This is a genomic window from Chryseobacterium soli (assembly GCF_000737705.1).
Classification (GTDB): Bacteria; Bacteroidota; Bacteroidia; order Flavobacteriales; family Weeksellaceae; genus Chryseobacterium; species Chryseobacterium soli.
Genome location: NZ_JPRH01000001.1, coordinates 230,685 through 288,355, shown reverse-complemented (window position 1 = coordinate 288,355; position 57,671 = coordinate 230,685). Strand labels below are relative to the sequence as shown.

Annotated in this window: 56 protein-coding genes (1 of these 56 only partly in view); 25 read left to right on the top strand and 31 right to left on the bottom strand. The window is 34.2% G+C overall.

Features of this window, described 5'->3' with window-relative positions; translation table 11 throughout:
• Nucleotides 1-243 precede the first annotated feature (243 nt).
• From IW15_RS01290 to IW15_RS23185, 3 genes are all read left to right on the top strand, one after another.
• Nucleotides 244-1,827 (top strand): Na+/H+ antiporter, encoded by a 1,584-nt coding sequence (locus tag IW15_RS01290; RefSeq protein WP_034708658.1) that lies wholly within the window; start codon nt 244-246, stop codon nt 1,825-1,827.
• A 175-nt stretch (nt 1,828-2,002) separates the two neighbouring features.
• Nucleotides 2,003-2,335 carry a Y-family DNA polymerase gene (locus IW15_RS01285; protein WP_034708656.1) on the top strand — a complete coding sequence of 111 codons (333 nt, stop codon included), beginning with the start codon at nt 2,003-2,005 and terminating at the stop codon, nt 2,333-2,335.
• A gap of 228 nt (nt 2,336-2,563) precedes the next feature.
• A complete protein-coding gene (locus IW15_RS23185; RefSeq protein ID WP_084681347.1) occupies nt 2,564-2,755 on the top strand; it encodes a winged helix-turn-helix transcriptional regulator in 192 nt (63 codons plus the stop codon).
• Between the two features lie 98 nt (nt 2,756-2,853).
• Here the strand turns inward: IW15_RS23185 and IW15_RS01280 are convergent, their stop codons facing one another.
• Nucleotides 2,854-3,198, bottom strand: a complete 345-nt coding sequence (locus tag IW15_RS01280) for a hypothetical protein (protein WP_034708654.1) — start codon at nt 3,196-3,198, stop codon at nt 2,854-2,856.
• On the opposite strand from IW15_RS01280, the gene IW15_RS23180 reads away from it, so the two are divergent.
• Nucleotides 3,182-3,412, top strand: coding sequence for a helix-turn-helix domain-containing protein (locus IW15_RS23180; protein WP_034708652.1), 231 nt, complete (start codon nt 3,182-3,184; stop codon nt 3,410-3,412). The genes IW15_RS01280 and IW15_RS23180 overlap by 17 nt on opposite strands.
• Before the next feature lie 198 nt (nt 3,413-3,610).
• Here the strand turns inward: IW15_RS23180 and IW15_RS01270 are convergent, their stop codons facing one another.
• Nucleotides 3,611-4,996, bottom strand: coding sequence for an RES domain-containing protein (locus IW15_RS01270; RefSeq protein WP_051881694.1), 1,386 nt, complete (start codon nt 4,994-4,996; stop codon nt 3,611-3,613).
• A 303-nt stretch (nt 4,997-5,299) separates the two neighbouring features.
• Between IW15_RS01270 and IW15_RS01265 the strand changes: the two genes are divergently transcribed.
• The 3 genes from IW15_RS01265 (at nt 5,300) to IW15_RS21850 (ending at nt 11,711) form a co-directional block, all read left to right on the top strand.
• A complete protein-coding gene (locus IW15_RS01265; RefSeq protein ID WP_034708650.1) occupies nt 5,300-9,181 on the top strand; it encodes a dsDNA nuclease domain-containing protein in 3,882 nt (1,293 codons plus the stop codon).
• Between the two features lie 276 nt (nt 9,182-9,457).
• The gene (locus tag IW15_RS01260; RefSeq protein WP_034708647.1) at nt 9,458-10,954 is read left to right on the top strand and encodes an AAA family ATPase; all 1,497 of its coding nucleotides are present in this window, start codon (nt 9,458-9,460) and stop codon (nt 10,952-10,954) included.
• Nucleotides 10,941-11,711: an HNH endonuclease family protein gene (locus IW15_RS21850; RefSeq protein WP_051881691.1), complete on the top strand. Its 771-nt coding sequence runs from the start codon at nt 10,941-10,943 to the stop codon at nt 11,709-11,711. The genes IW15_RS01260 and IW15_RS21850 overlap by 14 nt, the downstream gene beginning before the upstream one ends.
• Here the strand turns inward: IW15_RS21850 and IW15_RS01250 are convergent.
• The 6 genes from IW15_RS01250 to IW15_RS21845 form a co-directional block, all read right to left on the bottom strand.
• Nucleotides 11,662-12,513: an aKG-HExxH-type peptide beta-hydroxylase gene (locus tag IW15_RS01250; protein ID WP_165585146.1), complete on the bottom strand. Its 852-nt coding sequence runs from the start codon at nt 12,511-12,513 to the stop codon at nt 11,662-11,664. The genes IW15_RS21850 and IW15_RS01250 overlap by 50 nt on opposite strands.
• Before the next feature lies 1 nt (nt 12,514).
• Nucleotides 12,515-13,099, bottom strand: a complete 585-nt coding sequence (yhhC, locus tag IW15_RS01245) for a cyclophane-containing peptide 2OG-Fe(II) oxygenase YhhC (RefSeq protein ID WP_034708643.1) — start codon at nt 13,097-13,099, stop codon at nt 12,515-12,517.
• Entirely contained in the window at nt 13,092-14,240 is a 1,149-nt protein-coding gene (gene yhhB, locus IW15_RS01240) for a cyclophane-forming radical SAM/SPASM peptide maturase YhhB (protein ID WP_165585145.1), read from the bottom strand. The genes yhhC and yhhB overlap by 8 nt, the downstream gene beginning before the upstream one ends.
• Entirely contained in the window at nt 14,230-14,427 is a 198-nt protein-coding gene (gene yhhA, locus IW15_RS01235; protein WP_034708640.1) for a YhhA family cyclophane-containing RiPP, read from the bottom strand. Before yhhA ends, yhhB begins: the two co-directional genes overlap by 11 nt.
• Nucleotides 14,428-14,964: 537 nt before the next feature.
• Nucleotides 14,965-15,108, bottom strand: a complete 144-nt coding sequence (locus tag IW15_RS22660) for a hypothetical protein (RefSeq protein ID WP_165585144.1) — start codon at nt 15,106-15,108, stop codon at nt 14,965-14,967.
• A gap of 66 nt (nt 15,109-15,174) precedes the next feature.
• On the bottom strand, nt 15,175-16,365 hold the full coding sequence (locus tag IW15_RS21845) for a PIN domain-containing protein (protein WP_051881687.1): 1,191 nt from the start codon (nt 16,363-16,365) through the stop codon (nt 15,175-15,177).
• Between the two features lie 256 nt (nt 16,366-16,621).
• Between IW15_RS21845 and IW15_RS01220 the strand changes: the two genes are divergently transcribed.
• Entirely contained in the window at nt 16,622-17,107 is a 486-nt protein-coding gene (locus IW15_RS01220) for a hypothetical protein (RefSeq protein ID WP_034708636.1), read from the top strand.
• A 194-nt stretch (nt 17,108-17,301) separates the two neighbouring features.
• Here the strand turns inward: IW15_RS01220 and IW15_RS01215 are convergent, their stop codons facing one another.
• The 9 genes from IW15_RS01215 to IW15_RS01175 form a co-directional block, all read right to left on the bottom strand.
• Entirely contained in the window at nt 17,302-17,595 is a 294-nt protein-coding gene (locus IW15_RS01215; protein WP_034708634.1) for a hypothetical protein, read from the bottom strand.
• A gap of 299 nt (nt 17,596-17,894) precedes the next feature.
• Nucleotides 17,895-18,224, bottom strand: coding sequence for a hypothetical protein (locus IW15_RS01210; protein WP_131368449.1), 330 nt, complete (start codon nt 18,222-18,224; stop codon nt 17,895-17,897).
• A gap of 18 nt (nt 18,225-18,242) precedes the next feature.
• Nucleotides 18,243-19,769: a coiled-coil domain-containing protein gene (locus tag IW15_RS01205; RefSeq protein WP_034708629.1), complete on the bottom strand. Its 1,527-nt coding sequence runs from the start codon at nt 19,767-19,769 to the stop codon at nt 18,243-18,245.
• A gap of 182 nt (nt 19,770-19,951) precedes the next feature.
• Nucleotides 19,952-20,464, bottom strand: a complete 513-nt coding sequence (locus tag IW15_RS21840; protein WP_051881685.1) for a hypothetical protein — start codon at nt 20,462-20,464, stop codon at nt 19,952-19,954.
• A 476-nt stretch (nt 20,465-20,940) separates the two neighbouring features.
• Nucleotides 20,941-21,474: a hypothetical protein gene (locus tag IW15_RS01195; protein WP_034708626.1), complete on the bottom strand. Its 534-nt coding sequence runs from the start codon at nt 21,472-21,474 to the stop codon at nt 20,941-20,943.
• A gap of 682 nt (nt 21,475-22,156) precedes the next feature.
• The gene (locus IW15_RS01190; RefSeq protein WP_034708623.1) at nt 22,157-22,336 is read right to left on the bottom strand and encodes a hypothetical protein; all 180 of its coding nucleotides are present in this window, start codon (nt 22,334-22,336) and stop codon (nt 22,157-22,159) included.
• 50 nt (nt 22,337-22,386) lie between these two features.
• Nucleotides 22,387-22,611, bottom strand: coding sequence for a superinfection immunity protein (locus IW15_RS23175; RefSeq protein WP_051881683.1), 225 nt, complete (start codon nt 22,609-22,611; stop codon nt 22,387-22,389).
• Nucleotides 22,612-22,918: 307 nt separating this feature from the next.
• Nucleotides 22,919-23,524 carry an alpha-ketoglutarate-dependent dioxygenase AlkB family protein gene (locus IW15_RS01180; protein WP_034708621.1) on the bottom strand — a complete coding sequence of 202 codons (606 nt, stop codon included), beginning with the start codon at nt 23,522-23,524 and terminating at the stop codon, nt 22,919-22,921.
• Between the two features lie 47 nt (nt 23,525-23,571).
• Nucleotides 23,572-24,348: an XRE family transcriptional regulator gene (locus IW15_RS01175; RefSeq protein WP_034708619.1), complete on the bottom strand. Its 777-nt coding sequence runs from the start codon at nt 24,346-24,348 to the stop codon at nt 23,572-23,574.
• 61 nt (nt 24,349-24,409) lie between these two features.
• Here IW15_RS01175 and dinB point away from each other — a divergent pair, with 61 nt between their 5' ends.
• The 6 genes from dinB to IW15_RS01145 all read left to right on the top strand — a co-directional run bounded on the left by dinB (nt 24,410) and on the right by IW15_RS01145 (nt 33,368).
• Nucleotides 24,410-25,558, top strand: a complete 1,149-nt coding sequence (dinB, locus tag IW15_RS01170; RefSeq protein WP_034708616.1) for a DNA polymerase IV — start codon at nt 24,410-24,412, stop codon at nt 25,556-25,558.
• A gap of 18 nt (nt 25,559-25,576) precedes the next feature.
• Nucleotides 25,577-28,636 (top strand): DNA polymerase III subunit alpha, encoded by a 3,060-nt coding sequence (locus IW15_RS01165; RefSeq protein ID WP_034708613.1) that lies wholly within the window; start codon nt 25,577-25,579, stop codon nt 28,634-28,636.
• A 362-nt stretch (nt 28,637-28,998) separates the two neighbouring features.
• A complete protein-coding gene (locus tag IW15_RS01160; RefSeq protein ID WP_051881681.1) occupies nt 28,999-30,249 on the top strand; it encodes a site-specific integrase in 1,251 nt (416 codons plus the stop codon).
• Nucleotides 30,237-31,247 carry a tyrosine-type recombinase/integrase gene (locus IW15_RS01155; protein ID WP_034708611.1) on the top strand — a complete coding sequence of 337 codons (1,011 nt, stop codon included), beginning with the start codon at nt 30,237-30,239 and terminating at the stop codon, nt 31,245-31,247. The genes IW15_RS01160 and IW15_RS01155 overlap by 13 nt, the downstream gene beginning before the upstream one ends.
• 2 nt (nt 31,248-31,249) lie before the next feature.
• The gene (locus IW15_RS01150; protein WP_034708608.1) at nt 31,250-32,266 is read left to right on the top strand and encodes a site-specific integrase; all 1,017 of its coding nucleotides are present in this window, start codon (nt 31,250-31,252) and stop codon (nt 32,264-32,266) included.
• A gap of 127 nt (nt 32,267-32,393) precedes the next feature.
• Entirely contained in the window at nt 32,394-33,368 is a 975-nt protein-coding gene (locus tag IW15_RS01145; protein ID WP_228384303.1) for a DinB/UmuC family translesion DNA polymerase, read from the top strand.
• Nucleotides 33,369-33,383: 15 nt separating this feature from the next.
• Here the strand turns inward: IW15_RS01145 and IW15_RS01140 are convergent, their stop codons facing one another.
• Complete coding sequence (locus tag IW15_RS01140) at nt 33,384-34,535, bottom strand: serine hydrolase domain-containing protein (RefSeq protein WP_084681344.1); 1,152 nt, start codon at nt 34,533-34,535, stop codon at nt 33,384-33,386.
• Nucleotides 34,536-34,631: 96 nt separating this feature from the next.
• On the opposite strand from IW15_RS01140, the gene IW15_RS01135 reads away from it, so the two are divergent.
• Complete coding sequence (locus IW15_RS01135) at nt 34,632-35,957, top strand: M48 family metalloprotease (protein ID WP_034708605.1); 1,326 nt, start codon at nt 34,632-34,634, stop codon at nt 35,955-35,957.
• A 23-nt stretch (nt 35,958-35,980) separates the two neighbouring features.
• Here IW15_RS01135 and IW15_RS01130 read toward each other — a convergent pair whose 3' ends face one another.
• The 3 genes from IW15_RS01130 to IW15_RS01120 form a co-directional block, all read right to left on the bottom strand.
• Nucleotides 35,981-37,513: a hypothetical protein gene (locus IW15_RS01130; protein WP_034708604.1), complete on the bottom strand. Its 1,533-nt coding sequence runs from the start codon at nt 37,511-37,513 to the stop codon at nt 35,981-35,983.
• Between the two features lie 147 nt (nt 37,514-37,660).
• Nucleotides 37,661-39,202, bottom strand: a complete 1,542-nt coding sequence (locus IW15_RS01125) for a glycine--tRNA ligase (protein ID WP_034708601.1) — start codon at nt 39,200-39,202, stop codon at nt 37,661-37,663.
• Between the two features lie 50 nt (nt 39,203-39,252).
• Nucleotides 39,253-39,453, bottom strand: coding sequence for a hypothetical protein (locus IW15_RS01120; protein ID WP_034708600.1), 201 nt, complete (start codon nt 39,451-39,453; stop codon nt 39,253-39,255).
• A 59-nt stretch (nt 39,454-39,512) separates the two neighbouring features.
• Here IW15_RS01120 and IW15_RS01115 point away from each other — a divergent pair, with 59 nt between their 5' ends.
• The 3 genes from IW15_RS01115 (at nt 39,513) to IW15_RS01105 (ending at nt 41,930) form a co-directional block, all read left to right on the top strand.
• Entirely contained in the window at nt 39,513-39,836 is a 324-nt protein-coding gene (locus IW15_RS01115) for a hypothetical protein (RefSeq protein ID WP_034708598.1), read from the top strand.
• Nucleotides 39,837-40,532: a pseudouridine synthase gene (locus IW15_RS01110; RefSeq protein ID WP_034708595.1), complete on the top strand. Its 696-nt coding sequence runs from the start codon at nt 39,837-39,839 to the stop codon at nt 40,530-40,532.
• A gap of 357 nt (nt 40,533-40,889) precedes the next feature.
• On the top strand, nt 40,890-41,930 hold the full coding sequence (locus IW15_RS01105) for a quinone-dependent dihydroorotate dehydrogenase (protein WP_034708593.1): 1,041 nt from the start codon (nt 40,890-40,892) through the stop codon (nt 41,928-41,930).
• A gap of 37 nt (nt 41,931-41,967) precedes the next feature.
• Here IW15_RS01105 and IW15_RS01100 read toward each other — a convergent pair whose 3' ends face one another.
• The gene (locus tag IW15_RS01100) at nt 41,968-42,852 is read right to left on the bottom strand and encodes a hypothetical protein (protein WP_034708592.1); all 885 of its coding nucleotides are present in this window, start codon (nt 42,850-42,852) and stop codon (nt 41,968-41,970) included.
• Between the two features lie 29 nt (nt 42,853-42,881).
• Entirely contained in the window at nt 42,882-44,126 is a 1,245-nt protein-coding gene (locus IW15_RS01095; protein WP_034708590.1) for a DUF445 domain-containing protein, read from the bottom strand.
• Nucleotides 44,127-44,247: 121 nt separating this feature from the next.
• On the opposite strand from IW15_RS01095, the gene msrB reads away from it, so the two are divergent.
• Together msrB and IW15_RS01085 are read left to right on the top strand one after the other, a co-directional pair.
• Nucleotides 44,248-44,733: a peptide-methionine (R)-S-oxide reductase MsrB gene (gene msrB / locus IW15_RS01090; protein WP_228384291.1), complete on the top strand. Its 486-nt coding sequence runs from the start codon at nt 44,248-44,250 to the stop codon at nt 44,731-44,733.
• 185 nt (nt 44,734-44,918) lie between these two features.
• Nucleotides 44,919-45,677, top strand: coding sequence for a murein L,D-transpeptidase catalytic domain family protein (locus IW15_RS01085; protein ID WP_034708583.1), 759 nt, complete (start codon nt 44,919-44,921; stop codon nt 45,675-45,677).
• Between the two features lie 74 nt (nt 45,678-45,751).
• Here the strand turns inward: IW15_RS01085 and IW15_RS01080 are convergent, their stop codons facing one another.
• Both IW15_RS01080 and IW15_RS01075 read right to left on the bottom strand, forming a co-directional pair.
• Complete coding sequence (locus tag IW15_RS01080) at nt 45,752-47,131, bottom strand: sensor histidine kinase (RefSeq protein WP_034708581.1); 1,380 nt, start codon at nt 47,129-47,131, stop codon at nt 45,752-45,754.
• 74 nt (nt 47,132-47,205) lie between these two features.
• On the bottom strand, nt 47,206-47,895 hold the full coding sequence (locus IW15_RS01075; RefSeq protein WP_034708578.1) for a response regulator transcription factor: 690 nt from the start codon (nt 47,893-47,895) through the stop codon (nt 47,206-47,208).
• 245 nt (nt 47,896-48,140) lie between these two features.
• On the opposite strand from IW15_RS01075, the gene IW15_RS01070 reads away from it, so the two are divergent.
• Genes IW15_RS01070 through IW15_RS01060 form a run of 3 tightly spaced genes read left to right on the top strand, consistent with a single transcriptional unit; the run spans nt 48,141 to nt 50,405 of the window.
• Nucleotides 48,141-49,469, top strand: a complete 1,329-nt coding sequence (locus tag IW15_RS01070) for a hypothetical protein (protein WP_131368447.1) — start codon at nt 48,141-48,143, stop codon at nt 49,467-49,469.
• 11 nt (nt 49,470-49,480) lie between these two features.
• Nucleotides 49,481-49,903: a Dabb family protein gene (locus IW15_RS01065; protein ID WP_034708573.1), complete on the top strand. Its 423-nt coding sequence runs from the start codon at nt 49,481-49,483 to the stop codon at nt 49,901-49,903.
• A gap of 22 nt (nt 49,904-49,925) precedes the next feature.
• Nucleotides 49,926-50,405 carry a cupin domain-containing protein gene (locus tag IW15_RS01060; protein WP_228384290.1) on the top strand — a complete coding sequence of 160 codons (480 nt, stop codon included), beginning with the start codon at nt 49,926-49,928 and terminating at the stop codon, nt 50,403-50,405.
• A gap of 215 nt (nt 50,406-50,620) precedes the next feature.
• On the opposite strand, the gene fabF is transcribed toward IW15_RS01060, so the two are convergent.
• The 6 genes from fabF to IW15_RS01030 all read right to left on the bottom strand — a co-directional run bounded on the left by fabF (nt 50,621) and on the right by IW15_RS01030 (nt 55,692).
• A complete protein-coding gene (gene fabF, locus IW15_RS01055) occupies nt 50,621-51,862 on the bottom strand; it encodes a beta-ketoacyl-ACP synthase II (RefSeq protein ID WP_034708570.1) in 1,242 nt (413 codons plus the stop codon).
• A gap of 2 nt (nt 51,863-51,864) precedes the next feature.
• Nucleotides 51,865-52,290 (bottom strand): PaaI family thioesterase, encoded by a 426-nt coding sequence (locus IW15_RS01050; protein ID WP_034708568.1) that lies wholly within the window; start codon nt 52,288-52,290, stop codon nt 51,865-51,867.
• Nucleotides 52,291-52,301: 11 nt separating this feature from the next.
• Entirely contained in the window at nt 52,302-53,570 is a 1,269-nt protein-coding gene (locus IW15_RS01045) for an acetyl-CoA C-acetyltransferase (protein ID WP_034709782.1), read from the bottom strand.
• Nucleotides 53,571-53,580: 10 nt separating this feature from the next.
• The gene (locus tag IW15_RS01040) at nt 53,581-54,186 is read right to left on the bottom strand and encodes a TetR/AcrR family transcriptional regulator (RefSeq protein ID WP_034709781.1); all 606 of its coding nucleotides are present in this window, start codon (nt 54,184-54,186) and stop codon (nt 53,581-53,583) included.
• A gap of 125 nt (nt 54,187-54,311) precedes the next feature.
• Entirely contained in the window at nt 54,312-54,728 is a 417-nt protein-coding gene (locus tag IW15_RS01035; RefSeq protein WP_034708565.1) for an OsmC family protein, read from the bottom strand.
• Nucleotides 54,729-54,819: 91 nt separating this feature from the next.
• The gene (locus IW15_RS01030; protein ID WP_034708563.1) at nt 54,820-55,692 is read right to left on the bottom strand and encodes a helix-turn-helix domain-containing protein; all 873 of its coding nucleotides are present in this window, start codon (nt 55,690-55,692) and stop codon (nt 54,820-54,822) included.
• A gap of 157 nt (nt 55,693-55,849) precedes the next feature.
• Here IW15_RS01030 and IW15_RS01025 point away from each other — a divergent pair, with 157 nt between their 5' ends.
• Both IW15_RS01025 and IW15_RS01020 read left to right on the top strand, forming a co-directional pair.
• Entirely contained in the window at nt 55,850-56,728 is an 879-nt protein-coding gene (locus tag IW15_RS01025) for an AraC family transcriptional regulator (RefSeq protein WP_034708560.1), read from the top strand.
• Nucleotides 56,729-57,104: 376 nt separating this feature from the next.
• Nucleotides 57,105-57,671 carry the start of a SusC/RagA family TonB-linked outer membrane protein gene (locus IW15_RS01020; RefSeq protein WP_084681343.1) on the top strand. Its footprint extends 2,388 nt past the window's final position, so only the first 567 of its 2,955 coding nucleotides appear in the window; its start codon is at nt 57,105-57,107; its stop codon lies beyond the right edge, outside the window.

Below are 57,671 nucleotides of genomic sequence, written 5' to 3'. Positions count from 1 at the left end.
ATAAAGCAAAAATAGAATATGACTGCGACTAAACTTGACGTATTAAATTAAATTTATAATCCTTCAGATAAAAAAATGTAAAAAAATATTGTCTCATTTAAAAATTCTGGAGATCCATTTAAAATTGAGTTTGGATAAGATCAGCAAATAAGATCATAGAAAAGCGAATTGCCTGTATATTTGTAAAGGAAAGCTGCGTGATAATCAGATTTTCAATCAAAGAAATAAAAACACAATACTATAATGCACACCATCTTACCTTTTTTTCTGGCAATGATAGCGGCTATTGTGCTGTTGAATATATTTGCGGCCAAATTAAAAATTGCCTATCCTATTTTGCTGGTTGTTTTCGGGCTGCTTGTAAGCCTTGTACCCGGATTACCTGTCATAAAAATAAATCCTGATCTTATCTTTTTTATCTTTCTGCCGCCACTGTTATTTGAAGCTTCATGGGCGATTTCCTTTAAGGAGATGAAAAGATGGTGGCGGATTATCGGGAGTTTTGCCTTTCTGGTCGTATTTTTTACAGCACTCTCCGTGGCGGTGGCAGCTAACTATTTTATCCCCGGATTTACGATTGCATTAGGGTTTTTATTAGGGGGAATTGTGTCTCCTCCTGATGCTGTGAGTACTGGGGCTATCATGAAATTTGTAAAAATCCCCAATTCTACTTCTGCGATTCTGGAAGGAGAAAGCTTGTTAAATGACGCCTCTTCATTGATCATTTTTCGGTTTGCACTCGTTGCGGTAGGTACCGGACAGTTTGTTTGGCAGGAAGCTTCTCTGAGCTTTTTATGGATGTTGATAGGTGGTGCCGGAATAGGCCTCTTGCTGGCCTGGATTTTTGTGGAAGTACACAAGCGTCTGCCAACAGAGCCCTCTTCGGATATTGCATTAACCCTTATTGAGCCTTATCTGATGTACTGGATTGCAGAACAGTTTCATAGCTCCGGAGTACTGGCTGTAGTATGTGGTGGCTTATATATGTCAGCCAGACGGTTGATATTTTTAAACAGTGCCAGCCGTATAAAAGGATACAGCGTCTGGGAAAGTTTTGTTTTTATTTTAAATGGAATTGTGTTTTTAATTATTGGGCTGGAACTTCCTGATATTGTAGGGGGACTTCGATTTGAAGGAATTCCTTTAGCAACAGCTATTAAATATGGGCTGCTCGTAACGGGTATCCTCATAGCAGCAAGAATAATAAGTTCATATGTTGCCATGCTTGCTACGTTTATTTTTAGACCAAGTGTGGCTCCGCGGGCATCTTCAAGAAGACGACAGATGATGATGCCGCTCTTGCTGGGATGGACGGGTATGCGGGGAGTTGTATCACTTGCTGCGGCACTTGCGATTCCCATTACCCTTGAAAATGGAACTCCTTTTCCAAACAGGAACCTTATCCTGTTTATTACGTTTGTTGTCATTCTGGTTACCTTGTTGGTTCAGGGGCTTACGCTGCCTTATTTAATCACGCGGGGGCGCTTATTTCAGGATTTTGTGGATGAGGAGAAAGAAGAACAAACCCGACAAAGAATAAAAAGAGAACTCAAAGAACATGGCTATCATTTCCTTAAAAATAAACATGAAAAAGAATTGCATGGCCATGCAGGAATAGAACGGATGCTAGAGCATTGGGAAGAAAAAATAAAGGCAGATGATGTGGGATGGATGAATGAGAAAAACAAAATTATTATCGTTGAAATGCTCGAGAGCCAAAGACAATATCTTTCAGAGCTTAATAAAGATATATCGATTGATGAAGAAGTGATCCGCCAGCAGTTATACCAAATTGATTTGGAAGAAGAACGCCTTAAAATTATCTGATATAGGGCATTGGGGCTTTAAAGCTAGAGGTTTCATACGACAAAACTTGACGTGTTTTAAATGATTGATATTTTGAGAGTTATGTTGTTGATTGTAATGTTAAAATTATAATTAATGATCGTTTTCTATTGAAAATAGCATAATTTTGTGTCTTAGAATATTCAGTTTTTTTATCATGTATGCTTTAGTCGACTGCAATAATTTTTTTGTTTCGTGCGAACGGACTTTGGATCCTACGCTTGAAAACAAGCCCGTTGTGGTACTTTCCAACAACGACGGATGCGTGGTGTCCAGAAGCAGAGAAGCAAAAGAACTTGGAATTCCGATGGCGGCACCTGCTTTTAAGTATAAACAGCTTTTCAAGGAGCATGATGTAAAAAGTTTTTCGGCGAAATTTGAGCTTTATAACTTTAAAAGTCAGGAAGTCATGAAGATTGCACAATCTTATGTTCTGGAATATGAAGTTTACAGCATCGATTATCAAAAGTTAATTTTAATCATTAGTTAGAACTATTTACTTAAATAACAATCTGATAATCAGTGTAGATTTTTATAATAATATTAGGATAATCTTTTTTGAATAGCCTCTAAATTTAAAAGCAGAGATATTAATAATTTAATATCTACTAAAAGTATAATTACTTTTTATCGTCTTTAGGTTATAACTAACTTATAATCTTCAATGAATTTGGGGAAACAACAAAATGTGAATTTTAAATGAACTAAATGAAACGGAATTACCAGCAAAGTATTATCTAGTGAATTAAGGGAATTGGAGCAAAACAAAATTATATTAAGAAAAATCTCGGATTTTAATCCCCACATCATTGAATATACTTCCTCAAAATATTGTGAATCTATGAGAGGAATGATCACAACAATGATTGATTTGGGGAAAAATCATCGTAATCAAATAAAAGAAATTTGAAGCAAAGATCCTTAAATCTATTATTTTTAATTATGTAATAGAATCTAATTTCTTTAGTGTTCATAATGCATTTTTAATCTAATCGTTTTTTGAGATTATTATTTGTCTATTTCATCAAGTCCAATTGCTAATTCTTCTGAAAAATATATCCTAACTCCAACCTCTTTATATACAAAACATTTTACTGGATTTCCATCAAACAGTGAATCTTTAACCTCATTAGGAAAGTCTAAAGTATCAAAAAGAAATTGTTGGTCTAAATTTTTTTTAAGAATAAATTGTTTAAGATCCGCTTTTACGCCCCAATGAAGTTCATTAAAAATATTTTTACCGAAATAATAAACATAGCTAGAGTTATCCTCATTGACCTTGTTTATTAGCTCTTGGATTTTATCAGATGAAAATGATTGGTTATTTAAAGTTAATATGAAGAGAGGTTTCATTGTAAAGGATTTAAAGCCTATATCTACTTTAAAGGAGCTTAGAATTGCTAAGGGATATTCTAGTTATGAGTATTTTGCTTACGACCATAATATCTCTAGAGCACAATACGGCAGATATGAAAAAGGAGAAGATTTACGATTTAGTACGTTGGCAAAAATCATAAATGCATTTGGTATTACTATGAGCGAATTTTTTTCTGAAGGATTCGATTAGGTATTTTTTTGATATCTAATTTCTAAATACTTCAAATTTCTCACACAAATATGAAAAATACTTTAAAGAATATTACATTAGATCCATTTATACAGTATTTTTAGCAATTGGTAAATAATGAAATTAAGTGCACTAGTATCTTTGGAGAAAGCTTGGAAATTTCATTCATAAAAAATATTTTTATGATTATTCTTAAAACTATTCATCTAATAAATCGGGAGAGTTTTTATCACGTGATCTAAAGTATAGCTCTTTTGTGGGCACTTCACTCTTATAAAACGAAAACAATTGTGGTGTATAGGTATACTGTACACCTGCAATTTTATGAATTTCAATAGAATCAACTCTAAGTCTTAACGTAGGTATTCTTGAATCATCCTCTTGATTGACTCTTGTTTCTATGCCGGGTCTGTTGATCAGGTGATAAGTTTCTATTTCCTCATCATCGAAATAGTCTTTACTAGCTGTCAATATTCTGTTTTTACACACGTTAAACTCTTCAACTTTACAAGAATTATTGAATAAAACAACATTATGATTATTTACCGTATTTACCTGAACGGATGGAAATATTATCCCATCAAATTTTTCAGTAAGAAAATCAGATATAGCTTGCGTAGGAAGATATTCTAATTCTTCATCACCAGGCATCACCGGTTGAGTAATCAGTTTACAAAAGTTAGCTAAAAAATATGCCTTTTCTTTTTTTTCTTTATACTCAGGATGAAAAACACTGATATTTTCTACAACTTTTGTCAAAATATTGAAATTTAGAAGTTTTAGCTGTTTAAGTATTTCAAATTCTGAAACAACTACATGGCTTCCTACCGGAGGTCGAACTTCAGCTATAGCTACATCTTTTGTGACTGAGCTGTAAAAAACAGAAATTCCTTTAGCATTCATTCTTCCTGAGGAAGCTACAGGTGCTGGAGGGGGTCCTAAAAGCTTATCTGGTTTAACTAATGCATCAAGAATCTTTTCGGAAGAAAAAAAAGTTCTGGATCTATACAGTGATTTTATTTCATCCTTAGGACCAATAGTTGTAACGACAGATTGGAGATCATGAGTTGTCATAAGCTCAATTTCATTAAATATATTCTCCAGAATATTATTAACTTTTTTACTGAAGAACCTCGATTCAGTCTTAAGAATCTTTTTAAATACTTCCCATTCCGATAACCACCTTTGATCTGTAATCCTTTTTTTTGTATAATGAGTATCAGGCCCAAATTCGCATTCTTCACTCATTTTTGCCAATTCCATATCGAAATAATTGTCCTCTAATATTTTAGCGATTTCTATCGCAGCGTATTCATTAATATCAAAATCATCTTTTAAAATATCTTCAACTATAGAACCATTTCTAATCCACATCTGATCACTAAATTGCTGCCAATAATCGGGGGTTTCCGGAGTTCTTTCATAATGATTTAAAATCACATATTCTACCTTTGATATAATATCATCAAGAGGTATACAGACATTTCTATTTTCACAATAAGAACACTCATGTGATTCCCCGTTAGATAAAACAAATTTATTTAAAAAGTCTTCTCCTAAACATTCATGGCAAATATAATTCATATATAATATGCTTCTAGTTTTTCAAATTTATAATTTTATTAGAAATAAAAACATATAGTTTATTAAACTATAACTGTATAAAGGTGATAAGTTAGTTGAAATGCTGCCTAAATTTGCAGATTTCACAAAACCGTAATGCCTTATCTCCCCACTATGCCTTATTGGCTAATAATTGAATTAAATTTTTGCTTCAGTTATTTTTTAACAAGATAATAGTTTCCCATAATTTATAAAAATATAATTGCCTTATTTTTGCTAAAAGATATAATAACTTTTGATATAACTTAAAATTTTAAGCTTGTTATGAGTACCCACTATAAAACACCAACTTTAAACCAAATCACTACAGAATTAGAGACTTTATTAAGAAAAAGGACAGGGGGATCAATCAATTTTAGGGGTATTCATTACCAAATACTTTATGCAACTTATTGTATATTAAGTCAGCTTCATAAGTCATCAAATACAAAATCTATAACAATGGAAGGTATTGAGGATATTGATATAAATTCTTCTCAAAAAATCTTTAATGAGAATGAATATACTCAAATAAAATCTTCTATAAACAAAATGGATGCGGGAGATTTTTGGAAGTTAGGAGTTTTACAAAATTTTTTAGAGACTTATAAAGCCAGCCCAAATAATCACTTCAAATTAGTGTACAATATGGAAATTGCCAAAGGTAATTTATCTTCTTTAATTAATGAGAAGGTAGTTTCTAAATTTTGGATTGAAAAATTGACCGCTCATGAACCTAACATAGATTATGATGATTTTTTCAATAAAGTTTCATTTGATCGCAGAACTGGAAGTGATTTACATAAAGATATTATAAGCTTACTATTTAAAGAATGGAATGTAAATAAAGGAACTGAACTGCAATTTTTAAGATCCATATTCTACAACGTTCTAATTTGGTCAAAAGATAGGGCGACTATATCATTTTCTGATATTAATGCTCTATTTCAGAACATCAGAGATTCATATTCGAAAGCTCCAATAAATAAAGCCATTGAGAATAATTGGATAACCAAAGTTTCTTATGAAAGAAATGAAAATATTAATTCAGAAGATTTCTATGATGGAAAAGCGGCGAGGCCAGTTCATATTACCTTAGGGCTTCCGGCAAGAAGAAAGGTGTGGGAAAAAGCTATTATAGAAAATATAATTAAATCTGATGTTACCATAGTTAAATCTTCGAGTGGACAAGGTAAATCCACTTTAGCATGGCAGACAGGTTATAATCTAAAAGAGCAAAATAATTATTCTATATATCAGTTGCATAATTGTGGAGATTCCAATCAAGCTAATTCTGTGATAGAATTTCTTGAATCCAGATTATTAATAGGCGAAATACCTCTTGTTATAATTGATGGATTGAGTAGTTTGGTAGAAGCATGGACGGAAGTTGTAGAAAAAACAAATGATCTTACAATAAAATACTTGATTACAACCAGACAAGAGGATTGGTTTAGATTTGGAGCAGATATTTCACGTGTTAATTTAATGACAGTAGATATATCTTTATCCATGTCAGAAGCGAAAGACATTTTTGAACAATTTAAAAGAAACAAAAAGATACACTCCGATATTATTGAATGGCAACCCTTTTGGGAACAGGTTGCAGATAGAAATCTGCTTATTGAATATACATATTTGCTAACAAGAGGTGAAATGATACAAGAAAGACTTTCAGCCCAGTTGAAGTATTTACACAATGATAATACAAAGTCTTCCGGTGCAAAAATAGAGATACTACGTATGGTTTCACTTGCGGATTGCCTGAACATAAAATTAAAATCTAAAAACCTTATTGATTACATAAAAAAAGAAATTGGATTTGATCAAGATAGAGGGGGAATATTAAATGAATTGGAAAAAGAATATTTCCTAAGTTTTGAAGGACGTCATATTGAAGGTCTTCACCCGGTAAGATCTACTCACCTAAAAGATTTATTGCATACAAATTTACCTATTGAGGAATCTCTAATCAATCTTTATAAAATTATAGAAAACGAGTATAAACAAGATTTCTTTATCAATATGCCTCTTATACAAACTACTGAAAGCAAGAGTCCATTTTACAATAGTTTAGCAGAAATATTATCTGAAGGGCCATTATCAGACATGGTTACCGCTCTAGATGGTATAATGCATGGTGAACCTCAAAGATACTGGAACGAAAATAAGTCTCAATTTAATGAAGCGTATAAAATAGGAGGTATTGAATTATTTTCAATAACATCAACTCCTTTTACAGAACTAGATACCTTGGATGAGATGGCTACAATATTAGGAGATAAAGGATCTAATTTTAAATATCTTTCCGATCTAAAAAAGAAATTATCTACTTATAGATTTGATGATTCAGATGTCATTTTATTTGCAAATGCACTATGTAAAGGGCTAAAAGCACGTACATCCAAAATCACTTCTTTGGAAGGGCTTGAATTTCTTACAAAATGGTTTGATTCTTTAAAATTACCACTTAATCTTCCTTCCATTAAAGCAGAAATACAAATAGATGAATTAATGCAGATGGATTTTAATGAAGCTAAAGAATTCGTATTATTTTTCCAAATCACTAATCCATCAGGATATAAAGATTTTACATCTCAGTATAAAGATCTAATTATAAGCTATCTGAAAGTTCATACCGACTCTTTGACCATAAAAGAAATTAACGATCAGATACACATTGAATACCTTTTATTTGATAACGAAGCTAATAAGGTTAATGATCTCAGTGTTGCTAGAATAGAAACTGTATATGCTTTTTTACCATTCTATAAAGAGTATTGTACAGAAGCGCTGATGCTTCCTCTTCCCTCAGAAGAACTGATTGCCGTGACTAAGCAAGATTCAATTAAAAAGCTTAGCCCTCAAATTGTGGGTAATTCATTTCAGATACATCTTAATCAAATCTGGATCTCAGCAATAAGAAAACAATATCAGGAAACTTCTGCTTACCATTGGCAAAATAATATTATAGAAATTCGAAAAACTGCCTTGGAATGGTCGAGAAGTCTTACAAAATTTATAGATTCTTTATTGGAGGCAAACATTAATAAAAAGAAACAGGCACTAAGTTTCATAGAAAAAACGAGAATCCAGCTTAATAATTTACTTACATTAAGTAAAAAATATCCTACTTATGAAAAAAATTATGCAGAGACAAATAACGAAATTCCGGAAGAGAAGGATATAAATAGCTGGATTGCATCTCTTACAAATATAAACTCTCAAATTTTAAATATTTTTATTCCTGAAAAAGAACATGATAGAAATCTTGCTTTAATTAATCTTAAATCTTTCATTTTTGCATTAGAAAAAATGCAAAATTCCTTTATGGAAATTGAAAAGAAAACAGTCGCCTATTTTGATTCGGAGACTCTATGCAAAGAGGAGAATAAAAGTTATGAAAGACTTTATACGACTGTACTATATTATCTGTCTCAAATACCATTAGAGGATAAAAAAGCTGTTTCCGTAGGACGTAAAGCTGTTGAGGATTGGTGGTCAGTAGCAAGAAATTCAAAACTAAACGATTTGAATGATTTTTTAAAAATAATACAAGATACATCAGATTATCAGTTTATTTATCCTGACTCGGTTGAAGAAACTCATACAATAACGTATTGTACATTTGGTATTATAGATTTTGATTTTTCAAATTCAGAAAATGTTGAAAATTTAGTAATGACTATTTTTATGTTGGGTGATCTTCAATGCGATTTTATATCGATTATTAGTGTTAGAAATGGTATTGCGATTAGTGGTTTAAGATTTAAAAGAGATTTTTTTACAAGTATAGGAAGTTTGATGACTGGAGATGAAAATACGGATTTAGAAGGCTTAACCCCTTTACCAATTAAAATTGACGAAAAAGCTATATCAATGTTGCCTGGAGTTAGTATTTCAGAAGATTTATCTCAAAATGTAGAGATAGAAAATAAAATTCAAATTTTAATTGACTTATGGAAACTATGTGAATTTAGAAAAAATTTAGATAAAAATTCTGTTATCGAGATGGACTGGCTAAAAAGGTTAAACTTCGAATCAAATATAGAGAAGAAGCTTAATTTTCTTGAAGACATAACCGAAGATCTCAAAGATTTTGTGAATACTGGCTTACAAAATGATTTTATTTATACAAAAGAAGAAATAGTTTTCCAAATATTTTAAAGCATTACAAAACAATACTGAAAATTAATAACAACAGGAATAATAAAAATAGTTTATAAACAATTCTTAACTATAATTCCCGTATTTCTCTTAGGATTTTTAAATTATATATATTCTCATGGTTATATTAATTTCAATGATTAAAGGTGTTTGTTAAGCAATCAATATTTTTGAAAAAATATTTATATTTGGATTTACCAAAAAAATGAAATTTATAATAAAAGTTTTTTTATTTGAGATTAAATATACTTATTAAATAATGGATGACATATCATTATGGAAAAAATAACGAATGAAAAAAAAATGATTTATTTTTCGTCATTGGAGCTTGCAAATGTAAAGTGTTTTGGAGAAAAGCCTCAAACTTTAAGCCTTAAAAATATTAATGGAACAATATCTCCTTGGACATTAATATTGGGAAATAACGGCATTGGCAAAACTACTCTTCTAAAATGTCTCGCTTGGATGGTGCCGGTAGAATCTCCATCACCACAAATTGAAGAGCGATTGAAGATAGCTAAATTTCTTCAAGAGCAAAATGTTAGTATGGAAATCATTATAAAAGCAACAAGATTGTCGGAAGATGAAATCAAGGGAACACAAGTAAAAAAAATACAAATCAAGCCGAGCATGGATGATCTTGAAGATGAATCAGAATATGAAAAGATCATGAAATCTGGAAATGATACTAAAACTGTTATAAGGGCTAGATTTTCAAAAGGAATAATGTTACAAGAAGAAGCTAATGAAACTAAAGAGTTTTCGATTGGAATAAAATTCGAAAAGAAAGAAAACAAATTAGAAGTTGTTGAATTAGAGAAGTATGATGTTGAAGAATATATAGCTCCAAGAATCTATGCATATAGTGCAAGCAGACACATGGTGTCAAAAAATACGGACGACAGTTTTATGAAAGATCCACTATATAATTTATTTTCTGATTCAGGAGATCTTTATGATGCCGAACAATTATTAAGTGATTTATATGCAAGTTCTCTATTAGAAGACAACAAAGAAAAAGAAGGTACTATCACAAAGTTGCTCAGGAAATTGAAGGAATTACTATTAGATTTACTTCCTGATATAAAAAATACGGAGTCTATTATAATCAATCCACCCCTTAACACAGATGGCACAAAGAGGGATAATCTTGTAGAAATTGAAACACCTAAGGGGAAAGTTCCACTTTTTAATTTAAGCTTGGGATATAAAACTATGTTGGCATGGGCAGTTGATTTAGCTATCAGAATGCTTTGGGATAATCCTGATAGTCCAAATCCATTGAAAGAACCTGCTGTAGTGATAATTGATGAAATAGATCTACATCTTCATCCTGAATGGCAGAGATCACTACGTACTTATCTTACTCAACATTTCACAAGAACACAATTTATTTGTACAGCTCATAGTCCTTTTATGGCACAGGCTTCAGAAAATGAAAATTTATGCGTTTTAAACAAAATTGAAAATGATGATGTAATTATTAATAATGAACCTGAAGTTGTTGCAGGTTGGAAAATAGGACAAATAATAACGAGCGATTTGTTTGGAATAAAAAGTGAAAGAAGTCCGGAAGTAGAAGAAATGGTTAAAGAAAGGCGATTAATTCTTGACACCCAAAGTAAGTCTGATTCTGATCATGAACGTCTCAAAACGTTAGATGAAAAATTAAGTAATCTACCAATTTTAGATGATGAAAATCAAAAAATTTTTGAACAAATAAAAGAGATGGCTAATGTTTTAAAAAATCAGAATAAAGATGATCAGAATTGATAAAGGTGTCAGCCCTCCAAACTTAGCCGCAAATCGCAGGATAAAAAACCAACATATGAATAGTGAGTATGATAAAGATCCGGCGAGTTATATTAATCAAACTTTGAAATTTGATTTCGGTTCATCATATAATACAGACGAGGTACGAAAACAATTAATATTAAAACAACACAATAAATGCTGCTTTTCAGAAGCTAAATTTGTTGGTGACTATTCGGATGTTGAACACTTTCGACCTAAAGGTAGAGTTGATAATTATGAAACGGGGATCAGTCAATATCCTGGATATTATTGGTTAGCCTATGATTGGGATAATCTTTTTTTATGCAAGACCAGATTAAATAGTACCGAGAAACGCAACTATTTTCCACTCTATAATGAGAATGAAAGAAATAAATCACATCATGATAATTTTATAGAACGTAATAAGTTAATCGATCCAGGTAAGGAGGATCCTAGAGATTATATACGTTTTCATTTAGATGAACCAATATCAATTGATCCTGATAAACGTGGAAAGTTTAATATTGATTTTTTTAATCTTACACATCCTGAATTTGAGGAGGCTAGAAGAAAAAAACTCCAGCTTCTCCAAAGACTGAAAGAACTTGTTGACTTATCTCTTTCTAAAGGTGCTGATCTTAATGATCCAGTTATTAAATCATCAATTGATCTATTGAGAGAAAGCATGCAGTCGCAAGAGGAATTCAGCTCGATGGCAATAGATTATTTACAAAATTGGCCCCCGCTTCAGTAAAACCATTGTTAAGAGCTAAATTCTTAATTGTTCTAAATTCTTCTGTAATGTCTTCCATTCTATAATAAATATGATCAGTATTTTTGTAATCTTTTGAATTATTACATAAAAATTTATACATTTCGAAAACCGATTTAAAAACAAATAATCCATGCAATACACCCCTTAAAGGCCTTTGTTCATCGCGCCAAGGAGAATAGAATTTTTCTAAAGTATCTGGCTTTATTAAATCAATATGTTTTTCAATTAAAGTTAGTTTTAAATGCATTGCTTCATGCAATATTGATTCTGCTACTCTTAAACTAGAAGTAGTTGATGAATCGGTACATAAAGAAATAAAAATTGAAAATGGAATTAGTGGATGACTGTAACTAGTGTCTATTTCATCATCAAATTGCTTTAAAACCTGTATTCTTTTTACTAAGCTTGAAATACAAATATTGGCGCCTGGTATTTGCTTAAATACATCTAATGCTTTTTTTAATTTCTGAAATGTACAATCATCAATCTCAGACTTGTTTTCTGGTTCTAGCCCATGTTCTTCGTAAAAAAAATTAAAAAATGGCACCTGAGGATACTCTAAATATATGGAATCACTTGACGAAATACCTGATATTAAAATTGGCTTTTCTTCGATCTTTATATTCTTTTTAAAATAGCTTCTTTGGGTACTATAATTAGTTAAATCCAGTTCGAATTGGGATAGATAAGCTAATTCAGCATTGACTAAATCCTTTGTTAATTCGGTTTCCCAAATTGGGTTTGGATTATTTAAAAATTGTAAAATATTGTCTTTTAACACTTTATTCAACTTCTTTAAAAGTATATACTAGGGTGTACCTAAAAAAATCATAAACCGTTGAAACAGCATGGAAAGATTTTGGAGAAATTTCAAATCCAAATCCCGTATTATTTAAAGGCATGATTATTTTCGAAACATCTTGTGAATTCATCGAATTAAAAAGCATTAGATATCCTCCATTCTTTTCCTCCCAACCTGAATTAATTTGGATTAGGAAGCGATGAGATTCATCTTCTCCAATAAAATCATTATGAACACCCATTTTATATCCGTCAATTAATTTATGTACAGTCAAACCAACAAGCTTTAAAGAATTTGTTCTTGAATTCTTTTTAAACTGTTCTTTAATTGTATTAATTGTTTGGTTACTTAATAATAGCTGAAGTTCTTCTGGAATCTCAACATTTAATAAACTAAATTCATATTGGGTATAAAAATCAGTTTTGGTGTAATTCCAATTGTCTGTAGACTCCAACCAGTCAAATAACTTTTCTTGAAAGTCATCTTTTAGGACAGAATCTACTGAGAAATGATTAAATGGAGTATTTTCAACGATTACATCGCTGAAGTCTAAGATATTAGGCATTGATTAAATAGAATTTTGAAATTAATTGTTTCATATTTTCTACAAGATGCAACTGATCTGCGCAATAAACAGATGTGTTATTAAATTCAGATCCGTCTTTCCATCGATGTAAAATCATACCACCACCACAAATATTAAGAATTGGGCACCTAAGACACTTTTCACTACTTGGTCTTTGCATCTCGCGGTACTCATTAAATTCTTTGCTACCAATAAAATCTAATAGTTTTCCATCTTTTATATTAATTGGCTTTTTAAATTTATCTGCACCATCAAAAGAGCTTTTCAATGTGTCATTTTTCATAATTATACCATTAGTATCAATAATTACTATTCCATAATCAGTAATCCCCATACCTTCTTTAGAAACAGTTCCGCCTAGTAAGACTTTTAGCATATCATCGAGAATTCTAATGGGAAGTGGATTTTTATCATTTAAATATACTTTAAGAAGTTTTGTCATCCATTCTCCATATTCTGTCGAATCTATTGCAGATTTTCCCAATGGAAGTATCGAATGATTTCCGTCCTTGTACAAAAAATCAACACTTGGAGCTTCTAGTTCTTTAAAAAAAGAATATATTTTTTCTGGATCTGAAGAGGGATCAATGACAGCAAGAAGACCTGCATTTAAAAATTCATGATCAGGGTGAGATTTAAGAATATTAATCCCGTTAATTACCTGATCAAATGTTCCTTTATTATTATGACCAATTCTAAATTTGTCATTAATTTCTCGGTAACCATCAATACTTACTGCAATACTGGTCTTGTTTTTTGAACATATATCTAGTATTTGAGAAGAAATCAAAATTCCGTTTGTCTGAATACTTATTGGATAATCTACCCCTAATGAATTTCTTAAAAGAGATAGGAAAAAATCTAATTTTTTAGCGCCTATAAGTAATGGTTCCCCACCATGTAAAACAATACTGAATCTTTGATCTTGAAAATCTGCCAATTCAGTTAATGACTTCGCAATGGCTAACATTGTTGGTTCAGTCATTTGTTTTTCCATAGTCGTCCAATTAGAATCTCCCATATTATAAACATAGCAGTAAGAACAATTAATATTGCACCTACTTGCTAATTTTATTAATACAGTATCTAGTTGAGGATTATGAAAAATTTTATCTACCACGATTATGACGATTGTGTGTACGATTATAAGCAGAAATATTATTTACTGCATCATTCTTCACTTCTTGCATCAATCTTTGTAAAACCAAACTGGAAACTTTTGCCTCCACGGGAGAACTTTGTTTATCGGACTGTTTTGCAATGATGTTTGATGAAATTGTATTAGAAGTAGAATTATTTAGTTTCATATTTCAATTTATTTTTTGATAAAGGTATAAAAAAAAATAGAATCATTTATAAAAAATAATATATATTATTGTAAATCAGTTTATTATATATTTACTCCGTAAATAAAAAAAACACATAAATGAGTGTGAAAAAATAAAAAAGGCTGTAAATCAGTTAGTTAAAATTTATATAAAAATGCCGTAAAATAAAAAATAGAAAACATTCTAATGACTATGATATTTTTAAAAAAAAATATCAATAAGTCAAATATTTAAAATTAAATTTTCTTATTTTTAGTTCATACTCCTAGCTTTTCAGGATAAAAAATGCATGTGAATTGAAATATTTCGGATTCATTAATAAAAAACTAAAACACTGACAATATAATCGTGTTTTTACTTATTATCAGTAGATTATGGAATATTTTCATTACTCTTTCTTATCCCGAAATTAGGTTATTTATATCTTTAAGTAATTCCGTGATTATCTTTGGATTGACATTGGCATAAAAGGATCACTTTTAAAATCTGTTATCAATTTCACCTTTCTTTAAGTTGCTATATACTTCTCAACATCATAGTCACTTCCTTTTTCTTTTCAGGAGTTTTAGTAAACGTTCCGATGATTTCGGCATCTTTAAGAATATTCGTTTTCACACAAGGTTCCAAATTATAATTGATATTTTTAATAAGATGACTCAAAAGAAAGATAATTTGCAGAAAGAAAAATGAGCTCAACTTGTGATTCAAAATTATTAATAGTCGTTATTAGTCGTCACGATTTAAGAATAAATTTTTAGGTATCTTATTATCCCATGCTTTAAAATTATTTAGCATATTGAACGCTGGTGGAACTTCTGGGGCATTAACGATTGTCTGCCACATTGGAGATGTAGAAAAGCTTTGTGAAGGTTTAGGAGTTGAGACTCCAATAATAGCTTGTAAAGATGGAGATAAACTTGGATTTTTTGCATAAATAGACCCTTTTAAAGCAGCTTGCCAAGATGAATATAAACTTTCCATACTAGGAGTAAAACCATTTCGATCCGCAGCCAGCCAACTTGCTTCCCTCTCTCTTAAATTTTGATACTGCCACTCATCATTTGTAGAGATTATCTTTTGCTCCTCCTCAACCATTTCCTTGGTTACATTAATCTTAATAATTTCAAAAGCTTTGGTTATTTTATTTGTTAGAAATATATCGCTTTCTCCATTTGATCTATCTCTAAATTCCTGTGCCAGCCAATCATTGAGATAAGGTTCTTTATTAAATATATATCCATAATCAGAATCTCTAGTAATTATAATGACTGGTTTTTGAGAGGTTTTTGCACATTGTATTATCCATTCCCAATTAATTGAGTCACCTATTGAATTATCACTTTCCTTTCTCGGTGGATATCCTAAATCAAAACGTTTACGGGCTAGTTCTGCAATAACTGTATTCGCAATATTGTCTCTATTTAGATTATATTCTGATTTATGAGCAAATAATTCATCTAGTTTTTTATATACCTGATCATTTTCCAAAGGATTTATTAAAATTGCCGCAAACTTATTTTCAAGTTTTGTCTGATATTCATTTAACTTTTTCTTTGTTTCATTGAAATCCTTTACTTCCTCTTCGACTGTCAAAATGTGCGGAAGATTCAGAGAAAAATTTCTTGTTTTTGTAAGCTCTGTATACGTTTGGCCAAATACAATTTGTCTGTTTTTTTTAAACTCCATTTCTATCTGACTAGTAATAATCACCGAATCTTTATGCTTCAATATCTCATCTAATAATTTTATGGATACATCTGAATTCCTAATTCTATAAAAATCAAGAAAAACGTTTGTATCAATAAAAATTAAGGAGCTACTGAAATCAGGGCTTTTTACTACAGAATCTTCATCTGTTACTTTTTCAACTGAATTAGAATCTTTTTTTTGATCATCACTGTTATTTAATTTTCCCATATAAGTTTTTTTTCAAATATATTAATAATATCTTTTCTTCAATTGGATAAATTGTTTATGCAAACCGTACTTCTTTTTTTTGAAATTTTACATCCTATATTTATCCTTTTTAGATTGCGTTTTTTTATTTTTTACTCATTTGGACTTGGAAATGGTTTAGAACAATGGGAAAATGTTTACTACAGAAACAACTTTCAAAAATAAATCAATTTAAAATTTTAAAATGTAAATTTGAGTAGTTATAAATTTACAAATAATGGATAAAGAAAGACTTGAAAAGTTAGAAAAACTTGCACAGCAAAAAAAAGAATCTGTAGAGCAGAAAAAAGCTGATCAGAAACAACTTTTAGACGACTTAAATAATAAGGAAGAAAAATTCACCAAATCTTTTAAAGAACTACAAAATACCGTCATCATACCATCTGTGAAATTAACAGCAAAGGGTATAGCTCAAGCGGGAAGGTTGGAATATGCTTCGAATGAATCTACAAAAACATTGAAAGACCAAATTAGGCTTTTTGGAAAAATCACATATTTACCTAAAGGATATTCAGATTCTTCAGTAGGAGCTTTTTTGCTTTTCGAAGGTTATAAAAGTCATGGAACTATAGAAATATCACAGAAAACTTTAGGAAAAAATGCCGAAGTAAAGAAACAAGCCGGCTATACAGATATTGATAAGGTTAAAAAAGAAGATATTGAAAGTTTAATCTACCAATTTGTGGAACAATTTCTTAAATGATATTATAACACTTAATTTACATTTAATTTTAGTAAAATAATCGCCCGAAAAGGGTGACTATTTTACTAAAATTAAATCCCACTTGCTATTTTTCATAGAAATAATTAATAATTTTCTTATTAAAATTCTTAATCTAAAATAATATTGTCCTCCAGCTCCAATGTCTATCAATAATTAGCAATTAATATTACCGATTAGATTTCTCGGTAATTTGGCTGAATCCATCTTTTGATGTCCTCATGTTTATGTATATGAGGAGGAACTTGGTTTTTAATAATTCGCTCAAGGTTATGATATGAAGATAGATCTACATTCTCCCATTTCCAATCCTTTGCCAATGTATTGATAAAGTCAAGCATTTCATAACCTTCAGAACGGTTAAGTTCCTTTGCATCCAGTCCATGTCGCACATCTGGGTTATCATGGTCGGCATTTGCGGTCCACTTATACTGTTCTTTATAAAACATTTCATTTTTTTTGTAACTCATAACTTAATTTTTTAAAAAAGTTAATTAAATCTGCTATAACATGATTACGGTTTTCCGTATGGTCAACTACAATTTTTAGTTAATGAAATAAAAAAAGTACAAACTAAAATCACAAACCATGATTTTGTTAAAAATATTGATGCAAAGCGACAATTACCATAAAACAGTTAATGCACAGATTCGATAGTGTGTTCCTAATTCCTTCGCAAAACCATTTGGCATTCGTCGACCGGGATTTTCAATGTTTAGTAAGTCTCTATGCGTGTTATTAATGGATCAATGAATTTAATTTTGTCGACTTATGAATGTTTCCTCGTCACATATCGATACATGTAATCGGTCCAATGCCCCAGCTCAATGTGCTTAGCCGCATCTTGGTCTGCTATTTCTTCTGAAGTCCTCCATGTAGGAGAGCAGAACATGTGGCAGGTTTTACAAACACTTTTGACAAGAGTAATTACTTCCAATGGATTAATTAGCTTTTGGACATTTCCATTTTCTAATCCCTCTTTGTATGGCTGGATTTTAAGTATTACTTCAGGTAGTTCCATTTGTCCAAATTTTGGCTTTGAGCTGTAAGGAGATGGGTTGTTATATTTTCTTGCGGGTGTTTTTTTTTCTTTTGACATTTCATATGGTTTTAGAGGTTATTTTTTTGGAAGGTTTAGCGGTATGGCAAAGTTGATCCCAATCTCGTTCCTATTATAGAATGGTACATTCTTTTGCGGCAAAGCTCGGCCTATATCTTTGAATTTAGCGTAAATCTCTATGTTGATAACAGCATTGTCTTTTTTGTTCTTTAGTGATTTGACGAACCCAAGCCCAAGTGCAAAAGGGTTCTCATGAGTATCTCTAAACTGGAGTTCAGCAAAAGGATGTATGGCCATGGTGTTACCTTTTCCCAGAAAATAATAGTAGTTAGCGTAGATCCGCCAAGCTTTGTATTCAGTGATAGGGTCTGTGTAAACGTTATATTTTTTGCCAAGGCTGTTAGTTGTATCATCAAGTACTGACTTTTTCGTTTGAGTCATCTCAGTGGTAGAATAATCGTCAATATCGCTTGCTCCAATCCTGACTACACCAAAATTGATCAGGTGGATATGGACAGGTTTGGGCTTGGTATTGGGCTTATCTTCTGGCCAATAGGGGCTGGTTGAAATGAACCAATTGAGCTCTGCTCCGTACTGAAAATTATTGTGAACGACTGTTTTTAGCTGATCAGAAAAAAGCAATGTGTTGTCAAAAGTATAGTATTTACTTCTGTTGTAACTTCCAATAAAAGACAACCAAGGTGTACTTTGGGCCAATATTGGTATAGCGAGGTATACGCTATCACTCTTTAGCTTAAAGGCTTTTTCCAACCGGTCTTTCGATCTGTAATAATTTTTGTTTGTCTGACTTGCTTCTAGTATTGTCTTTACAGAATCTATTTTAAAGCGGTAATCTGACCTACTCTTGTCGAGTGCTTTGAGTTCTTTGGTAAGGTTTAGTGATTTTTTTAACTGGGGGTCGAGTTTAGCTTCATCTGTCCTCTTTTTCCTTTCGTTATCAATAATCAGATTCAGTGAATCCAGTGAATTTTTTTTTTGAGTATACTGTACATTAGCTTCATTCCATCTATTATTATAGTTGCTCATTTGATTGTTCAGGTATGCTAAGCTATTATTAATTTTAAGATCTGTCAGTTTTTCATCAAGCATTTTTTTTAAAGTTTTCACCTTATTAATGGCCAACTGTCTATCATAACCCTCAATATTGATATTCATTCCTTTTAAGGGGATGTGGATTTTGCCGGAAATGGTAGTTCCTATATTGAATTTAGAATTGTTAAATAGTACACCAACGTTATCTCCTATAATATCTCCTTTAACTGAAATGTTGAAAAGAAATGGACGTTCGCCAGTTCCAGCGCTTCCGAAAGCATTAAATTTGTAACTACCGTTAGCAGGTTCAAAAGAGGCATAAGTGGCAAAGTTGTTGGCTTCGCCTTGACCTGTGGCTACCGTAGAAAAGGATTTGAATAGCAGATTGGTTATGGCCTTGTTAAAAGCTATATTATCAAAAGTTATTGAATCGGGTTGGCTTGTTTGTTTCCTATTTTGGGACTGTTGAGAAAATAATATGTGAGGTACCAAAATCAGGATACCGGCCAGTATAGGCAGGAGTTTGTTCATGGTAATTAAGTTTTTAGTCACATAAAGATAAATAATTTCCTACAATTTATCTTCATTTTCAGCAGATTAATTTCGTGAGCCTGCGGGTAAGGTTTTCTCGTAGTTATACATATATCCTCTAGATCGCTCTAACTGTCGCTTTCAAAGGTGAATTTTCGCATCTACTTTGCAAGTTTTTGCGTTTACTTTGCTAATTCGTATTTACTTTGCAAAATCACATTTTTTCCCTCTCTATCTCTAATATTTCTGATTGTAGTGCCTTCCCAAACATCTTTGGCAAAATCATGCGGATTTTTTACTAACCACGAAGCTGAAAGTCTTAAATAATTGTCAAGATGTGGCCTAACCAAATGCAGAGCACCAATAAAGTTTGCAGATCTAAGTAAAGTATCAAAACCATAAATGAGAGAAAGGCTTCTATTTAAAATTCCTGCAATAAAGTAATCTAGTGGATATGTACCTTTACCACTTGCCATCATACATTCACTTAGTTTTTGAATTTTTTTTTCAAAATATTGAAGTTTTAGCATATACTCTTGGAGGCAGTCTGAAAGCACCTTTTCGTCATCAGTATCTGGAATAGAAAGTGCCTTTTCATTTATATATGCCCAATATGTTCTAGAAGATAATGTAATTACATCACAATCATTTCCTACAAACCATCCTACTTCCCCCGAATCTTCGTGTATTATCAATGAACCAACTATACAATTATTAATTAAATCTTCAGTAGGTCTTTAGCAAGTAAAACGGGTTCTTCGGCTTCTGGTCGAAGCCCATCATTTATACTGTTCCAATTAATTGACATTATAATTTGATTTTTAATATATAGTAATCAAAAATATATTCTTACTACGCAATCTATTGGCGTATCTAATTATTTTTTGATTGCCATTTTCTATATCTCTTCATGCGTATGATTATCAAGGATTTTGCATAACGATCAAGTGTTCCTTTATTCAAACCAAGTGACTGGTAAATTTTCTTCGTTGCTTTGGTTGGATCGTTTTTTGAGATTATTTTTGAGCATTAAATAAGGGGTCGAGACTATGTGATGGGTAAAGTAATCAAAACATAAAATTTCAATTTTGTAAAGTTGAACCGAAAAAAACTGTTGAACTTTGCAGTGTCAACCCACTATTGCAAAACCTTTGTTGTTTGTAGGCTTTTCTTACGAAACGCTGGCTCTATTACAGATAAATACCGCAAAATTCTCTGCAATAGCATTTAATTGTCTACTAATAGTACTTTCGTCTTCTGTAGTAAGATTTTCTATTACCAATCTTTCGTCCCATTCAAGAAGTGAAATTTGAGAATTTACTTCTTGATTTGAGTCTATAGAATTACTGAAAAATATTCCCGTCACGTTATAGAAGCGTTGCCTACCATTTCGTATCATTTCAGTTATATGTCCAATGTCAAGATGCGAAGAAATTATGCTAATGTCTGCAGGATTAAAATGATTTTGAAAGTATTCGTCAACAGTTCCATAGTCGCCAATTTTCTCTTGGTAACTTCTATTAGCAAATGAAATATTTAGATACTTACGTTTTATTTCATGATGTGTTATGTTAAAACTAAGATTAGTCGGCAAACGGTCGTAAGTCTGTCCACAAATTTTCTCAATAAGTAATTTCTGAAGAGTTGTCTTACCCGTCATATCGTCTCCGATTAAAATAAAAAGCTGCTTGGATTTTATTGTCATTTTAAAAATGGTTTGAGTGTTACTAGTTGTCTGTCAAATTTGTATAATACTGAATTGCGCTAATGTTGTATTATTGCGATAGAATAGTACATTTATTCTTGTTTATTTATTATATAAATGCTAAATGTAATAATAAGAAATATTTTGTGTTTACGGCAATCCGTATTTATACTGAATTCATTTATTTCTCATTCCCATTTTTTTAATTTCTTTTATCCTTAGTCTTCAAATTTTCGCATTTACTTTGCGTTTCCATATTTTTTACGCAAATTCACATAAAAAAGAATTTTTCTTTATTACTGAGGGATATTTATCAAAAAGCTTCAAAGTAAATTTAGAATTTAAGAAGTAATCATAGATAACAATGATTTATAATTTTTAAATGTGAACAAAGATAGATGCAATGTATTACTAGTAAATGATAAATTACATAAACGTATCCAAGTTTTATATAAAGTTAATAAAATTGAAAAGTAATTCTAAAAATTCAAGGTGGTATAAAGTTAGACGAAACCACAATAAAAATTAGCATCTCCACAAATTATAATATTGAAGACTATCGGGCTACAGAAAATATCCAATTAATAATTGGTTCACAAAATAGTATTATTGAGGCAGATTTATGTTATCAAAACATTTAAAAAAAATTGGAAAATCTTTTTTTCTAAGATGAATTAAAACATTATTTATCTTCTGGCTTTATTAACTCATCACTACTACTATCTAACATGTTTTTATACCGAAAAAGATTTAGTTCTTTTTCTTTCTTTGTAATTTTTATATTTTTAATCCCCAGCTTTGCAAGCTTACTTATTAGATAATCAATTTCGCTTTCTTGTATTTTTAAAACCACTTTTAACATATCTTGTAACTTCTTTAATTATTTCTAATTATTAAATTTAAGTACATAATTTATGCTTTATGGCTTGACACAGCTTTTATAAATGATAGCCACCAGCCAATAACAGTCCATCCAAAAAATGCATTGATCAGTAATATGATTAGAAATTTAAACTTTAGAACTGGAAGGCGTAGTAAAGCTATCATTGAAGGAATGAAATAGATGAACAAAATTATTTTTAAAAATAATGCTCCTCCTTCTTCTTGCTGGGTTGTAACGGTCAAAATTTGTATCATGCCTATTTAATAAAAAGCGTGGAACTAATATCAATCCGTACATAGGTGCCGCGAAGTACCCGATAACCAGAAAGACTTAGCCCACGCCGTATAAGCATGGGCGTAAGTCTATCATTTTTGGTTATCATTTTAAAGTTCGCGGCTTTATGTACCAAAACGATAGCTTACGCTTGACGTTATTTTAATTTATAGACAAATATATAAAATCAAAATTAAAAAATTACATAATAAAAATAACCGTCGTCTATTCTCAAAGAATAAAAAGAGTATGTAGATAAAGCATCTTTAGGGCTACTCTTTATTTTGATTATGTAGCTCGCAAACGAAAAGTTAAATTAATACGTTCTTTCATTGGAATAGTAGATTTAGCAATTCTGTGTTCCCAATGCTCTTGTAAATCACCTTTCATGATTAATAATGATCCATTAGGAAGGGGAAGACTGTATTTACTCTGATGATGATCTACTTTTCTAAAGTCAAAATTTCTTGTTTGTCCAAGGCTTATTGAAGCAATAATTGGTCGTTTCCCATATTTGCTTTCTTTATCCCGATGCCAAGCAACGGAATCATTGTGATCTCTGTAAAGATTCAGCAAAACACCATTGAATTGATAACCAAATTCATTCTCAATTCTCTGCTTTAATGCTAAAAGTTCAGGAAGCCAGGAATTTGTTGGTTTTCTGTTTTCTTCAAAATTGTAAGGCTTTGTATCACCGTACCAAGCTGTCAAACGTGGTGTCAATACCATCTTATCATACATTTTCTGAGTACGTTGTTCCCAAGTTGCTGTTTTCAGCAGCTTATTTTTTAGCTGGTCAGCTTCTTCCGGACTTAGGAAATTCTCTTTGTATTCCAAAAGGTCTTTTGGAAATTCATAAAATTCTTCTGCATCAAATAAACTCAGCTGGCTCATTGCCTTTTTCTTTTTAAATATTTTTATGCCGTTGATACTGTTTTTTTCTAACTGTTTTTTGAAATCTTTTCATCGAGACCCTGAATATCTTTTCTGATTTCCAGAAACATTTCTTTTAAATTATAATTTTCAAGTCGGTCTGGTTCAAAATCTTCAGGAAAAATTCCTGATGCATATTGCCAGATTTCAACAACTTCTCCTAAAGGAATATCATAAGGTTTGTAAAATGAATTGTCAGCAACAACAGTTATTGATTTCTTATTTCTTGAGGTAAATCTTTTATAAGAAATACCATCATTCAAAGTCACAAAAACATAACTTTTATTTTGTTTCAGGTCATCAATATTTTCAACATACTTTCCGATAATAAAAGAACCATCTTTAAATGGTGGCATAGAATCTCCCTGGACAGGAAAAGCTCTGTATTTTCCATTTGTAAGGAAAGGTAACGAGATTCTCTGTAAACTTTCAATGTATTCTGGATCACTGTAGCCGGACAAGTATCCCATGGATGCTTTTTGAGGTACAATTTCAATACTGTTGTTTCCTAATTGATCTACGACCACCGGCAGGACAATTCTGTTGTCCGGTAGTTTCAATACATCTTCTAGCGGATATTTCCTAATATCCACAGTAAGAAGCAGATCAATACTTAAATTGAAATATTTCGAAATTCTGATGAGCAGCTCATACGGAGCTTCCGAACGTCCGTCCTCATATTTAGAATAACGCACCCTGCTCATTAAAATTTGATCCGCAAGTTCCTGCTGCGATAAATTTTTTTGAGTCCTTAAAAACCTGATGTTATCTGAAAAAATTGACATTGATACAAATTGTATCTGCAAATATATGAAAAATGATACAAATAGTATCTAATTTTGTGGCATGAACCGTGCGATTGTACATATGGACCTGGATACATTTTTTGTGTCCTGCGAGAGGCGTAATAACGCTCAGCTTGACGGGATCCCCTTGATTATTGGAGGTGGTGACCGTGGAGTGGTTGCGTCGTGTTCATATGAGGCACGTAAGTTTGGGGTGCGCTCAGCCATGCCGATTCGAATGGCACTCAGATTATGTCCGGATGCAAAAGTGATTCGGGGCGACCATGAATTGTATTCCAATTTATCCCATACCGTAACTCAGATTATTCAGGAAAAAGTACCTGTGTTGGAAAAAGCAAGTATCGATGAATTCTATTTGGACCTTACCGGAATGGATAAATTTTTCGGCTGCTATCAATGGACACAGGAAATTGCTGCAGCAGTAAAAAAAGAAGCTGGACTTCCCATAAGTTTTGCCTTATCTACGAATAAAACTGTTTCAAAAATTGGAACAGGAGAATCAAAACCTTTGGGAAGACTAGAAATTAAAGAAATAGAAGTGCAATCATTTTTAAACCCTCTATCTATTAAAAAGATTCCGATGGTTGGTGATAAGACTTTTCAATTGTTATCAAGAATTGGAATTCGAACCATTCATACTTTAGCTGAAATGCCGGTACTGGTACTTCAGCAAATGATCGGAGTCAATGGAAAAGAACTTTGGAAAAAGGCGAATGGGATTGATGAAAATCCTGTTGTTCCTTATTCAGAAAGAAAATCGATTTCAACGGAAAGAACTTTTACGAATGATACAATGGATATCATGGAACTGAAAAGACTGATATCAGGAATGGCTGAACAATTGGCTTATCAATTAAGACAGGAAAAATGGCTGACTTCAACAGTGGTAGTCAAGATCCGTTATGCAAATTTCGATACAGAAACAAAACAGCATAAAGTAGCCTATACTTCAGCGGATCATACACTTTCGAGAGTGGCTCTGGAACTTTTCAATCAGATATATACAAGAAGAATGAGATTAAGATTGGTGGGGTTGCGGTTTACAGGACTTGTTCATGGTAACCATCAGATGAATCTGTTTGAAGATACGGAAGAACAGATGAGCTTATATCAGACAATGGATTATTTGAAGAATCGGTTTGGTGTCGATGCGGTCGGCAGAGCATCCGGTTTTGATTTTGGAAAATAACTTGTAAACTTTTCTATTATGTTTCTAAATTGTCATTCTTTCCACAGTCTTCGTTACGGTACTTTATCGATGGAAGAATTAGTACAGCAAGCACATTCTTTGGGTATCAAAGAATTAGTACTGACGGATATTAATACGATTACTGCTATTTATGATTTCAAGAAAGAATGTGAAAAAGTAGGAATTAAACCTATTGCCGGAATCGAAGTCAGAAAAGAGAATAAGCTGCTTTATATTGCTATTGCAAAAGAACTCTCAGGAATTGGTGAAGTCAATAAAGCGTTGACGGATCACAATTGTTATGGAGCAGAACTTTCTGAAACGGCTCCTGCATTTAAAAATGTTTTTATTGTTTATCCGATAGATAACATTCCTTCAAAGCTAAAAGAAAATGAGTTTATTGGAGTCCGGGAAGAAGAATTGAGTTTATTGATTCGTCCTGAATTTAAAAGGCTAATTCCGAAAATGGTGGTTCTTCAGCCGGTTACATTCAGTACTAAAAAAGAATATAATCTTCATAGAATTTTAAGGGCTATTGATAACAATACTTTATTGTCAAAACTGGTTGAGCAAGATGTTTGCAAAAAATCGGAATATTTTAAATCCGAAGATTTAATTATGGGGGCTTTTCAAAGATATCCAGAGATCATAAAGAATACAAAAAAAATCCTGCATGCCTGTAGTTTTGAATTTGATTTTGAAAAAGTTAAGAACAAACAATATTATACTAAGTCCAAAGAATCCGATGTAAAGCTTTTGAGAAGATTAGCGTATTTGGGACTGAAAAAGCGTTATGGTAAAGATCATGAAATCGCAAAAATAAGAGTAGAGAAAGAGCTGAAAGTAATTGATGAACTCAACTTTTGTTCTTACTTTTTGATTACATGGGATATTGTGCGATACAGCAATAGGATGGGATTTATGCATGTAGGACGTGGAAGCGGAGCCAATTCAATTGTCAGTTACTGTATCGGGATTACGGATATATGTCCTTTAGAACTTGATCTATATTTTGAAAGATTCTTAAACCTTAACAGAAAAAGCCCTCCGGATTTCGATATCGATTGGAGTTGGCAGAATAGAGATACAATTCTGGAATATATTTTCAATCGTTACGGAAAAAATCATGTCGCTTTCTGTGGAACCAATGTTGAATTCAAATACAAATCAAGATTCAGAGAAGTCGGGAAAGCTTTTGGATTGCCAAAAGATGAGTTGGACGACCTGACGAAAAAGCCAATGGAAGCTCATGAAACCAATTCTGTTGTCCAGACAATCCATAAATATGTAAGGCTGATGGAAAGATTTCCTAATCAAAGAAGTATGCATGCATGTGGAATTTTGATTTCTGAAGAACCTATTACCAATTATTCTGCACTCGAAATGCCACCGAAGGGATTTCCTATTGTTCAATTCGATATGAATGTAGCAGAAGATATTAAGTTAGAAAAATTTGATATTCTATCTCAAAGAGGACTTGGAACGATAAAAGATACTGTTGAGCTGATTAAAAAAACAAGAGGAATCGATGTTGATATCCGTGATACGAGAATTTCCAAAGATGAAGAAAAAGCTAATGAATATTTGGCTATCGGAAGAACTATCGGCTGTTTTTATATAGAATCTCCTGCGATGCGCGGACTTTTAAGAAGATTAAAATGTGATAATTACAGAATATTGGTCGCAGCTTCCTCTATTATCAGACCGGGAGTAGCACAAAGTGGAATGATGCGGGAATATATTTTCAGGCACAATCATCCAAATCAATTTGAATATTTTCATTCTGTTTTTGAAGAAAATTTAAAAGAAACGTACGGAATCATGGTCTATCAGGAAGATGTGATCAAGATCGCTCAGTATTTTGGAGGTTTATCTTTAGCTGATGGCGATATTCTTCGAAGAGCAATGAGTGGAAAAGGTCGCTCCATTAAAAAGCTTCAGGAAGTAAAGGCCAATTTTTTTAAAAAATGCATAGAAAAAGGGCATTCGGAGGCTCTTACTATTGAAGCATTTCGACAAATCGAATCTTTTGCAGGCTATTCTTTCTGTAAAGCACATTCGGCTTCATATGCTGTGGAAAGCTATCAAAGTTTATATCTTAAAGTATATTATCCACTGGAATTTATGGTTTCGGTAATCAATAATCAGGGAGGGTTTTATCGTACTGAAGTTTACATTCATGAAGCAAAAATGTCGGGAGGAAATATTCAGGTTCCTTGTGTGAATTCAAGTGAATTTCAGACTACTTTAAAGGGAAAAAATATTTTTTTAGGGTTGATGCTTTTGGAAGGACTGGAGACTAAGATTGCCCACGGGATTGTTGAAGAGCGGGAAAGGAATGGAAATTATCAATCTTTACAGGACTTTATCAAACGTATTCCGATCGGTATTGAAGCGATCCAGACTTTAATTTTTATTGGGGCATTTCGTTTTACAGGAAAGCAAAAAAATGAGCTTCTTGTGGAGGCAAGGGTATTATTAATGAATTTTAAACCTGAAAATATAGGTTTAATGTTGATTGAAGAGCCTGTCCAGGAATTTAAGCTTCCCGAACTCAAAAGAGAAAATTTTGAAGATGCTTTTGATGAAATTGAATTGATAGGTTTTCCGGTTTCATGCAGTCCTTTTGATTTGTTGCAAACGAAATACAGGGGTTCTGTGTTTGTAAAAGATTTATTGAAATTTCATAAACGACAGATAAAAATGTTGGCTTATCTAATTGCAAGAAAACATGTCCCCACTAAAAAGGGAGAAATGTATTTCGGAACTTGGATCGATGCAAACGGAGATTATTTTGATACAGCGCATTTTCCGGACAGTCTCAAACAATATGATTTTCAGGGAGGAGGATGTTATTTATTATTGGGAACTGTAGAAGTAGATTATCATTTTCCTACCATCACCATTCATAAAATGGCGAAAATGCCGATGATTCCTGATCCGCGTTATTCTTATGATAAAGAAAAGCAATATGATATCCATCGACAGATTAAAGAAGATGTAAGTATGACTAATAGAAAGCCTTATCCACAGGCTAATGAAATTGAATTACCAAGAGTTTATTTTGATGAAAAATAACATAATATACATAATATTTATAATATTCGCAATATATATTATGTAAATGTTTATTTTTAATAAAAAGTTATTAAGTTTTATATTTTTTTTATAAGTTTGCTTAAACAAAAAAATCTGCATAGCATTCGACCACTAACAGATTTTTTTTGTTCGATAAAATTATATGGAAAAAAGAGAATTCTTTTGTCCCCTATATCTTATTTTCTTATAGCAAATATAAAAAATATGCTAAATAAAAAAATATTCTAATCAATTTTAAATAATAATTGATTAAGGATCACATAAAGTTGATATAGAGAGATAATATCTATTCTGTTTTCTATTGATTAAGCGTGTTATTATTAAACTTTATATTAATATTTATGGAAAAAAACATTCGGGAGTTACATTCACAGCTTGAATCGTATATGAATGAACATATCAAATCAAGTGATCTTCAAAAGAAATTTTCGGTTCAATTTCTAGAACTTCAAAAATTTATGCAAGATTCTTCTATTAAATTTTATAATGAAGATGTGGGAATGGAATACTTAAAATTTAGAGAAGCTCCAAGTAATAGTAAAATTACAAAAACAAATCCTTTTAGAATTGATAGTAGATATGTTGATTTGCTAAATGGAATGCTCCAAGAAAAGTGGATTATTAAAAAAAGTAAAAAAGATTACAATGCGATTCTTCCCACAAAAATAGGTCCTGCACTTTTTGATTTTTTAAACAAATATGCAATTGAAAGAAGGCTAAGTATAAAAACACGTCGAAACTATTACATTGCTTTAGAAAAATTTTGTCATAGAATGGAGGAGGAAAATTTACTATCTCTGTCTAAAATCTCATCAAATGTTATACTAACATTTATAAGTTCTGTGGAAACAGGAAAAGATCATGCAGCAATTATTTTAAGAGCTTTATTAAGGAATTTATTTAGTCAAAAAGTTATCAGTTATAATACTGCACATATTCTTGATGGAATAAAAGTGAGAAAGACAATAAAATTAACATCTCATTACTCTTTAGAAGAAGTTTTATGTATAGAATCTTCCGTTGACCGAAAATATCAAACGGGCAAAAGAGACTATGCGATGATACTATTAGCCACACGATTAGGACTAAGATCATCGGATATAATATTTTTGGAATTTTCTAACATTGATTGGGATAATAATTTAATATTATTTGAACAATACAAGACAAAGGATAAGTTAGAACTACCATTATCAATAGATGTTGGTGAAGCTATAATAGATTACATTAAAAATGGTAGGCCAAAGTCAGATTCCAAATTTATATTTTTAAGATGCAATGCTCCATATGTAACAATGACGGAGGGAGGACTCAATGTTATAATTAATAAATATTTCCGAAAGGCGAATATAGATTATAGTAAAAAAAAGCATGGTCCACATTCTTTACGACATAGTCTTGCAACAAATTTGTTGAATAATGGAACACCACTACCAATAATTTCAGAGACGTTGGGACATCAAAGCTCAGAAACAACAATGCGCTATTTGCATGTTAGTATTCCAGCACTATTGAAATGCACATTAGATGTACCTAATGTCGATATTGATTTTTACTCACAAATAGGACAAGGTTGGAAATGGATAAGATAAACGAATATTTTACATACAATAGCGCTTTTTCCGTACATATTAAAGGATTCTTACTCGAAAAAGAACAAAAAGGTTTACTACGAGGAAAGATATTAAAATGTTATATGCTTGAATTTGATCGATTTTTTATTGAGTATAATATAACTAACTTAAACATAACAAGAGAGCTCATTTTGAATTGGAAAGCTACACGATTAAATGATAACCCAAGAAACTTATATCATAAATACGTTGCATGGGTACATTTCTGCAGATATATGTGCAGTGTAGGTATAGATTGTTACGTTCCACATACTCCAAAAGAAGGCCGACAAAACGATTATATTCCCTATATATATACCCATGAAGAAATAAAATTGTTGTTTTCAAATGCAGATAAACTAAGGATTGAAAGGCATCGTAATGATACTCCAATGTTTATTTTGCCAGCATTTCTTCGTTTGCTTTATAGTACAGGTATAAGAATTGGAGAGGCATTAAATATAACTAATCAAGATGTTTATTTTGAAGAAAGAATTATTGAAATTAATGATACTAAAAATGATAGGAAAAGAATAGTTGCAATAAATGATTCACTTTATAAAGTTCTTGTTGAATATCAGAAATTTAAAGAATCAATACCTGTAAAAGGGATGTGTGATGCAAGCAAGAATTTCTTTGTAACTCAAAAAGGAAAACCTTGTTTAGCAAATAATATTCATGCATGGTTTAGGCGTTTATTAGAATATAGTGATATTCCTAAACAATCATATTTTAATAGACCTAGAGTACATGATATTAGACACACTGCAGCAGTACATGCCTTGGAAAAGCTTGTAAAAAGTGGAGAAGATATTTATTGTGCTTTACCTACTATATCTGTGTTTTTAGGGCATAAAAATATAAAATCTACAGAAGCATATGTTAGACTGACAAATGAAATGTTCCCAGATTTAATTGAAAAAGGAAGTATAACATCTTTTGTCTTTCCGGATATGAGATATAATAAATATGAATAACTATGACAGATTTTGCTAAACATTTGGAAAACTTTTTTATAAAATATCTTATTGGAGAGTGTAATTTATCAAAACATACTATCAGAGCTTACAGAGATGCTTTCACGCTTTTATTAGTATTTATGAAGGATGTAAAAAATATAAATGCCGATAATTTAGAATTAAAGCATTTGAATAAAAATGTAGTCTTAGATTTTTTACAATGGCTAGAACAAGAACATGAAAATGAAATTTCGACAAGAAATCAAAGATGTGCAGCAATTAAATCGTTTTGTAAATATCTACAATATGAGGAACCAATGAGAATTTCGGAGTGGCAAAGTATACGCTCCATAAGATTAAAGAAACATGCAACCGAAAAACTTACTTATTTGTCATTAGATGCAATAAAATTACTTTTAGATCAAATTCCAAAAAACTCAAGAGGTTCGAGAAGAGATTTAGCTCTACTTGCACTTCTCTATGATAGTGGAGCTCGTGTCCAAGAAATTGCTGATCTGACACCAGATTCAATTAGATTTGACAATCCCAATACGATTAGGTTAATTGGCAAAGGAAATAAACATAGAATTATTCCACTCCAAAAAAAGCAAACAGATCACTTAAAAAAATATATTGAGGATTTTGGATTGAACAAATTTGGAAAGGAGAAAAACCCTTTGTTTTTTAATAGAATAGGAGAAAAATTAACGACAGCTGGAATAACATATATCTTAAAAAAATATGCAGTGGCTGCTAGATTACAAAATGCAGATTTAATCCCTGAAACAATTAGCCCTCATATTATACGACATTCGAAGGCAATGCATATGTTGCAAGGTGGTGTTAACTTAGTTTATATTAGAGATTTCCTAGGTCATAAAAGTATACAGACTACCGAAATATATGCCCGTGCTGATTCAAAGCAAAAAAGAGAAGCATTAGAATCAGTTTATGTAAATATCCTTCCTGAAAGCAATACGGAAAGATCGTGGGAAAAGAATCCTAAACTTAAAGATTTTCTTAAAAGTTTAGGATAACATATTATAATCAAAAGCCCAAGTATAAAGTTGTCAATTTAAATACTTGATATTTGGTGTTTTATGTTTTGGGCTTTTGATTTTTTTTAAGTTTTGATAATCCACATTATCAAAAGCTTTCGATAATATCGATGAGCTGTTTTTGGAATTATCAGGATTTAAATACATCAATCTGCATGATTACTGTCTGGAAATCCGGAATGAAATTCAGGAAAAAGCGAAGATCCCCGTAAGCATAGGAGTAGCGCCTACCAAAACATTGTGTAAGGTGGCCAACAGAATCGTTAAAGAATATCCAGATCGGTTTAAGGGGCTTTATATGCTGGATACCCCGCCAAAAATTGAAAAAGCTTTAAAATGGCTCAACATTGAAGACGTCTGGGGAATCGGCCGGAGGCTGGCTGTTAAAATGAAAGATAGTGGAGTTCATAAAGCCTGGGATCTGCTTCAAAAACCCGAAATGTGGGTTCGAAAAGTGATGGGAATTCATGGGATAAGAATGATCAATGAACTCAAAGGAATCCGTCAGCTTGAACTGGATACTCCCTCTCCGAAAAAATCAATTGCTGTTACCCGAAGTTTTATGGAGATGCTGACGAAAAAAGAAGAAGTCCGGGAACGAGTAGAGACTTTTGGAATGTACTGTTCCGAAAGATTGAGAAAGCAGAATACCTGCTGTAAAATGGTGACTGTTTTTGTTCAGACCAACCGTTTTAGAAGCGACCTGCCCGAATACAAAAATGCCGTTACACAGATTCTTCCCAATCCTACCAATTCATCCATTATCATTGGAAGGGTAGTCAATGAGCTTTTTGAAGCCATCTATAAAGAAGGGTTTCATTATAAAAAAGCTGGTGTGCTGGTGAATGATTTTGTCCCTGAAAATGAAAGGCTGATCAGTCTTTTTGAAGAAGATACCCAAAACCAGCATTTACCCGTAATGAAAGCGATGGATGCGATGAACAAAAAGTTTGGGAAAGACAAAGTACGTCTGGGAAGCATGAGCGGTGAAAATACTTTCGGACGCGCCAAATTATCTCCGGAATATGAAGCTTTTTTAAAAAACAACATACTTCCGGAAGCCAATTTCAGATTTCATTAACGATGAATGAAGGTGCTATACTTTTTTATGATCTTTATCGAAAAATTGGGTGAGCTCATTCACCAGGAATTTTACCTGATCCGGTCTTCCCCTGTCATTTTTAGGAAGATTGTTATAACTTCCTGTTCTTACAATCACCATCTTATGTTCGGGAACCATAATGATATACTGTCCCTGAAGCCCTAAAAAATAATAATGCTTTACCGGATTGTCATTATTGATCCAAAGTCCCATTCCATAGATTTCTTTGGATTTTTCGGTAGGGGTTCGCATCTGTTCGATGAACTCAGGATTTAAAATCTGTTTCTCATCTACTTTTCCATTATCCAGAAACAGCTGTCCCAGTTTTGCATAATCTCTCGCATTAGAATGGATGCAGCAATAGGTTTTTTCCATGCCGTGGCTGTCAACGCTCCATGTTGCATTCTGTTCCATACCCATAGGAATCCAGAATTTTTCCGATAAATAGCTTGCGAGCGACTGTTGTACTGCTCCTCTTACGGCAAAACCCAGAAGCTGTGTAGATCCGCTTTGATACTCATATCTTGTTCCCGGTTCTTCTTTGAATTTTCTGGAAAAAACAGTTTTGAGAAGATCACTTCCATAATACGCTTTTGCATTGGGAAGGAAAGGGTTGTTGTAATTCTCATCCCAGTCAAGTCCCGCCTCCATCTGAGCAAGATTTTTCAGGGTGACGTTGTTTCCGAAGGGTTTATCCTTAAATTCGGGATAAAAAGAAGACATCTTTTCGCTGAGGTTTTTAATTTTGCCCTCTTCAAGCGCTTTTCCCAACAGCATTACCGTAACGGCTTTCGCCATAGAAAAAGAATTGTTATGTGAAAGCTGGTTATAACCATCCCAATACTGTTCATGAAGGATTTTCCCATGTTTAATGACCACAAAAGCGGCGGTATGGGCATGCTTGAGGTCATCAATGATATGTGGTGGTAATTCATGCTGGTTATATTCAGGGTCTTCTTCCCATATTTTTGGGGTGTCCGTCGTAATAAGATGGCTGGGGAAAAGTTTTCCGTCATCAATATAGGCACTCGACTTGCCTTTAAGATAGGTTTTGGAAATTCCACTGAACAGATAGTCATATCCTAAAAGGTAGGCAGCGGCTACTACAGCGGCAGCTCCACCTACAACATATTTTAATATTTTCATGTGAATCGGTCTTAAACAAATTTAAAATAATTTTGATAAGAAAGAGGGAATCGTACTATCAAATAAGTTATTTTTGCGATTATTTGATGAAAAAATATGACTGGAAAATACATTACATTTCTGTTCTTTTTCTTATCTGTGATCTGTTTCGGACAAAACTATAAAGCTGTGGATACTGCAGATTACGTTCAGAGAAAGAGTTTTTTGACGACTTTCAACAACAATAACGACGCCTTTATCAGAAAGGTAAGGTCTGACTATTCAGGAAAAGGAGGAGCACAACTTGCCAGAATCTATAAAGAATTTGGTGCTGATTTTGAAAAACAGGTTAAAAACAAAGATTTTATCTTCAAATCAGAATTTGATGCGAGCATAAAATCCCTGATTGCACGCTTACGAAAGAATAACACCAAAGTTCCGCAGGATTTAAAGATATTGATTGCCAGAGATAATACTCCCAATGCATATTGCCTTGCAGACGGCACTTTTGTCATCAACATGGGTTTGTATAACTGGCTTGCTAATGAAGAGCAGATTGCAGCGGTTATTTCTCATGAGCTGGGCCATAAAATTGATGGGCATTCATTTAAAGCTTTTGTCGCGATTATTGAGCAGAATGAGGTGGATAAAATTACCCTTCAGAATATAAAAACAACCACCGAAGCACGAAGCCAGAGCCTGAACCAGAAAGCTTTTGATATTTTTAAAAACAGAGTGTACAAAAAAGGAGCAGAAAGACGGCTTCATGAGATGCAGGCCGATTCATTGGGATATACGATTTTTAAAAGCGGAGATTTCAAAAAAGGTGATTTTGTGAATGCACTTCAAAGACTGCAGGATTTTGATACGATTTCACCGAATCAGTTAAAAATGGAAACGTATAAGAAGTTTTTTGACCTTCCCAAGCAGGCATTCAATGATAAATGGATGAAAAAGGAAGATTTCTCCCTATACAACTATAATTTTTATAAGGAAAAACTGAGTAAAGATTCGTTGGCTTCCCATCCTGAAATGGACAAGAGAATTGAAAGGCTCAAAAAGATATTTCCGGAACTAAAGACTGCTGTCGAGCCTGGAACACCTTCTGAAGCGTATCTTGCCTTAAAAAAGACGGCCAGAATGGAGATTCTTCCGAATTACTTCCATTCCGAGGATTATGGATTGGGAATCTATACATGCCTCCAGTTTTTACAGGACGGAGAAGAGGAACCATATTATAAAGGCTGGCTCGGAAGATGTTTTGCCAAAATATATGAAGCCCGGAAAAATTATAACCTTAACCGGTATCTGGATAGGGTAGAACCTAAAGGCCAGAGTGAAAGCTACCAGCAGTTCCTTAATTTTATGTGGAATTTAAGTCTGGATGAGGTTAAAAACATTGCAGACTATTATCAACCCCATGCACCAATAAAAGAATCCTGATCACTGATCAGGATTTTTTCTTTTTAGTAGTTTAGTTTTTCTAAACGGATCTTATTGAATTTCTCTTTCTCGTTGTACTCCCTGAGAAGAATATATCCTTCTTTTCCAACGTACGGAGTAACGATATAATTGTCTTTTTCTGAAATAGGAATGATTTCCTGTTTGAATTTCCCGCCGATCACGGTATTGATGAAAAGATTCCACTTTTTCTGTTTGGTGACTTCATCCTTTTGGTAATCACGGTAAAAGAAAACCACATCTTTTCCATTGTTGAGGTATTGTGAGAAAAGATAATCGCTGTTTACCCATCTTGTTTTTTCTTTTTCAAAAACCTTTATTTCTTTGATTTTGAAATCTTTATCCGTATATACATACACAAGGTCTGTCGTTTTAGGTGCGTTATACTGTCCTTCAGGTTTAAATTTTTCTGCAAGGATACCTACACTGCCATCACTCATGAAATAAAGATCTTTCGATTGAAGCATATAGCCACTTTCTACATATCCCAACGCATTAATCTTCGGAAGATGTGCAGCAAAATCCGGCTTAAAGTATAATGCCTTTGTATCAACAGTGAAATCCGATTTGTTAACCATCAGTCTGGCGTAGCCTACGAAATCATTTTTAGCATAATTTCTTCCTACCAGCACAATTTTATCGTCGAAGGTTTTGTCATTATCGATGCTTCCTGTGTATCCGGAGTAAAAAGAGTCAATCATATCTATGGTATCGTCAGAAAGTCCGGTGATAGGTTTATTCGCTGCTTCTTTTCCTGTTTTCATATCGAGAACCACCAGGCTGAACGCTTTTTTTCCGTCATCTACTTTCTTCATGATAGAGTAGATATAGTTTTCATCTTTTTCAATAACAGATAAGGTAGAAAATATTTTTTTATCGCCGTTGGTGTTGTACTTATACCTCCAGACTTCCTTTTTATTATTGTCAAACTTAATCAGGCTGTTGTTGTTGATATACTTTCCGAAGTCTTTATATTCCACCGCAAAATAGCCTCCTTCTTTTATTTCTCCTACAGCAGAAACGTAATTGTAGCCTTTTTCTCTTTTTTCTTCACGGTTTTCCTTGCGCTCTTCCTTCCAGTTTTTGGGCTGGTTGATTTCTTTGAAGGTACCGTCTTCCAGGTAATCGTAATATACTTTTCGGGTAATCGTATTGGTTTTAGGATCTATGACCATAGAAACCGGGGTGAAAAGTTCCCTGTTTTTAACCAGAGAATAATCCATCATGGAAGGTCTCAGGATAATCTGCCCTTTAAAATCAACATATCCCTGATAGGATGCTGCGGTAATGTCACCTTCAAACTCCTTATTGGCAACAGGGTTGAGGTTTTTATCTAACACCACATACTCGAATTTTTTCGTCTTATCACCTGACTTCCCGTAAGAGTATAGTGAAATATAGCCGTAAAGATTGTCTTTATCGTCGAACAGTGCATTCATTCCCACATGTTCTCCGGCAGCCAGTGCCGTGAGATCCTGAGTCTGTGCATACATGAGAGTCTGGATCAGTCCAAATAGGATCAGTGTGATTTTTTTCATGATTAAATTTTCCGCCAAAAATAATGAATTAACCCATAAGTTGATAAAAAATAAAAAAGCCCTGAAAAAATCAAGGCTTTTAGTGATAAATATTGTGATAATCTTCTGAATGAAAGTCTGATCTCTCCTATTTGAAGTCTTTGTATTCTATAGTTTAGAAAGTAAATTTCTGAAGTTGGTTTTTTCATCAATGATTCTTCTCAACTCAGAAACAGGAACTCTTTCCTGCTGCATCGTATCTCTATCTCTTATGGTTACCGTATGATCGGTAAGAGAATCGTGGTCGATGGTAATACAGTAAGGCGTACCAATGGCATCCTGTCTTCTGTAACGTTTTCCGATAGCATCCTTTTCTTCATAGAACAGGTTGAAATCGTACTTCAGATCGTTAAAAATATTTTCTGCATATTCTGCTAATCCATCTCTTTTCATTAATGGCAGGATCGCGGCTTTCACAGGTGCTAAAGCAGGAGGAAGTGATAATACCGTTCTTTCTGAACCATCTTCCAGTACTTCATCTTTTAAGCACGTAGAGAAAATAGAAAGAAATAACCGGTCTAATCCTACTGAGGTTTCCACCACATAAGGAACATAGTTTTCATTTCTTTCAGGATCGAAGAACTGAAGCTTTCTTCCTGAATGCTTTTCATGAGCTTTTAAATCGAAATCTGTTCTGGAGTGAATTCCTTCCAGTTCCTTAAATCCAAATGGGAAGTTAAATTCAATATCAGCTGCAGCATTCGCATAGTGCGCTAATTTTTCGTGATCATGGAATCTGTAGTTGTCATCCCCTAAACCAAGAGCAAGGTGCCAGTTCAGACGTTTTGTTTTCCACTTTTCATAGAATTCCAGTTCTGTTCCCGGAGCTACAAAAAACTGCATTTCCATTTGTTCGAATTCACGCATTCTGAAAATGAACTGTCTTGCAACGATTTCATTTCTGAATGCTTTTCCGATTTGTGCAATACCGAAAGGAAGTTTATGACGGGATGTTTTCTGAACATTCAGGAAGTTAACGAAGATTCCCTGTGCCGTTTCCGGTCTCAAATAAAGATCCATCGCAGAATCTGCAGAAGCACCTAATTTAGTTCCAAACATCAGGTTGAATTGTCTTACTTCCGTCCAGTTTTTAGAACCGGTGTCAGGATCTGCAATTTCAAGTTCTTCGATAAGAGATTTTACATCAGCAAGATCTTCATTTTCTAAAGATTTTGCCAATCTTGAAAGGATAGCCTCTCTTTTTGCTCTGTATTCCAAAATTTTTGGATTGGTAGCAACAAACTGATCTTTATCGAAAGACTCACCGAACCTTTTCGCTGCTTTTTCGATCTCTTTATTCTCCTTATCTTCAATTTTAGCACAGTAATCTTCCACTAAAACGTCTGCTCTGAAACGTTTTTTAGAATCTTTATTGTCAATCAATGGATCGTTGAAAGCGTCTACGTGGCCGGATGCCTTCCATGTGGTAGGGTGCATAAGGATTGCCGAATCAATACCCACAATATTTTCGTTAAGCTGTACCATTGCTTTCCACCAATATTGTTTGATATTATTTTTTAGTTCAGCCCCATTCTGACCGTAATCATAAACAGCGGATAAGCCGTCATAGATCTCACTGGAAGGGAAAATAAAACCATATTCTTTAGCGTGAGAAATCACTTTCTTGAAAACATCTTCTTGCTTTGCCATAATTTTTTAACGTCTGAGTTGCAAAAATAATGTTTTTTATCGGGAAAATATTAATATCGGTAAGAACCTACATTGGAGATGCTCATTAAAAAGTATCCGCCTAAACCGATAATCAATAAAATACCGGCAATAATCAATAATACAATTCTTATTGCCCTGTGTTTTTTAGGATCAGTAGCCGCTAATGTGATGGCGCCTGCAATGATAGAAATGACGATGAGTGATTCGAAAAAGGTAAAATAATCTGTCATAATTTTTAAACTTTTGTGTTCTTACGAATGTAGAGAAACTTTATGAGGACGTATGGTTTGTGAAAACGAATTTTTCAGGAGCCGGGAACCTGCTTTCCGCTATATCTTTTGCTCCACTTTGTCCTGCCGCTGCAATCAGGGCTAGAGATCAGCCGAATATTTTACTTTTGCCACAAAATTCAAACCTAACGGGTTTCCAAAACCCGTTAGGTTTTTTATTCACAGAAGTGAAGTCAGCAAACAGAACGGATGAAGAGAAAAATCAATGGTTGCTATTTTTTAATGAGTATTTGAATTTTGAGCAATACAGTATGCTTCAGAACTTCCTGAAGGATTCTACTGCGATTAGAATTAAATATACAGAAAACCTTTACTTTTGTTGAATGTTAGAAATTCTTTATCGCGACGAACATCTTATTGCCATCAATAAACCAAGCGGATTATTAGTTCATAAATCTTTTTATGCAGGAGAAGCCGATACTTATGCCATTCAGGAATTAAGAAACCAGATTGGACAAAAAGTTTATCCTGTGCATCGTCTTGACCGGAAAACTTCGGGTGTCCTTTTATTTACTTTAGATAAAGAAACCTTGAGAATCATGAGTGATCAGTTTGCATCACGACACGTTGAAAAGAAATACATTGCAATTCTTCGTGGCTGGACAAAGGAAGAAGAAACCATAAATTATGATTTGATTAACGAAAATGAAATCAGGCAAAATGCTATTACCTATTATCATCGCTTACAGACTTCGGAAATAGATTTACCTTTTTTAAAACACCAAACTTCAAGATATTGTTTAGTGGAAGCCATTCCTGAAACGGGAAGATTTCATCAGCTGAGAAAACATTTTAAACATATTTTACATCCGATTTTAGGTTGTCGTAAACACGGTTGCAATAAACAAAATAAGTTGTGGCTGGAAACATTTGAGATAACAAAAATGACACTTCACGCCCATCAATTGATTTTTAATCATCCTATTTCTAACGACAGAATTACGGTAAATGCCACTATAGATGATGAGTTCAAACGAGTAGGGGATATTTTGAATTTCGATTTGAGTGCGTATTCGTAGTTATTTCTTGTTATATGAAGTTGTCATTCAGAGTACAACGAAGTGGAGCGTGGAATCTAAGCACATTTGGTAATTCGTATTGAGATTCCTGCAGAATGATCAGCTGTGAAAGTTCGATGTATAGACGAATACCATAGCCCCGATTGAAATGAAAATCCTTTTTTGCAAAAAAAGATTGCAATGGAAAGCGGGAAAAGCTTCTGAAAATAGTAAGAAAAACTTCGCACTAAAAAATATCTCGCTGATTTTGCAGATGATGATGTTATAGATGATACGTATACAATATTTTTACATAAAGTATCATACGATAATAAAGCATTAATTTTAAAATGAGTATTTTTGTAAAACTTTTTTTCAATGTACAAATCGCTAATTCGTCCGATCCTTTTCAAATTCGATCCCGAAGATGTTCATCACTTTACTTTTTCGGTGCTGAAGAATTTTGGATTTCTCACTCGATTATTTTTCCCCAAACCTATTGAAGATAAACGTCTGGAACGAGAAGTTTTCGGATTAAAATTTAAAAATCCTGTAGGACTGGCAGCCGGTTTTGATAAAAATGCAGTTTTGTTTAACGAATTGGGAGACTTAGGTTTTGGATTTGTAGAAATTGGAACGGTAACACCTAAAGCGCAAGCCGGAAACCCCAGAAAAAGACTATTCCGTTTAATAGAAGATGGTGGGATCATCAACCGAATGGGCTTCAATAACGAAGGTCTGGAAGCAGCCATTGAAAAGCTGAAAGGAAACAAAGGAAAAATAATCATCGGTGGAAACATCGGCAAAAATACAGATACAAGCCCTGAACATTATACTCAGGACTATCTGGATTGCTTTGAAGGCCTTCACCCTCACGTAGATTATTTTGTACTGAATGTAAGCTGTCCGAATGTAGGAAGCCATGCAAAACTGGAAGACGTAGAATATTTACGAGAATTAATTACAGAAGTAAAGAAAATCAATCAGTCAAAATCGGTACAGAAGCCTATACTGCTTAAAATTGCTCCGGATCTGAATACCACTCAGCTCGATGAAATTATAGATTTAATCGCAGAAACGAAAATCGACGGAGTGATCGTTTCCAATACATCCGTAAACAGAGAAGGATTGAAAACTTCACCGGAGGTTTTAGAACAGATAGGAAATGGCGGTTTGAGCGGAAAACCTATTCGTGAGAGAAGCACAAAAATGATCAAATATCTTTCTGAAAAAAGCAACAGAGCATTTCCGATTATCGGTGTAGGAGGAATTCATTCAGCAAAAGATGCGATCGAAAAACTGGATGCCGGTGCAAGTCTGATTCAGTTATATACAGGATTTATTTATGAAGGTCCGGAACTGATCAATGAGATCAACCAGGAGCTTTTAAAAAGAGCAAGCCGCCTTCCAAGAAAATAAAATTAAAAAAGAGAGTTTGTTTGAACTCTCTTTTTTGTTATTTGGATTTCACTACCAGAGCATTTTTTACATCTACTTTCAGCGTGTAGGCAGGATTGCTCGTTGTTTTATTTACGGTGAATTTTAATATATTAAGATCTTTACTTTTTACCACTTTTGTATCATAAATATTGCTGAGACAGCTTTCCGTCAGGAATTCTTCATATCTTTTATAATTCCAGTCTTTGGTAAAATATAGCACGCGGTATCCCTTTTCTCCTTCACTGGCGCCGCACATTCCACATGCATTGAAGTTGGAAGAATGTTCAAAATAAAGCAAAACCCGGTGGCCGGTATGATCGGATGCATAGGAGATCAATTCATTTCCTCCATATCGGTTGATAACATCATAGGTGTTGATTCTCTTGTTGTTGGGAAGGATGATGTAATTGTTATACCGGTAGATCATATTGTTTTTGGTGAACAATTGGGCATTGTGAATTTTAGTTCCCTTATAAAAATTCCCCGAAACTCCCTGATCTGAATTTTCATTCTTAAAATTGAGTCTTTCTTTAGGGTTAAGCTTTTTAGCAATGCTGTCTGTCTTTTCTATGATTTGAGGGGAGGTGATTTTATCCTGTAATATTTTAAAACTCTGCTTTTGCTGATCTCCGAAATTATAGAGGTATAAATTTCCATAATCGTAAATTCCGGATAAGGGGATTTTCTTTTGATATTTGTCATAATAATACCATCCATTTACAAAATGCTGGTATTGGCTGCAGTCTACGATACCTGTATAATTCAGCTGCATGGTGATGGGCATTCCGGCAATTTCTCCTTTGAAAATTTGGGAAGAATCGGTAACAGTTTTAAGTTCAACTTTTTGACCGAAAATAAAAATACAGGGGAGTAAGAGTGATAAGATTAAGAGTTTTTTCATGGTTGGTTATAAGTCGTTTTTAGTTTTTTTTAGAGGAAGAAATGAGAGATCGTATAAATGATCAACCCAACCAGCCCCCCGACTATCGTCCCGTTTACCCGGATAAACTGCAGATCTTTCCCAACCTCCAGCTCCATTTTTTCGCTCAGGTCCTTGCCTTTCCAGTTTCCTACAGTAGAACTGATGAGGTTTCCAAACTGATGGGTATTTTTAAGAATGTATTTATAGGCAGTTACCCGAACCCAGTGATCAATTTTATTTTGAAGCTTTTCGTCAGTTTTTAAATTCTGTGAAAACTCATTCAGGTTATTGGATAAATATTTTTTTAATGAAGATTGTTCGTCCTGCAGCTCTTTCATCAGCGTTTTTTTGATAGAAACCCATATGTCATTCGAATATTCATCCAGTTTATCATTTTTCAATAGCTCATTTTTAATGTTTTTAAATTCATCATTCCATTTCGGATCTTCCTTAAGGTCGACAGAAAACTCGCGGATCTTTTGCGTAATCAAAGCTCTGATCTCATGCTGTGGATTTTCTTCAATTTCTTTAAAGAAATCGGAAAGTCCGCTGGCAATCTTATCGGCAATTTTGTTGTCAACAAAGGAAGGAATAAAGGTGTAGCTTCCTTTTTTTACCCGCTCCTGGATCATGTCTTCATTTTCTGTGATGTATTCTTTGATCTGTTTAGACAGGTTAGTTACAATTCTTTCGTGATCGTTTTTATCTAAAAGATAGCTGATCCCGTTTCCAATGATGGTGTTCAGCTTAATATCATCCGTCATTTCCGAAACTTTTTTGCTGATAAAGCTGCTCACTGTAGAATCGTCGAGTTTATTAAGGATGTCCAACACAATATCAGACATATTTCTGATCAGGATTTCCTGATTATTTTCCTTAGCAAGCCATTCTCCGACAAAATTGGAAACTTTAAGCTTCTGAATGTAAGGACGGATGTTTTGAGGGGAAAGGAAATTGGAAACCACGAAACTTCCCAGGTTATCACCCAGCTTCTGTTTGCTGTTTTCAATCAGGTTTGTATGTGGAATAGGAAGTCCGAGAGGGTGGCGGAACAAAGCGGTTACGGCAAACCAGTCCGCCAGGGCACCTACCATTGCTGCTTCTGAGAAAGCCCGCACATAGCCGATCCAATGAGAATCATGGGTCTTCTGGAGGATGGTGGTAATGATAAAAATAGCAGCCATCAGCACGAACAGTCCTGTGGCAAATGCTTTATATTTTCTTAGCTGTTTTCTTTTTGCTTCATCATTCATATTCTCAAATTTACTAAATTTGGGTATGAAATCTCTATAACTTTCAATTATTGAAAGATTGGATAAAGATTAAACGACAATGAAATTTTTAGTTTCAATACTCTTATTAACCTTTCTGCACATGTGCACGCAGACCCATAAACCCATTAATACTACTTCTATGGAAAATACAGAAGCAAAAAACAATCCATATTATTCAAGAACTGATACCACAAAACTGGACATTCCCAATGACGAATGGAAGAAGATTCTTGCTCCCGATTTGTATGCAGTGGCAAGAGAAGCAGCAACAGAAAGAGCTTTTACCGGAAAATATAATGAATTTGACGAGATCGGAGATTACTACTGTGCCGTCTGCGGACACCATTTATTCCGTTCAACCTCAAAATTTGCAAGCAGCTGCGGCTGGCCCAGTTTTTTTGAAGCGGATAAAGAAGGAGTCTACTATAAAAAAGATACGGCTTATGGAATGGAAAGGGTAGAAGTTCTCTGCAAAAGATGTGACTCACACCTGGGGCATGTTTTTGATGATGGCCCGAAACCTACAGGATTACGATACTGCATGAATTCCGTAAGCCTGGAATTTGTTCCGGATGCTAAAAACTAAGTTTTATTATTTTTTCAGCAAAAGATAGAGAAGAAAAATAGAGGAAATTCATCATAATATTCAAAATGATATCGACTCTTACCGTTAAAGTTTCTTAAATAGCGTTAAACTTCTTTCATTTTTAACTGCTTGGTAATTATGTTTTTATAATTTTGCCCCACTAATTTTGAATTAACAAGTATTGAATGAAAGGATTGTATAGTTTATTAGGGATTGCGTATATGGTTGCCACCTCTTTTTATCTTTCTCCGGAGAAAGGAAAGATAAAGAAAGAAACCACTACTGCCAATAAAATAGAAACTGTAGTTGAAACAAAATCTGCAAAAAGTAAAAATGAAGCCAGTTCCTCAGCGGAACTTTACAGCTCAATCGTATTTGAAGCTGACCACAAATTGGATTTTAATGCTTTCTCAACAGCATTAATAGGATTTGAAAACTTAAAGAAAGCAGGGATGCTTGATCAGGACTCGCACTTATTAACGATCTGCGATTTTTCTATGTCCTCGAACAGTAAAAGACTTTGGGTGATCGACCTTAATGAAAAAAAGGTACTTTTCAACTCATTGGTAGCGCACGGTAAAAATACCGGAGAAGAATTTGCCCAGAACTTTTCGAATACCGAAAGTTCTTATCAGAGCAGCTTAGGATTTTATATTACGGATGCTACTTACCAGGGAGATAACGGGTATTCACTGAGATTATTGGGAATGGATAAAGGTTTTAATGATGCAGCGCTAAAAAGAGCGGTTGTTATTCACGGAGCCGATTATGTGAGTGATGAATTTGCCGCAGTGCATAAAAGAATAGGAAGAAGCTGGGGCTGTCCCGCCCTTCCGAAAGCATTATCACAGCCGATCATTAATACGATAAAAGGCAAAAACTGCCTGTTTATTTATTATCCTGATCAGAAATACCTTTCCTCGTCGGAATGGTTAAAAGCATAAAAAGTAAAAGCAGTCAATTTTGACTGCTTTTTTTATTTCAGGACGGTTCTTTCTTATTCGAAATGAAAACTCTGTTAAGATGCTTTCAGCGTATGAAACTGAACCTTAAATATACTTCCCTTGCCCTGTTCGGATTGTATGAAAAGTTTCCCCTGATGAATTTCGATGATATTTTTAACGATCGATAGTCCAACACCATTTCCTTTTTCATAATTCTTATTACTTCCTCGGTAAAAAAGATCAAAAATTTTAGAAAGATCAGCTTCGGAAATTCCAATCCCCTGATCGATAAACCGAACTTCCAGATATTCGTTTTGCACTTCTATTTCCACCGTGCAGTATTTATCAGCAGAATATTTACAGGCATTTTCCATCAGATTAGAAAAGGCAATCTGTAATAAATATGGGTTTCCATGAAAATCATAATTGCTCTGGTCCTTATCTGCAGTATTGTCCATGTAGTTGATTCCCACCTTGTAGCCGGAGTTTTTCTGCAATAAGGAAAGCTTTGATTCCGCCAGGATTTCATCCAAACGAAGATCCACAAAACTGATTTGGGATACATCATAGCTGGCGCGGGCAAAGTCGAGAAGGGCAGAAGAGAGGGCTGATGCCTGGTTGGCATCCTGAAGCGCATTATCTATAGAAAGTTTATAATCATCCAGAGTTACGTTCAGTTCCTTTGCCAGTTCCAGTTCTGCAATTAATGTAGAAAGTGGTGTCCTGAATTCATGGGAGATTGTCGTTACGAAATGTTTGTGATTATTAAAGGATTTCTCCAGCCGGTTGAAGGTTGAATTAAAAGTTTCGGTGAGCTCGTAAATTTCATCTTTTGCCTTCGGAACATCCAGTCTTTTGTTGAGGTTGTGCTCAGAAATATCACGGATCTGAATAATAATATCTTTCAAAGGTTTCAGTGTATAATAAGAAAACAGGAAACCGATAATAAAAATAACAGCAATCGAGATGATATAAATGATGATGACATCTTTTTTAAATTCCGCGATATGGGCCTTTCCCGTAACATCTACCGCACTGCCGATTACATAATAATTTTCTGAATCATATTCATACCGGATGGCCATATACTGCCGGTCGCCTCTTTGCCAGACCATTCGGTTTTTATTCGTTTTAATCAGCCGATCCAGATATTTTTCGTTGCTTGCCAAAGGAGGAATATCAGAGAAAAGCAGTTGTTTTTGATGATTATATACATTGATATCTGCTTCATTTAGCAATTTTTTGTTGCGTTCATGAAGTTCCTTGATCTTAGACGAATCAATTTTTGCATCAAAAATAAATTCCGATCTCCAGGTAATTTTATAGCCTAAACGGTCATTGAATTCATCCTCCCGGTTTTTTTCTGAAACAAAATAGAGTACATAAGCAAAAACAAAGAGAATTCCTGCGGTAAGGATGGCGTAATTGAGGGCGGTTCTGGTTGCTATTTTCATAGGCGGATCGCTATTTTTTTAGGGTCATGGATAACCGCTTTGATATCTTTTGAAAGAAACGCGTGGTTGTGATGTTATAATTGATGGGTGAAGATGAAGCCCATTCCCGGTCGGGTATGAATTAGTTTTTCTTCAAAATCTTTATCAATTTTCTTACGCAGATAGGCAATATACACATCGATGTAATTAGTACCTGTATCAAAATGATTTCCCCAGACATTCTCTGCAATCTCTTCTCTGGATAGTACCCTTTCCGAATTGCTCATCAGGAAAACCAGGAGTTTAAACTCTTTTGGGGTAAGTTCAATTTCTTTTCCGTCTCTGAATACGCGGTTTGTACTTCTGTTCACTTGAAGATCCTGGTATTCCAAGAGAGAAGAAAGTTCATCTTTTTGAATCGTAGATGATTTCCTCTGCAAAACTGCTTTTATCCGGGCATACAGTTCTCTGATCTCAAAAGGCTTTACCATATAATCATCTGCTCCTGCATCAAACCCTTCAATTTTTTCATCAATAGTTCCCAGTGCGGTCAGCATGATGATCGGAAGATCCGGATATTTCTGCTTGATCATTTTACTCAGCTCAATCCCATTCATCCGGGGAAGCATAATATCGGTAATCACGAGATCGAAAGTGATTTTCTCCACCAGTACGAGCGCATCTTCTGCGTCTTCGGAAATGTAAATCTGATAGCCCTGGCTTTCCAATCCACGCTTTAAAAGGCTGGAAACTCGTGCGTTATCTTCTATGATTAAAACTTTCATGCGGGGAATATTTTAGAATAAGATATTCAGTTTTCGGAAGAAAAACAGCCTGTCAACAAATTGAGAGTCAGCCGTCCTGTAAATCCTATACAAAGGTATTCCATATTTTAATTGTAGAAGAACAGATTCTTTCTTTTAATGATTTTCTATAGATTTTCTAATAGATTTCTAATGAGGCACGGGAGTTTCCAGGAGTAATTTTGTCCCATAAAAATCAACTAAAAAAGATAAGAAAAGAAAATAGTATGAATAGAAAATCTTTTAAAACAGGTCTTGTTGTGCTGTCATTCATGAGTATGGGTGCTGTAGTGAAAGCGCAGAAAAAGAATGACTTTAATAACCCGGGACTGACCCATTATTTAAATGATGAACATTCAAGGTATATCTCTTTTAGCGGGTATGCAGAATTGTGGGCAAGATACACCCAGATGAATCCCGGAAGTCTTATCAATAATGAAGCAACATCAGGAGCGTCAGATCTTTCTCTTCGTAGAGTACGGGTAAAAATGACGTATAAACCGACAGAAAAATTAATGTTCGTCCTGCAGGGTGGAACTACTAATGTTAACGTCAATGCTAAAGCGAGTAATTATTTTGACTTGCTGGATGCTTATGCGGAATATAACTTCAGTGATAAAATTGCTTTTGGAGCAGGACGCTCTACCTGGAGGGGATTGTCAAGATTCACCACCGGACCTTTAAATACACTGCTGTATGATTTACCCGCTTATGCAACCTCTAACGCCGGAGCAACCGATTATACGGTAAGAGAGTTAGGCGCTTATGTAAAAGGACAGTTGGGAAAATTTGATTACCGTTTGGTTGTCGCTGATCCTTACAGTATGGCTACTGCCGATCCAAAATTAAATGTAGCTACTTTCAGTAAAAATTCGCCGGGGAAAGATTTCTCAGGATATTTCAGGTATGCATTTTTAGACAAAGAAAATATTTCTACTCCTTTTAATGCAGGGACTTATGTAGGTAAAAAGAGTGTTTTAAGCCTAGGTGCCGGATTTGATTACATCCATAACGCGATGTGGCATCAGGACGTGAATAAAAATACGGTGAACGATGATATGAAAAACTTTGCCGTTGATTTATTCTATGATGCTCCGTTGAATAAAGAAAAAGGAACCTCAATCAGTGCTTATGGAATGGCCATGCACAATGACTACGGACCCAACTACGTAAGATATGTAGGAACAAATAATCCTGCAACTTCTGTAGATGTTACACAGGCCAGCCTGAATGGAGCCGGGAATGCTATGCCTGTAATTGGTACCGGAAATACGTATTATGTGCAGTTGGGAGGTACGCTTCCGTATTTTAATAAAGATAAAAAGAACCTTCAGCTTCAGCCGGCGGTAGGAATGCAGCTTTCCGACTTAAAAGGACTTCATGACAACGCAGTGATTTATGATGCCGGAATTTCGCTACTCATGAATGGAATGTCTTCGAGACTGACTTTTGATGCTCAAAACAGACCTGTTTTTGAGAATGATCCAGGCAATAATGCTGTTGTTTCCGATAGAAAATGGCAGTTCGTCTTGAAATATAGAATTGATTTTAATTAAAAAATAATACAATGGAAAGAAGAAAATTTTTATTCCAGGCAGTACAAGCTTCCGCTTTGCTGCTGGTTTCAGGAAATATATTCGCATCCGCTTTACCGACGGTATTTAAACCCATAAAAAAGAAAAAAGTGTACTTTCATTATTTACTGTTCTGGCTCAGAGAGGATCTTTCTGCAGCTGAAGTCAAAGAATTCGAAAACTTCTTTGAAGGTCTTAAAAAACTTCCTTACCAAAGAAATCTGCGTTATGGGAAACCGGCAGCCTCAAGTCCCAGAAGTGTACTGGATAACAGCTTTACCTACAATGCTTCTATGGAGTTTGATAGTTTGGAAGAGCTGGAAGCCTATGGACAGCTTCCGGAGCATTTAGCTCTTGTAAAAAAGTATAAACCCATGTTTGAGAAAATGATGGTTCATGATACAGTTTACAATTAAAAATAAAACAATTAAATTTACAATGAAAAACATCGTTAAAGGCATTTGCCTTGCAGCAGCATTAAGCACCGTCGGATTTATGAATGGACAGGACAAAAAGCACCAACATCTAAGCGTAAGTACAGAAAGTACCAGTGAATCTATTCCTGCCGTAAGGCTGGTGAATAACCCTGACGGAACATGTACTTTTGAAAAAGGAAAGATTCCCACGCTGAAGCATATGAATACCACAACATTCTGGATAAGCAACAAAACGGAAGAATGGGAAAAAAATGCACACCCAGCCCCAAGAAGGCAGTACGTAATTACTCTAAAAGGAAACATCAAATTTAAAGTGAGCGATGGATCTACTTTTATGATCAAACCTGGAGTAATTCTTTTAGCAGAAGACCTTAAAGGAAAAGGCCACAGCTGGGATATGGTGAAAAGTAAGGAGTGGGAGAGAATGTATGTGCCAATTTCAGAGGATGCTGATGATTTTTTCATTCCTGATTCCAAATAATTTTTAGATATACAATCACTGGTTCAGTGTTTTATATAATTCGTGCAATGTTGTAAAGCAGCCCATTTGGGCTGCTTTTTTATGTTGGTGACGTTGCAGATGAATATCAAATATAGATTGCTGATAAGAAAAGCAACCTGGCGAGGCTGCTTTTTCTTTATTTTAAAATTAACTCCCAGTAAATTATGGAGATAGTATCTATGTTTAATCAAAAATTAGCTAAACTTCTTGAAAATCAGAGTCGCATTGTGTCCTCCAAATCCAAACGCATTGCTTAATGCAAACGTAATATCTTTTTCTTTAGCTTCTCCGAAAACAATATTGATGTCTCTTGGAATCTTCTCATCTACCTTCTGCATATTGATCGTAGGCGGAATAATACCGTTCTGAATAGCTTTGATACAAAGAATCGCTTCCGCGGCTCCAGCTGCTCCCAGCAAGTGTCCCGTCATAGATTTCGTAGCACTGATGTCCAGGTTTTTATTTCCTTTGAAAAGGCTGGTAATAGCTGTTAATTCAACAAGATCTCCCAAAGGTGTTGAGGTTGCGTGCGGGTTGATGTAATCTATATCATCTACATTGGCTCCAGCTTCTTTCAGCGCGATCTGCATGGCTTTGATAGCTCCGACCCCTTCAGGATGCGGTGCCGTCATATGGTAAGCATCGGCAGTCATAGCTGCACCTACCAGTTCTGCATATATTTTTGCGCCTCTGGCTTTTGCGTGGTCATAGTCTTCAAGAACTAAAGCACCGGCACCTTCACCCATCACAAAACCATCTCTGTCAGCATCATAAGGACGACTTGCAGTAGCGAAATCATCATTTCTTGTAGACATTGCCTTCATGATTGAAAAACCTCCAACAGAAGCCGGAGTAATTGCTGCTTCCGATCCACCGCTAATGATCACTTTAGCTTTTCCAAGACGGATATAATTGAATGCATCCATTAATGCCGTATTTCCAGTCGCACAGGCAGAAACCGTGGTGTAATTGATTCCGCGAAGTCCATATTTCATAGAGATCATTCCCGAAGCCATATTGGCAATAAACTTAGGAACGAAAAAAGGATTAAAGCGTGGTACCCCTTCACTATGGGCAAATTCCATTACTTCACTTTCGAACGTCTGCATACCGCCCTGGCCTGTTCCCCAGATAACTCCGGTATCAAACGGGTCCATATTTTCTAAATCCAGTCCGGAGTCCTTAATAGCTTCCGCAGAAGAGTACATGGCGTACTGAGAGAAAATGTCACTTTTTTTAATTTCATTGTGGGTTAAGTGTACTTTTGGATCAAAGTCTTTCACTTCGCATGCAAAATGAACTTTAAATTTTTCTGTATCAAATTGTTTGATCAGTCCTGCGCCACTAACGCCGTTTATACTATTTTGCCAAAAATCTTCGACATTATTCCCCAAGGGCGTTACTGCGCCCAGTCCAGTAATGACAACTCGTTTCATACCTAGTTATTAATTTTAAATAAATTGGAGGTTCCCCTTGCAATTAATCTTGTTTTATCTGCACTCCAGATTTCGCATTGTACGTTGATAAATTGCTTACCTCTTTTAATGATTTTCGTTTCGGCTACAATATTATCATTTTCTTTTGCAGTTGAAAAATAATCGATCACATTATTGATGGTTGTTATGAAAGATTTATCATTTAATGAGAACATTGTTGCTCCGATGATGTCATCCACAATAGCTGCGGTTACTCCGCCATGTAAATTTCCAATCGGATTCAGCCATTCTGCCCGTACCGTATACTGAAATTCCAACTGGCCCTCTTCTGCCGAAATAACGACCGGATTCAGCCATTTCATAAATGGAGACGGAGACGGGTCAAATTCTTTCCCAATGAATTGTTTGAGTTGTGCTAATCTGTCCATACACTCAGTATTTATTTTTCTAAAATCATTGTTATACCCTGTCCTCTCGCCGCGCAGATCGAAATAAATCCTTTTCCGCTTCCTTTTTCATCAAGAAGTTTTGCTAAAGTGGCAATCACTCTTCCTCCTGTTGCGGCAAATGGATGAGCGGCAGCAAGACTTCCGCCTTTTACATTCAGTTTATTGCGGTCTATTTTTCCCAATGCTTTTTCAAGTCCGAATTTTTTTGCGAGGTCATCATTTTCCCAGATCTTAATCGTTGCTAAGACCTGTGCGGCAAATGCTTCATGAATTTCGTAATAATCAAAGTCTTCTAGATTCATTCCTGCTTTTTTAAGCATTCTTTCAGCGGCAAAAACGGGTGCTAACAGTAAATTCTGTCTGTTTTCAACATATTCTATCCCTGCAAGCTCAGAAAACGTAATATACGCTAAAATTGGGAGATTATTGGCTTTTGCCCATTCTTCGCTTGCCAATAATACTGCAGAAGCCCCATCGGTAAAGGGAGTAGAGTTTCCTGCCGTTAAGGTTCCGTTCTGTTTATCAAAGGCTGGTTTTAACTGTGATAATTTTTCCAGACTGGTATCTCTTCTCAGATTATTATCTTTATCCAGACCAAAAGCAGGCGTTATCATATCATCAAAAAAACCTTCATCATATGCTTTAGCCATATTTTTGTGGCTGTTAAATGCCAGCAGGTCTTGTTCTTCACGGGAAATCTGGTAATATTTAGCTGTGATTTCCGTATGTTCACCCATTACCAGGCCTGTTTTAGGTTCCTGTCCTTTATAAGGAATCGGCATCCAGTCTTTCAGTTTTGGACTCAACAAATGTTTTAATTTGCCAAAGGCTGACTTTTCTTTATTGGCTTTCAGCAACGCTTTTCTTAATCTTTGGGAAGATTCGAAAGGAATATTGCTCATCGCTTCAACCCCACAGGCGATACCACTTTCTATCTGGCCTAGTGCGATTTTATTTCCAATGTAAATCGCCGCTTCAATTCCTGTGTCGCAGGCCTGCTGAAGATCACATGCGGGTGTTGCAGGATCCAGTGAGGTATTCATTACCGTTTCTCTGATGAGATTGCTCTCGGAGATATGCTTGATCACGGCACCGCCGGCAACTTCCCCAAGGAGTTTCCCTTTTAAATGATAACGGGTAATCAATCCTGTTAATGCGGAAAGAAGCAGATCCTGATTGCCTGCATCGGAGTAGGCGGTATTCATTCTGGCGAAAGGAATTCTGTTGTATCCTACGATAGCCACTTTTTTAGTTTCCATAAGATGAATTTTATGATGGAATGATGGTAAGTTCTTTATCAATCAGGCTGAGTATCCTATCCAGAGCCAGGTGTAAAAATTTAATTTCTCCTGTTGTTTTAGAAAGTAAAATACCTCCTTCGATCAGCATGATAAATAGGGAAGCATATTCTTCGGAGTTCCGGTCTTTATGGATTTCTCCATTATTCTGCCCTTCTGCAATCACAGATCCGATTTTCTTTTTCCATTCTTCAAAAGACGATTGAACCTGTTTTTTAAGGACAGGAAAAGTATCATCCGCTTCTGTAGCGGCATTCATGAGCGGGCATCCGCCGTTTGAAAAAACTACTTTCCAGTTTTTTCGGTAAAAATCAACAAAAGCATGCAGTTTATTGAAAGTTGTAGGAAATTCGTCCCCAAAGGATCTTGACATATTTTTTGCTAAAACACCTGCATTGTATCGGTATACCTCAAGAGCTACTTCATCTTTGTTTTCAAAATTTCCATAGATGCTCCCTTTTGTTAATCCTGTTGCTTCTGTAATATCAGAAAGTGAGGTCGAGGTATAGCCTTTAGTATTAAACAAGGAAGCTGTTTTCTCAATGATGAATTGTTTTGTCTTTTCTGCTTTTGACATTTCAGTTGCAATTTTCAGCAAAGATACAAAAATATACCACTTGGTATATTTTATTTACAAATGAAATCTGAGCGATTTGTTGTGCTCAGATTTCAATGCTTTATATCGTTGTGATACAGCTTATTTTAAGATAATGTGGCATTCAATGTAATTTCAAAATTGAAAGCAGCGCTTACCGGGCATCCTTCTTCAGCAATTTTAGCATATTTTTGAAATTCTTCTTCTGATAAACCTGGAACCTTTGCCGTTAATGTTAGTTCAGATTTGGTGATCTTTCCGATGTTAGGATCAAGCGTAATCACGGAAGTCGTTTTCAGTTCTTCAGGAGTGAATCCTGCTTGTGAAAGCTCTGCGCTTAATTTCATGGTAAAACATCCTGCATGGGCTGCTGCCAGCAATTCTTCAGGATTGGTTCCCACTCCGTCAGCAAAACGGCTGTTGAAAGAATATTGAGTTTCATTCAACGTTGTACTTTGAGTCGTTAAATGTCCTTTCCCTTCTTTGATGTTACCGTTCCAAACGGCTGTTGCGTTACGTCTCATAATGTTTGTTTTTTGTTGTTTTAGTAAATATTTTATTTTTGATGTTACAAAGGTAAGTCGGGTAATGGTTCAATACGATAGATAAAAAGGCTTAAATATTGTACTTTTTTCCCGAGGCGTAATTTTTTTTAAAGTTTGAAGGCGTATGTCCCGTTTTTTGGGTAAAAAGACGATTGAAATAAGCTGGATCTTCATATCCAAGATCGTATGCGATTTCTTTCACGCTCTTGTCTGTATAGAATAATAATCTTTTTGCTTCCAGTAAAATCCGGTTGATGATGAATTGATTGGGAGACTCCAGATGCAGGTTTTTGAATTTATGAGTTAAGGTTTTGGGAGCGATGTGAAGAAGTTCTGCATAGTCGGCAACCTGATGTTTTTCCCTGAAATGAATCTCCAGATATCTGCTGAAATCCCTGAAAACATCCAGTTCATTGTTCGGTATATTCACCGTATCCGTCTTCAGATTTTGTTTCTTCCATTTTCTGGTGGTGCGGATGATGATCTGTTTCAAATAAGTTCTTATCATTTCCTCGCTTGAAGATTCTTTCCATTCGAGTTCATCTTTTATATGACCGAATAAATTTTGAATAATAATGGTTTCAGCATGATCAAGCTCCACATTCGGGATTTCAAAAACATTATGAAAAAGCAGTCCATCACAGGCAACTTCTTTATCGTGGATCTGAATACAGTAAAAATCGCGGTTGTAATACAGGAAAGAGGCTTCATCGGTTCCTCCGTTTTTAATGTCCAGATATTGATAGGTAAGGAAAAACAGAGTAGGCGCTTTCGTGATGTGATGATTAAAATCGATCATAAGTTCATATCCGGCAGGAACAAAAAGGATTTTAATATAGGGATGAGCCTTTATACTGTTGATGGTGTCAAGGTTTTCATTAGAAAATACATTCAGCCCGAATTTCTTATAATTATCTTCAAAAACGAGATCTTCCAATACCATATAGTTACTTTAGTTTAAAGATACAAAAAAGCTGGATTTTGAATGGTATTACTTTCTTTAACAATACATATAAAAATTCATATATTTCCGTTGATACTGTTGTGTCCATTTTATAAAGTCTGAATCTGTACTGTAATTTAAATTTTTCAAAGAACCTATGAGTAAGCTAGAAAATATTTTGAGAGAAATAACGCCATTATCTCCTGAGGATAGTTTTCTTGTGTTTGACCGGATAAAAGCATCATTCGATTTTCCTTATCATTATCATCCGGAAATAGAGATTAATTTTATTTACAAAGGCAAAGGCTACCGCCGGATGATTGGCGATCATACGGGAGAAATAGGAAATATAGAATTGGTGCTGGTTGGTCCCAATCTGCCGCACTGCTGGGCAAACTACAGGAATAAGCATAAGAAAACACATGAGATCACCGTGCAGTTTAATCAGGATTTCTTTAACCAGTCACTGATGGAGAAAAATATTCTGAAACCCATCAATACAATGATAAAAGATTCCATTAAAGGGATCTTGTTTTCTCAGGAAACGGCAGAGAAACTGAAGGATTCTTTTCTTAATTTATCGAAAATGGACAGTTTTGAGTCTTTCATTGAGATCATGAAAATCCTGAATGAATTGGCCACTGCTGAAAATACCACACTCTTATCATCGTATAGCATAGAACTCGAAACCTTTGCTGATAATGATAAAATGAAAATCATTCATGATTTTGTGCATAAGAATTTTGAAAATAAAATAACGCTGAACGACGCAGCCTCATTGGTAAATATGAGCAATGTTACCTTCAACAGATTTATTAAAAAAAGGATAGGTAAAACTTTCGTGAATTACCTTAATGAAATAAGAATCAGTTACGCAGCCCGATGGCTTATGGAAAAAAATCTTACTGTTTTTGAAATTGCTTTTGAAGCCGGATTTAATAATATCGCAAATTTTAATAAGGTTTTTAAATCCGTAAAAAAAACAACGCCTACAGAATTCAGAGAACAGTTTAAGGGAGTGAAAAAAATAGAATAACTTTTATTTCCTCATATAATTATGCTCTTAAGATCCGGATTTAACCATTCGGATCTTTTTTTTGCTGGAAATTGCCATGAAAATGCCATTAATTTTACAACTTCAATAACAGTGTATGTATATTAAAATCAATTGTTTGTGGGTTGTTTTTAAAAATGTATGAAAAAATAATATCGTTTTATGATAAAATAGTATTATATCCGGTTGGCAACAAAATTTAGATTTGCTAATATGAATTAAATCTTAACAAAACTTTAATTATTTGATGCATCCGATGTATAATGTTGAGGAAAAATAAATGGAATTTGTTTTACAATAGAAAAACAATATTTGATTGGGATTTAATTCAAAATAACCCTTAACAAATCTAAAATTTATGAGAAAAACAGTTATTCCGGTTTTATTAGCTTTTTCTTTATTTGGGTATGCACAAAATACAAAGACGGCTGATTCTGCTAAAACAACTGATATCCAGGAAGTGGTTGTTACCTCTTTAGGGATAAAAAGACAGGCGCGTTCTCTGACCTACTCCAGCCAGCAGATTGGCGGAGATGAGCTGACGGAAGTAAAAACTCCCAATCTTTTAAATTCCATCAACGGAAAGGTTTCTAATGTTCAGATCAATAGAACCAACGGTGTGGGGAGTTCTGTAAGGGTGATTATGAGAGGAAACAAATCGGTATCCAACAGCCAGCCGCTCTATGTAATCGACGGAATCCCAATTATTAACGAAGCGGGAAAAGCTCCGGAAATAAGCCAGTATTCCTCTATGCCGGATCCCGGTGATGTACTGAGCTCCATTAATCCCGATGATATTGAAAGCATCAATTTCTTAAAAGGAGCTTCTGCTTCCGCGCTGTACGGCTCTGCCGGAGGTAACGGGGCGATATTGATTACCACTAAAAAAGTCCGTGCCGGAAGAAGTATCATTAGCTATAGTACC

Bases quoted from the DNA above. Each gene is read 5' to 3' on its own strand.
- IW15_RS01080 (WP_034708581.1), bottom strand. From the start codon at position 47,131: ATGAAAATAGCAACCAGAACCGCCCTCAATTACGCCATCCTTACCGCA.
- IW15_RS01285 (WP_034708656.1), top strand. From the start codon at position 2,003: ATGTATGCTTTAGTCGACTGCAATAATTTTTTTGTTTCGTGCGAACGG.
- yhhC (WP_034708643.1), bottom strand. From the start codon at position 13,099: ATGCCTAATATCTTAGACTTCAGCGATGTAATCGTTGAAAATACTCCA.
- IW15_RS01050 (WP_034708568.1), bottom strand. From the start codon at position 52,290: ATGGACAGATTAGCACAACTCAAACAATTCATTGGGAAAGAATTTGAC.
- IW15_RS01070 (WP_131368447.1), top strand. From the start codon at position 48,141: ATGAATAGAAAATCTTTTAAAACAGGTCTTGTTGTGCTGTCATTCATG.
- IW15_RS01130 (WP_034708604.1), bottom strand. From the start codon at position 37,513: ATGAAAAAAATCACACTGATCCTATTTGGACTGATCCAGACTCTCATG.
- IW15_RS21845 (WP_051881687.1), bottom strand. From the start codon at position 16,365: ATGGGAAAATTAAATAACAGTGATGATCAAAAAAAAGATTCTAATTCA.
- fabF (WP_034708570.1), bottom strand. From the start codon at position 51,862: ATGAAACGAGTTGTCATTACTGGACTGGGCGCAGTAACGCCCTTGGGG.
- IW15_RS01220 (WP_034708636.1), top strand. From the start codon at position 16,622: ATGGATAAAGAAAGACTTGAAAAGTTAGAAAAACTTGCACAGCAAAAA.
- IW15_RS01155 (WP_034708611.1), top strand. From the start codon at position 30,237: ATGGATAAGATAAACGAATATTTTACATACAATAGCGCTTTTTCCGTA.
- IW15_RS21850 (WP_051881691.1), top strand. From the start codon at position 10,941: ATGATCAGAATTGATAAAGGTGTCAGCCCTCCAAACTTAGCCGCAAAT.
- IW15_RS01175 (WP_034708619.1), bottom strand. From the start codon at position 24,348: ATGTCAATTTTTTCAGATAACATCAGGTTTTTAAGGACTCAAAAAAAT.
- IW15_RS01060 (WP_228384290.1), top strand. From the start codon at position 49,926: ATGAAAAACATCGTTAAAGGCATTTGCCTTGCAGCAGCATTAAGCACC.
- IW15_RS01165 (WP_034708613.1), top strand. From the start codon at position 25,577: ATGTTTCTAAATTGTCATTCTTTCCACAGTCTTCGTTACGGTACTTTA.
- IW15_RS01190 (WP_034708623.1), bottom strand. From the start codon at position 22,336: ATGTTAAAAGTGGTTTTAAAAATACAAGAAAGCGAAATTGATTATCTA.
- IW15_RS01135 (WP_034708605.1), top strand. From the start codon at position 34,632: ATGACTGGAAAATACATTACATTTCTGTTCTTTTTCTTATCTGTGATC.
- IW15_RS01040 (WP_034709781.1), bottom strand. From the start codon at position 54,186: ATGTCAAAAGCAGAAAAGACAAAACAATTCATCATTGAGAAAACAGCT.
- IW15_RS01260 (WP_034708647.1), top strand. From the start codon at position 9,458: ATGGAAAAAATAACGAATGAAAAAAAAATGATTTATTTTTCGTCATTG.
- IW15_RS01210 (WP_131368449.1), bottom strand. From the start codon at position 18,224: ATGTCAAAAGAAAAAAAAACACCCGCAAGAAAATATAACAACCCATCT.
- IW15_RS01105 (WP_034708593.1), top strand. From the start codon at position 40,890: ATGTACAAATCGCTAATTCGTCCGATCCTTTTCAAATTCGATCCCGAA.
- IW15_RS01195 (WP_034708626.1), bottom strand. From the start codon at position 21,474: ATGACAATAAAATCCAAGCAGCTTTTTATTTTAATCGGAGACGATATG.
- IW15_RS01095 (WP_034708590.1), bottom strand. From the start codon at position 44,126: ATGAATGATGAAGCAAAAAGAAAACAGCTAAGAAAATATAAAGCATTT.
- IW15_RS01140 (WP_084681344.1), bottom strand. From the start codon at position 34,535: ATGAAAATATTAAAATATGTTGTAGGTGGAGCTGCCGCTGTAGTAGCC.
- IW15_RS01110 (WP_034708595.1), top strand. From the start codon at position 39,837: ATGTTAGAAATTCTTTATCGCGACGAACATCTTATTGCCATCAATAAA.
- IW15_RS01075 (WP_034708578.1), bottom strand. From the start codon at position 47,895: ATGAAAGTTTTAATCATAGAAGATAACGCACGAGTTTCCAGCCTTTTA.
- IW15_RS01100 (WP_034708592.1), bottom strand. From the start codon at position 42,852: ATGAAAAAACTCTTAATCTTATCACTCTTACTCCCCTGTATTTTTATT.
- IW15_RS01180 (WP_034708621.1), bottom strand. From the start codon at position 23,524: ATGAGCCAGCTGAGTTTATTTGATGCAGAAGAATTTTATGAATTTCCA.
- IW15_RS01085 (WP_034708583.1), top strand. From the start codon at position 44,919: ATGAAAGGATTGTATAGTTTATTAGGGATTGCGTATATGGTTGCCACC.
- dinB (WP_034708616.1), top strand. From the start codon at position 24,410: ATGAACCGTGCGATTGTACATATGGACCTGGATACATTTTTTGTGTCC.
- IW15_RS01160 (WP_051881681.1), top strand. From the start codon at position 28,999: ATGGAAAAAAACATTCGGGAGTTACATTCACAGCTTGAATCGTATATG.
- IW15_RS01125 (WP_034708601.1), bottom strand. From the start codon at position 39,202: ATGGCAAAGCAAGAAGATGTTTTCAAGAAAGTGATTTCTCACGCTAAA.
- IW15_RS01270 (WP_051881694.1), bottom strand. From the start codon at position 4,996: ATGAATTATATTTGCCATGAATGTTTAGGAGAAGACTTTTTAAATAAA.
- msrB (WP_228384291.1), top strand. From the start codon at position 44,248: ATGTGCACGCAGACCCATAAACCCATTAATACTACTTCTATGGAAAAT.
- IW15_RS01280 (WP_034708654.1), bottom strand. From the start codon at position 3,198: ATGAAACCTCTCTTCATATTAACTTTAAATAACCAATCATTTTCATCT.
- IW15_RS01215 (WP_034708634.1), bottom strand. From the start codon at position 17,595: ATGAGTTACAAAAAAAATGAAATGTTTTATAAAGAACAGTATAAGTGG.
- IW15_RS01030 (WP_034708563.1), bottom strand. From the start codon at position 55,692: ATGGTATTGGAAGATCTCGTTTTTGAAGATAATTATAAGAAATTCGGG.
- IW15_RS01035 (WP_034708565.1), bottom strand. From the start codon at position 54,728: ATGAGACGTAACGCAACAGCCGTTTGGAACGGTAACATCAAAGAAGGG.
- IW15_RS01150 (WP_034708608.1), top strand. From the start codon at position 31,250: ATGACAGATTTTGCTAAACATTTGGAAAACTTTTTTATAAAATATCTT.
- IW15_RS01045 (WP_034709782.1), bottom strand. From the start codon at position 53,570: ATGGAAACTAAAAAAGTGGCTATCGTAGGATACAACAGAATTCCTTTC.
- yhhA (WP_034708640.1), bottom strand. From the start codon at position 14,427: ATGAAACTAAATAATTCTACTTCTAATACAATTTCATCAAACATCATT.
- IW15_RS23180 (WP_034708652.1), top strand. From the start codon at position 3,182: ATGAAGAGAGGTTTCATTGTAAAGGATTTAAAGCCTATATCTACTTTA.
- IW15_RS01265 (WP_034708650.1), top strand. From the start codon at position 5,300: ATGAGTACCCACTATAAAACACCAACTTTAAACCAAATCACTACAGAA.
- IW15_RS01065 (WP_034708573.1), top strand. From the start codon at position 49,481: ATGGAAAGAAGAAAATTTTTATTCCAGGCAGTACAAGCTTCCGCTTTG.
- IW15_RS01290 (WP_034708658.1), top strand. From the start codon at position 244: ATGCACACCATCTTACCTTTTTTTCTGGCAATGATAGCGGCTATTGTG.
- IW15_RS01205 (WP_034708629.1), bottom strand. From the start codon at position 19,769: ATGAACAAACTCCTGCCTATACTGGCCGGTATCCTGATTTTGGTACCT.
- IW15_RS23175 (WP_051881683.1), bottom strand. From the start codon at position 22,611: ATGATACAAATTTTGACCGTTACAACCCAGCAAGAAGAAGGAGGAGCA.
- IW15_RS01025 (WP_034708560.1), top strand. From the start codon at position 55,850: ATGAGTAAGCTAGAAAATATTTTGAGAGAAATAACGCCATTATCTCCT.
- IW15_RS01120 (WP_034708600.1), bottom strand. From the start codon at position 39,453: ATGACAGATTATTTTACCTTTTTCGAATCACTCATCGTCATTTCTATC.